The sequence below is a fragment of the Cupriavidus sp. 01T418 genome (assembly GCF_056398885.1).
In genome coordinates, this window is record NZ_JBFTQG010000041.1 from 1 (window position 1) to 56,374 (window position 56,374).

Annotated in this window: 48 protein-coding genes and 7 pseudogenes (1 of these 55 cut by a window edge); 22 read left to right on the plus strand and 33 right to left on the minus strand. The window is 63.8% G+C overall.

The features are described 5' to 3' along the window. Positions 1-12: 12 nt before the first annotated feature. Both AC1DQ3_RS28085 and AC1DQ3_RS28090 read left to right on the plus strand, forming a co-directional pair. Positions 13-360, plus strand: a pseudogene (locus tag AC1DQ3_RS28085) (pyridoxal-dependent decarboxylase); the annotation flags it as partial. A 113-nt stretch (positions 361-473) separates the two neighbouring features. Then, positions 474-656: pseudogene (locus AC1DQ3_RS28090) on the plus strand (transposase); the annotation flags it as partial. Between the two features lie 36 nt (positions 657-692). Here AC1DQ3_RS28090 and AC1DQ3_RS28095 read toward each other — a convergent pair. Next, positions 693-1,487: pseudogene (locus AC1DQ3_RS28095) on the minus strand (LysR family transcriptional regulator); the annotation flags it as partial. Positions 1,488-1,614: 127 nt separating this feature from the next. Here AC1DQ3_RS28095 and AC1DQ3_RS28100 point away from each other — a divergent pair. The 3 genes from AC1DQ3_RS28100 (at position 1,615) to AC1DQ3_RS28110 (ending at position 4,699) form a co-directional block, all read left to right on the plus strand. Next, on the plus strand, positions 1,615-2,730 hold the full coding sequence (locus AC1DQ3_RS28100; protein WP_477123430.1) for a TauD/TfdA family dioxygenase: 1,116 nt from the start codon (positions 1,615-1,617) through the stop codon (positions 2,728-2,730). A gap of 100 nt (positions 2,731-2,830) precedes the next feature. Further along, on the plus strand, positions 2,831-3,784 hold the full coding sequence (locus tag AC1DQ3_RS28105; protein WP_477123431.1) for a tripartite tricarboxylate transporter substrate binding protein: 954 nt from the start codon (positions 2,831-2,833) through the stop codon (positions 3,782-3,784). A 48-nt stretch (positions 3,785-3,832) separates the two neighbouring features. Then, positions 3,833-4,699 (plus strand): isocitrate lyase/PEP mutase family protein, encoded by an 867-nt coding sequence (locus AC1DQ3_RS28110; protein WP_477123432.1) that lies wholly within the window; start codon positions 3,833-3,835, stop codon positions 4,697-4,699. 546 nt (positions 4,700-5,245) lie between these two features. Here the strand turns inward: AC1DQ3_RS28110 and AC1DQ3_RS28115 are convergent. From AC1DQ3_RS28115 to AC1DQ3_RS28165, 11 genes are all read right to left on the minus strand, one after another. Further along, complete coding sequence (locus AC1DQ3_RS28115) at positions 5,246-6,271, minus strand: D-2-hydroxyacid dehydrogenase (protein WP_477123472.1); 1,026 nt, start codon at positions 6,269-6,271, stop codon at positions 5,246-5,248. A gap of 8 nt (positions 6,272-6,279) precedes the next feature. Beyond that, positions 6,280-7,305, minus strand: coding sequence for a Bug family tripartite tricarboxylate transporter substrate binding protein (locus AC1DQ3_RS28120; RefSeq protein ID WP_477123433.1), 1,026 nt, complete (start codon positions 7,303-7,305; stop codon positions 6,280-6,282). A 114-nt stretch (positions 7,306-7,419) separates the two neighbouring features. Then, positions 7,420-8,310, minus strand: coding sequence for an amidohydrolase family protein (locus tag AC1DQ3_RS28125; RefSeq protein ID WP_477123434.1), 891 nt, complete (start codon positions 8,308-8,310; stop codon positions 7,420-7,422). 32 nt (positions 8,311-8,342) lie between these two features. After that, entirely contained in the window at positions 8,343-9,314 is a 972-nt protein-coding gene (locus tag AC1DQ3_RS28130) for a Bug family tripartite tricarboxylate transporter substrate binding protein (protein WP_477123435.1), read from the minus strand. 62 nt (positions 9,315-9,376) lie between these two features. Continuing rightward, on the minus strand, positions 9,377-10,165 hold the full coding sequence (locus tag AC1DQ3_RS28135) for a class II aldolase/adducin family protein (protein WP_477123436.1): 789 nt from the start codon (positions 10,163-10,165) through the stop codon (positions 9,377-9,379). 28 nt (positions 10,166-10,193) lie between these two features. Then, positions 10,194-11,366 (minus strand): tricarballylate utilization 4Fe-4S protein TcuB, encoded by a 1,173-nt coding sequence (tcuB, locus tag AC1DQ3_RS28140; RefSeq protein WP_477123437.1) that lies wholly within the window; start codon positions 11,364-11,366, stop codon positions 10,194-10,196. Beyond that, positions 11,353-12,780: an FAD-dependent tricarballylate dehydrogenase TcuA gene (gene tcuA / locus AC1DQ3_RS28145; RefSeq protein ID WP_477123438.1), complete on the minus strand. Its 1,428-nt coding sequence runs from the start codon at positions 12,778-12,780 to the stop codon at positions 11,353-11,355. Before tcuA ends, tcuB begins: the two co-directional genes overlap by 14 nt. 133 nt (positions 12,781-12,913) lie before the next feature. Continuing rightward, on the minus strand, positions 12,914-13,918 hold the full coding sequence (locus AC1DQ3_RS28150; RefSeq protein WP_477123439.1) for a LysR family transcriptional regulator: 1,005 nt from the start codon (positions 13,916-13,918) through the stop codon (positions 12,914-12,916). A gap of 75 nt (positions 13,919-13,993) precedes the next feature. After that, complete coding sequence (locus tag AC1DQ3_RS28155; protein WP_477123440.1) at positions 13,994-14,707, minus strand: 4-carboxy-4-hydroxy-2-oxoadipate aldolase/oxaloacetate decarboxylase; 714 nt, start codon at positions 14,705-14,707, stop codon at positions 13,994-13,996. Further along, entirely contained in the window at positions 14,704-15,477 is a 774-nt protein-coding gene (locus AC1DQ3_RS28160) for a PIG-L deacetylase family protein (RefSeq protein ID WP_477123441.1), read from the minus strand. The genes AC1DQ3_RS28155 and AC1DQ3_RS28160 overlap by 4 nt, the downstream gene beginning before the upstream one ends. A gap of 30 nt (positions 15,478-15,507) precedes the next feature. Beyond that, positions 15,508-16,479, minus strand: a complete 972-nt coding sequence (locus AC1DQ3_RS28165; protein ID WP_477123442.1) for a tripartite tricarboxylate transporter substrate binding protein — start codon at positions 16,477-16,479, stop codon at positions 15,508-15,510. A 110-nt stretch (positions 16,480-16,589) separates the two neighbouring features. Here AC1DQ3_RS28165 and AC1DQ3_RS28170 point away from each other — a divergent pair, with 110 nt between their 5' ends. Beyond that, positions 16,590-17,489 carry a LysR family transcriptional regulator gene (locus AC1DQ3_RS28170; protein ID WP_477123443.1) on the plus strand — a complete coding sequence of 300 codons (900 nt, stop codon included), beginning with the start codon at positions 16,590-16,592 and terminating at the stop codon, positions 17,487-17,489. A gap of 257 nt (positions 17,490-17,746) precedes the next feature. Here the strand turns inward: AC1DQ3_RS28170 and AC1DQ3_RS28175 are convergent, their stop codons facing one another. From AC1DQ3_RS28175 to AC1DQ3_RS28185, 3 genes are read right to left on the minus strand one after another with little or no spacing between them, the layout of a single operon-like run. Then, positions 17,747-18,910 (minus strand): acyl-CoA dehydrogenase family protein, encoded by a 1,164-nt coding sequence (locus AC1DQ3_RS28175; RefSeq protein ID WP_477123444.1) that lies wholly within the window; start codon positions 18,908-18,910, stop codon positions 17,747-17,749. Positions 18,911-18,940: 30 nt separating this feature from the next. Continuing rightward, positions 18,941-21,061 (minus strand): acetate--CoA ligase family protein, encoded by a 2,121-nt coding sequence (locus tag AC1DQ3_RS28180; RefSeq protein WP_477123473.1) that lies wholly within the window; start codon positions 21,059-21,061, stop codon positions 18,941-18,943. Between the two features lie 23 nt (positions 21,062-21,084). Beyond that, on the minus strand, positions 21,085-22,440 hold the full coding sequence (locus AC1DQ3_RS28185; RefSeq protein ID WP_477123474.1) for an MmgE/PrpD family protein: 1,356 nt from the start codon (positions 22,438-22,440) through the stop codon (positions 21,085-21,087). 298 nt (positions 22,441-22,738) lie between these two features. On the opposite strand from AC1DQ3_RS28185, the gene AC1DQ3_RS28190 reads away from it, so the two are divergent. Both AC1DQ3_RS28190 and AC1DQ3_RS28195 read left to right on the plus strand, forming a co-directional pair. Beyond that, the gene (locus tag AC1DQ3_RS28190) at positions 22,739-23,650 is read left to right on the plus strand and encodes a LysR family transcriptional regulator (RefSeq protein ID WP_477123445.1); all 912 of its coding nucleotides are present in this window, start codon (positions 22,739-22,741) and stop codon (positions 23,648-23,650) included. Positions 23,651-23,784: 134 nt separating this feature from the next. After that, on the plus strand, positions 23,785-24,762 hold the full coding sequence (locus AC1DQ3_RS28195) for a Bug family tripartite tricarboxylate transporter substrate binding protein (RefSeq protein ID WP_477123446.1): 978 nt from the start codon (positions 23,785-23,787) through the stop codon (positions 24,760-24,762). Positions 24,763-25,023: 261 nt separating this feature from the next. On the opposite strand, the gene AC1DQ3_RS28200 is transcribed toward AC1DQ3_RS28195, so the two are convergent. From AC1DQ3_RS28200 to AC1DQ3_RS28235, 8 genes and pseudogenes are all read right to left on the minus strand, one after another. Continuing rightward, the gene (locus AC1DQ3_RS28200) at positions 25,024-26,562 is read right to left on the minus strand and encodes a class I adenylate-forming enzyme family protein (protein WP_477123447.1); all 1,539 of its coding nucleotides are present in this window, start codon (positions 26,560-26,562) and stop codon (positions 25,024-25,026) included. Between the two features lie 82 nt (positions 26,563-26,644). Beyond that, positions 26,645-27,439 (minus strand): SDR family oxidoreductase, encoded by a 795-nt coding sequence (locus AC1DQ3_RS28205; RefSeq protein ID WP_477102057.1) that lies wholly within the window; start codon positions 27,437-27,439, stop codon positions 26,645-26,647. Positions 27,440-27,483: 44 nt separating this feature from the next. Next, positions 27,484-28,982: pseudogene (locus AC1DQ3_RS28210) on the minus strand (AMP-binding protein). 55 nt (positions 28,983-29,037) lie between these two features. Then, positions 29,038-30,191: pseudogene (locus AC1DQ3_RS28215) on the minus strand (acyl-CoA dehydrogenase family protein). Continuing rightward, positions 30,188-31,015, minus strand: a complete 828-nt coding sequence (locus tag AC1DQ3_RS28220; protein WP_477123448.1) for an SDR family NAD(P)-dependent oxidoreductase — start codon at positions 31,013-31,015, stop codon at positions 30,188-30,190. Before AC1DQ3_RS28220 ends, AC1DQ3_RS28215 begins: the two are co-directional and overlap by 4 nt. A 64-nt stretch (positions 31,016-31,079) precedes the next feature. After that, a complete protein-coding gene (locus AC1DQ3_RS28225) occupies positions 31,080-31,505 on the minus strand; it encodes a MaoC family dehydratase (protein WP_477123449.1) in 426 nt (141 codons plus the stop codon). 1 nt (position 31,506) lies between these two features. Beyond that, complete coding sequence (locus AC1DQ3_RS28230; protein WP_477123450.1) at positions 31,507-31,959, minus strand: MaoC family dehydratase N-terminal domain-containing protein; 453 nt, start codon at positions 31,957-31,959, stop codon at positions 31,507-31,509. A gap of 11 nt (positions 31,960-31,970) precedes the next feature. Continuing rightward, the gene (locus AC1DQ3_RS28235) at positions 31,971-33,155 is read right to left on the minus strand and encodes a lipid-transfer protein (RefSeq protein WP_477123475.1); all 1,185 of its coding nucleotides are present in this window, start codon (positions 33,153-33,155) and stop codon (positions 31,971-31,973) included. Between the two features lie 403 nt (positions 33,156-33,558). Between AC1DQ3_RS28235 and AC1DQ3_RS28240 the strand changes: the two genes are divergently transcribed. Further along, entirely contained in the window at positions 33,559-33,939 is a 381-nt protein-coding gene (locus AC1DQ3_RS28240) for a TetR-type transcription factor C-terminal domain-containing protein (RefSeq protein ID WP_477123451.1), read from the plus strand. A 202-nt stretch (positions 33,940-34,141) separates the two neighbouring features. Here the strand turns inward: AC1DQ3_RS28240 and AC1DQ3_RS28245 are convergent, their stop codons facing one another. Further along, a complete protein-coding gene (locus AC1DQ3_RS28245) occupies positions 34,142-35,149 on the minus strand; it encodes a tripartite tricarboxylate transporter substrate binding protein (RefSeq protein ID WP_477123452.1) in 1,008 nt (335 codons plus the stop codon). Between the two features lie 456 nt (positions 35,150-35,605). On the opposite strand from AC1DQ3_RS28245, the gene AC1DQ3_RS28250 reads away from it, so the two are divergent. Next, on the plus strand, positions 35,606-35,761 hold the full coding sequence (locus AC1DQ3_RS28250; RefSeq protein WP_477123453.1) for a hypothetical protein: 156 nt from the start codon (positions 35,606-35,608) through the stop codon (positions 35,759-35,761). Between the two features lie 90 nt (positions 35,762-35,851). Here AC1DQ3_RS28250 and AC1DQ3_RS28255 read toward each other — a convergent pair whose 3' ends face one another. Beyond that, on the minus strand, positions 35,852-39,169 hold the full coding sequence (locus tag AC1DQ3_RS28255) for a DEAD/DEAH box helicase (protein ID WP_477123454.1): 3,318 nt from the start codon (positions 39,167-39,169) through the stop codon (positions 35,852-35,854). Positions 39,170-39,206: 37 nt separating this feature from the next. Beyond that, positions 39,207-39,389 (minus strand): annotated as a pseudogene (locus tag AC1DQ3_RS28260) (site-specific integrase); the annotation flags it as partial. A 304-nt stretch (positions 39,390-39,693) separates the two neighbouring features. Between AC1DQ3_RS28260 and AC1DQ3_RS28265 the strand changes: the two are divergent. The 6 genes and pseudogenes from AC1DQ3_RS28265 to AC1DQ3_RS28290 all read left to right on the plus strand — a co-directional run bounded on the left by AC1DQ3_RS28265 (position 39,694) and on the right by AC1DQ3_RS28290 (position 45,852). Then, on the plus strand, positions 39,694-40,617 hold the full coding sequence (locus AC1DQ3_RS28265) for a LysR substrate-binding domain-containing protein (protein WP_477123455.1): 924 nt from the start codon (positions 39,694-39,696) through the stop codon (positions 40,615-40,617). Between the two features lie 133 nt (positions 40,618-40,750). Next, positions 40,751-41,605, plus strand: a pseudogene (locus tag AC1DQ3_RS28270) (hydroxymethylglutaryl-CoA lyase); the annotation flags it as partial. A 138-nt stretch (positions 41,606-41,743) separates the two neighbouring features. After that, positions 41,744-42,946, plus strand: a complete 1,203-nt coding sequence (locus AC1DQ3_RS28275) for a CaiB/BaiF CoA transferase family protein (RefSeq protein WP_477123476.1) — start codon at positions 41,744-41,746, stop codon at positions 42,944-42,946. A 40-nt stretch (positions 42,947-42,986) separates the two neighbouring features. After that, complete coding sequence (locus AC1DQ3_RS28280) at positions 42,987-43,511, plus strand: gamma carbonic anhydrase family protein (protein ID WP_174427852.1); 525 nt, start codon at positions 42,987-42,989, stop codon at positions 43,509-43,511. A 132-nt stretch (positions 43,512-43,643) separates the two neighbouring features. Next, complete coding sequence (locus tag AC1DQ3_RS28285) at positions 43,644-44,633, plus strand: Bug family tripartite tricarboxylate transporter substrate binding protein (protein ID WP_477123456.1); 990 nt, start codon at positions 43,644-43,646, stop codon at positions 44,631-44,633. Between the two features lie 109 nt (positions 44,634-44,742). Further along, entirely contained in the window at positions 44,743-45,852 is a 1,110-nt protein-coding gene (locus AC1DQ3_RS28290) for a porin (protein ID WP_477123457.1), read from the plus strand. 315 nt (positions 45,853-46,167) lie between these two features. Here the strand turns inward: AC1DQ3_RS28290 and AC1DQ3_RS28295 are convergent, their stop codons facing one another. Beyond that, entirely contained in the window at positions 46,168-47,064 is an 897-nt protein-coding gene (locus AC1DQ3_RS28295) for a SphA family protein (RefSeq protein WP_477123458.1), read from the minus strand. Positions 47,065-47,198: 134 nt separating this feature from the next. After that, positions 47,199-47,579 carry a Rieske (2Fe-2S) protein gene (locus AC1DQ3_RS28300; RefSeq protein ID WP_477123459.1) on the minus strand — a complete coding sequence of 127 codons (381 nt, stop codon included), beginning with the start codon at positions 47,577-47,579 and terminating at the stop codon, positions 47,199-47,201. A 258-nt stretch (positions 47,580-47,837) separates the two neighbouring features. Between AC1DQ3_RS28300 and AC1DQ3_RS28305 the strand changes: the two genes are divergently transcribed. Both AC1DQ3_RS28305 and AC1DQ3_RS28310 read left to right on the plus strand, forming a co-directional pair. After that, positions 47,838-48,836: a fumarylacetoacetate hydrolase family protein gene (locus AC1DQ3_RS28305; protein WP_477123460.1), complete on the plus strand. Its 999-nt coding sequence runs from the start codon at positions 47,838-47,840 to the stop codon at positions 48,834-48,836. Between the two features lie 185 nt (positions 48,837-49,021). Then, positions 49,022-49,702 (plus strand): TetR/AcrR family transcriptional regulator, encoded by a 681-nt coding sequence (locus AC1DQ3_RS28310; protein WP_477123461.1) that lies wholly within the window; start codon positions 49,022-49,024, stop codon positions 49,700-49,702. 65 nt (positions 49,703-49,767) lie between these two features. On the opposite strand, the gene kce is transcribed toward AC1DQ3_RS28310, so the two are convergent. Further along, on the minus strand, positions 49,768-50,697 hold the full coding sequence (gene kce, locus AC1DQ3_RS28315) for a 3,5-dioxohexanoate:acetyl-CoA acetone transferase (RefSeq protein WP_477123462.1): 930 nt from the start codon (positions 50,695-50,697) through the stop codon (positions 49,768-49,770). After that, positions 50,694-51,260 (minus strand): cupin domain-containing protein, encoded by a 567-nt coding sequence (locus AC1DQ3_RS28320; protein WP_477123463.1) that lies wholly within the window; start codon positions 51,258-51,260, stop codon positions 50,694-50,696. Before AC1DQ3_RS28320 ends, kce begins: the two co-directional genes overlap by 4 nt. 161 nt (positions 51,261-51,421) lie before the next feature. Between AC1DQ3_RS28320 and AC1DQ3_RS28325 the strand changes: the two genes are divergently transcribed. The 3 genes from AC1DQ3_RS28325 to AC1DQ3_RS28335 are packed head-to-tail and all read left to right on the plus strand — an operon-like array spanning position 51,422 to position 53,746. After that, positions 51,422-52,291, plus strand: coding sequence for an ABC transporter substrate-binding protein (locus tag AC1DQ3_RS28325; RefSeq protein ID WP_477123464.1), 870 nt, complete (start codon positions 51,422-51,424; stop codon positions 52,289-52,291). After that, the gene (locus AC1DQ3_RS28330; RefSeq protein ID WP_477123465.1) at positions 52,288-53,286 is read left to right on the plus strand and encodes a fumarylacetoacetate hydrolase family protein; all 999 of its coding nucleotides are present in this window, start codon (positions 52,288-52,290) and stop codon (positions 53,284-53,286) included. The genes AC1DQ3_RS28325 and AC1DQ3_RS28330 overlap by 4 nt, the downstream gene beginning before the upstream one ends. Continuing rightward, complete coding sequence (locus AC1DQ3_RS28335) at positions 53,279-53,746, plus strand: PaaI family thioesterase (protein ID WP_477123466.1); 468 nt, start codon at positions 53,279-53,281, stop codon at positions 53,744-53,746. Before AC1DQ3_RS28330 ends, AC1DQ3_RS28335 begins: the two co-directional genes overlap by 8 nt. Positions 53,747-53,819: 73 nt before the next feature. Here the strand turns inward: AC1DQ3_RS28335 and AC1DQ3_RS28340 are convergent, their stop codons facing one another. From AC1DQ3_RS28340 to AC1DQ3_RS28350, 3 genes are all read right to left on the minus strand, one after another. Next, the gene (locus tag AC1DQ3_RS28340; RefSeq protein WP_477123467.1) at positions 53,820-54,224 is read right to left on the minus strand and encodes a FadR/GntR family transcriptional regulator; all 405 of its coding nucleotides are present in this window, start codon (positions 54,222-54,224) and stop codon (positions 53,820-53,822) included. Positions 54,225-54,307: 83 nt separating this feature from the next. Beyond that, positions 54,308-54,610, minus strand: coding sequence for a group II intron maturase-specific domain-containing protein (locus AC1DQ3_RS28345; protein WP_477123468.1), 303 nt, complete (start codon positions 54,608-54,610; stop codon positions 54,308-54,310). Between the two features lie 181 nt (positions 54,611-54,791). After that, positions 54,792-55,925 carry an FAD-dependent monooxygenase gene (locus AC1DQ3_RS28350; RefSeq protein WP_477123469.1) on the minus strand — a complete coding sequence of 378 codons (1,134 nt, stop codon included), beginning with the start codon at positions 55,923-55,925 and terminating at the stop codon, positions 54,792-54,794. 280 nt (positions 55,926-56,205) lie between these two features. Between AC1DQ3_RS28350 and AC1DQ3_RS28355 the strand changes: the two genes are divergently transcribed. Next, positions 56,206-56,374 carry the start of a VOC family protein gene (locus AC1DQ3_RS28355; RefSeq protein WP_477123470.1) on the plus strand. It continues 776 nt past the right edge of the window, so 169 of the gene's 945 nt are visible here — the first part of the coding sequence; it begins with the start codon at positions 56,206-56,208; its stop codon lies off the right edge, out of view.

The following is a 56,374-nucleotide window of genomic DNA, read 5'->3' on the forward strand; positions in this document are numbered from 1 at the left end:
TGCCATTTCCACGTGGATGCCGCATGGGGCGGCGCAACACTGCTGTCGGAGCGCGAGCGCTGGCGCTTCGCGGGCATCGAGCGTGCCGATTCCGTCGTCATCGATGCGCACAAACAGTTCTACGTGCCGATGGGTGCCGGCATGGTGCTATTCCGAAATCCGGCGTGGACGCAGGAAATCATCCAGCATGCGAACTACATCGTGCGCAAGGGCTCGGTGGACCTGGGGCGCCATACGCTCGAAGGATCGCGTGGTGCGGCGGCAGTCATGCTCTATGCGAACCTTCACCTGCTCGGTCGCAAGGGGATGGCGCAGTTGATCGATCGTAGCATCGATAACGCCCACTACTTTGCATCCCTGATTGTGCAGCAGCCGGGTTCTAGTCGTTGGGTGCAAGTTTGGGCGATTAATTGCGTTTTTAGCCCAGCTGACAGTGCCGGACGATGGGCGCTAGATAAGACGTCTGCCATCCAGGTCTCCTCACAGCGACCGCGGCCGTGGCCACGATGGGCGACCCGAAGTCATTTAGGTCCGGACGAGAATTCGCAGCGTGGCTCAGCCTGGTGCCGAAACAAATGGGTACTGGCGGCAAGGTTGTTCTGCTCGAAATGGGCAATCGGCCCGCCCAGCGTTGCCGCCATGGCCTCATGCAGGGCCAGCAGCGGCCGGCTGTCTTCATCGGCCTTCCGGATGACCAGTGATATCTGGAGTGTGGGCGCATCGCTGCCCAGCCGGACAACTCGCACCGGATAGATCTGGCAGATGCCGGGGTCCATCAACTGCACCAGCGAAACGCCAAGACCGGCGCTGACCATGGCGACGATGGCAGGCACGCTGTCAAGTTCGAGCGTGCTACGTTTGTCCGGCATGCAGGCGTGGACATAGCGCGCGGCCATGGCACCGGTGGCCGTGCTGCGGTCGTAGCGGATCCAGTCGTGCCGACGTAGGAGCGCCTCCGCCGAATCCGCGCGCTCCCCTGGCGGGGCTACCAGTACGATCTCCCGTTGCGTGAGCGGATGCCAGCGCAGGCCGGCCAGGCGACCCTTCTCCGGCTGCGCCACGACCGCCGCATCGAGCTGCCCCGCCTTGACGGCATCCATCAGGCCCGCGCTGCGCCCTCGCGTGGGCCGCACGGCCAGGCGCGGATAGCGCTCTTTCAGATAACGCATCGTGCCCGGCAACAGCAACGGCTGTATCGACTCAATAATGCCCAGGCGCAAAATACCCTCGATGGCGACCGAGGTGCGCCGCCGCAATGCGTTGAGTTGATGCAGCCCGGCGCGCATCGCGGCCACCACCTCATGGGCCGCGGCGGTAGGACGTACCTGCAGCCCGGAACGGTCAAACAGCGCCTGGCCCACATACTGCTCCAGTTGCTTCATCTGCATGCTGACGGCACTGGGAGTCAGATGCATCACTGCCGCCGCCCCGGCGAACGAGCCCTCTTCGACCACCGCCTGCAGCGTGGAAAATGCCTCGAGTTTCATCAAAAATCCTTATGTAAGACTCGAATTTTCATCACTTTTTCTTGGCTGTCAGCAAGCTTAGACTGGGTTCATGGCGTAACGCAAGTCGCGCCACCCGATACCAATCAAAACGGAGACCGAACCCGCCATGAGCGCCCATAGCCCCGTCGCCTGGTACGCCCAGGATGCACAAAACGATACCTCGTGGATTCAACGCCTGACGCCCGACGAGGTGGTCAGCTTCGAAACCGCGCTGTCGCACGCCAAGGCTACCGGCAAGGCCTTTCTCGACCTGACGCAGGCTGACTTTCCGCTCAGCCCGGCCGCGCGGGAGGCGCTGGACGGGGCCGTCGCCGCCACGCAGGGCCGGTGGGGCATGTGCCTGCTCAAGGGCTTCCCGGTGGACAAGTGGACCGAGGACGACACACGCCTGGCCTACTGGTGCATCGGCCTGCATATGGGCGTGGCGCGCACGCAGAACCGTGCCAGCGACTTCCTCAATGACGTGCGCGATATCGGCGCCGCCTACAAGACAAGGAACGGGCGCGGCTACAATACCAATGCCGCCCTGGATTTCCACACTGACTCCAGCGATGTGGTTGCGCTGCTGTGCCGCCGCGCGGCCAAGAGCGGTGGCGAAAGCAAGGTGGTGAGCTCGATCGCGCTGCGCGATGAAGTGCGGCGCAGGCGGCCGGATCTGGAAGCCGTGCTGCGCCAACGCTTTTACTTCAGCTACCAGGGCGCGCAGGATCCCGCGCAACCGCCCTACTACGGCTTGTCCATCCTGAGCAATCATCCAGAGTGGTTTGCGTTCCGGACCAACCGCAAGAACATCATTGCCGCGCAGGTGGACTTCGGCACCGTGCCGCGCCTGACGGGGCCGCAGCAAGAGGCGCTGGACCTGCTCGACGAACTGATGACGGACCCTCGGCTTTGCTTCTCCATGTCGCTCGAACGCGGCGACATGCAATTACTGAACAACTACGTGACGGTGCACTCGCGGACCAACTTCGAGGACTTCGATGAGATGGACCGCAAACGCCACCTGCTGCGCCTGTGGCTCGCCGTGCCGTCGGCGCAGCCCTTGCCCGATGACTGGGCCGAGTACTTTGACGATGTGCGTGCCGGCGCGGTCAGGGGCGGCCTGCGCGGCATCGCGCGGCCGGCGGCGTTTGCCGTGTTCGAAGCGCGGCAGGCGGCGGCGATGGGCATGCCGCTACGGGCATGGACGCCCTATGCACCGGCCCCGGCACTGGCGGACTGATCCCAAACCACCGAAGCCGCCGATTTCGATAGAAAGAAAGCAAGCCCCACGCGGCGGGTTCCATCCCGTCGACGCACAATAACGAGATGACGGAGACAACATGCAACGACGCGACTTCCTGGCGCTACTATCCGCGGCGCTGCTAATGCCGCCCGACCTGCGGGCGGCGACCAGCGTGACCAAGCTGCTTGTTGGCGCAACGCCGGGCGGAGGCACCGATATCGTGGCGCGCTCGCTGGCGATGGAACTGGAAAACCGACTGGGCCGCACCTTCATCGTGGACAATAAGCCGGGCGCCGCCGGCAATATCGCGGCGGGCGCGGTCGCCAAGGCCGATCCCGACGGCGGTACGCTGCTGTTGAGTTACACCAGCCATGCGATCAATCCCTCGCTGTTCCAGAAGCTGCCGTTCGACACCCTCAAGGACTTCACGCCCATCAGCCTGGTGGCCAGCTCGCCGTTGATCCTGGTGGCGCGGCCCTCCCTCAAGGCCAGCAACCTGCGCGAAGTGATCGCGCTGGCCAAGGCGCAGCCCGGCCACCTGAGCCTGGCCGTTGCGGGCGTGGGGAGCGCCAACCATCTCGCCGGCGAGATGCTGAAGGCCGAGGCTGGCGTCGATATCGTCAGCGTGCCGTACAAGGGCGCTGGGCCGGCCGTGGCCGATGTGGTCGGCAGCCAGGCGGACCTGCTGCTCGGCAATGTCGCCACCGTCCAGCCCTTGCTAAGCTCGGGCAAGCTGAAGGCCATCGCCGTGAGCACGCCGCAGCGGCTGCCCGCGTTCCCGGATGTGGCCCCGATCGCCGATGTGGTGGCTGGCTTCGATTACAGTTCTTGGTACGGGCTGTTCGGCCCCGCCAATATGCCGGCCGACCTGGTCCAGCGAATCGAGAAGGCGACGCGCGCGGCAGTGGCGTCGCCGGCGATGCGCAAGCGCCTGCTGGGCGAGGGACTGGTGCCCGTGGGCAGCAGCGCGCAGGATTTCTCGCAGTTCGTGCGCAAGGAAATCGACCGCTGGGCCAAGGTGGTTGCCGTGACCCATACCAAAATTGCCTGATAGAGAAAATGACTCGGCTGCCCTGCGCGGCCACACCTGGAAGACACGATGACCGCTCCGTTCCTCGACCACCTTCTGCGCGAACCGCGCGTGCTGCTGGCGCCCGGCGTCTATGACGCGTTCTCGGCGCTGGTGGCCGCCCAGGCGGGATTCGAAGCCCTTTACCTGTCCGGCGCCGCTGTAGCCTACACCCAGCTTGGCCGCGCTGACGTGGGACTGACCACCGCCACGGAGACGGCGGAGATTGTCGGCAGGATCACGGACCGCGTCGACGTACCCCTGATCGTCGATGCMGATACCGGCTACGGCAACGCGCTCAACGTCATCCGCACCGTGCGCTCGCTCGAGCGCGCCGGCGCCTCCATGATCCAGCTCGAAGACCAGACCTTTCCCAAGCGCTGCGGGCACCTGGACAACAAGCGCGTGGTTTCCACCGCCGAGATGTGCGGCAAGCTGAAAGCCGCGCTGGATGCGCGCGGCTCATCGCGGACCCTGATCCTTGCCCGCACCGACGCGGTTGCCATTGAAGGGCTGGAAGCGGCTATCGAACGCGCCGAGGCCTATGTGGAATGTGGCGTCGATGCGCTCTTTGTCGAAGCCCTGCGCACCGAGGAAGACATGGCCTTGGTATGCGAGCGCTTTGGCGGACGGATCCCTTTGCTTGCCAATATGGTGGAAGGCGGCAAGACTCCCGTGCAGAGTGCCGCCGCGCTCGGCGACAAGGGCTTCCGCATCGTGATCTTCCCAGGCGGCGTAGTGCGCTTCCTCGGGGCGCAGATGAAGCACTACTACTCGACCCTGCTGGAATTTGGCACTACGGCGCCGATGCGCGATGCCATGCTGGACTTCGACGGGCTCAATGGCGTGATCGGCACGCCCGAGCTGATCGCGCGGGGCCAGCGCTACGGCGAGTGAGGTACGCCATGCGGAGCGCCGGTGTTGAGGGAGTGGAAAAAAAGTTGGGGGATACGCCCGTTAACATGCTCAGCTGGAGTTCTGGCGATCGGAAGTGCGGGTATTTGTCGATAAGTCGTGCGCTTCGACTCTAGACTTCATGTCCCATTGCCCCCTTGCGCTTCCGCCGGACATGGCAACTCCGAGAAGCGCCTTCCCAACGTTCTCAGTTCCACGCCGACTTTCCGCTGCTAACAGAGGACGAGTGGCTGGATGTTCCTAATCTACTTGCCGAGCGACCCTCCGGGTTTCTTCGCGAGATGAACAAGCCCAGCCAGGATGCCGGTGCGAAGTCGCCCTTGCGCTGATCACTCCAACAGTGATGACGTTGGAGGGCTGCGCTCCCTCCCCTTCAATGCAGGCCCGGATCGAGATGCACATGGAGGCTCTCCGATAGTGCCAGTAGACAATACTCTCTCTTCCTGACGGATCCCCGCCTCCTTTTGGCCACTCCCGCGCGAGGCGTGTCGCGCTTCCGAATGCCTGCCCTGTAGCCGGCCTGCCAGCTCAGGCAACCAGGTTGCGCAAACCCTCACCCGCCTGCCAGCGCCTCAAGTTGTCCAGAAAGATGCCCGCCACGCGCGCGGCATTCCCATCCGAAAAGCCTGCGCTATGCGGCGTGGCAATGACGTTGGGCAGCGTCCACAGCGGCGAATCCGCCGGCAGCGGCTCGTGCGCGAACACATCCAGATAGGCGCCAGCGAGGCGTCCGGCTCGCAGCGCCTCGATGAGCGCGGACTCGTCCACCACCTCGCCGCGCGCCACGTTGACCAGCCTGGCACCCGCCGGCAGCAACGCTAGCGCGGCGGCATCCACCAGCCCGCGCGTTTGCGGCGTCAGCGGACACGCCAGCAATAGCCAGTCGGTACGCAGCAACACGCTGCGCACCGCATCGAATGCCACCGTTTCGTAGCCAGGGCCGGCCGGCACGGCGCTCTGCCGTACCACGATCACCTTCATCCCCAGCGTCTGCAGCAGCCTGCCGAGCAGTTGCCCTATCGGGCCCCAGCCGACGATGGTGGCGGTCTGCCCGGCTAAGTCGCGTGGCAGGTCCGAGCCGATCAGGGGGGCCCACACGCTATCACGCTGCGCGGCCAGCATCTGCGGGAAATGCCGCGCCAGCGCCAGCAGCCCGGCCAGCGCGGTCTGCGCCACCACGCCCGCGTTGGCGCCCGATGAAGTCGTCACCGTCACGCCGCGCGCGCGCAACACGCCAAAGACCGCGCGGTCCGCGCCGGCCGAATGGGTATGCACCCAGCGCAGCCCGGGGCTTGCCAGCATGGCATCATAGAAGCGCCGGGTAGCGGGCAGGATTTCATGCTTGGTGGACAGGCCAGTGACGTCGCGCGAGACAAAGGCAATATCTGCATCCGGTTCGGATGACACGGCTGCGCCTTGCCCGGACGGCGCTACCACCGGCACGAAAACCGCTCCGCCAAGCGCAGCGCCGATATCCTCGCCATATTGCTGCAAGGCCGCCTCCGACAGCAGGATCCGCAAGGGTTGCGCGGCTGCAGGGTTACTAGTATTCATGTTCATGCTTATTCCAGGGAAGCATCCGAATCGCGCACCACCACTTTCCATTTCGCGTATTCCTTGTGCGTGAACTTGCCGAATTGCTCCGGCGAGCCACCCACGGGGTCGGCCCCTTCCCGCACCATCTGCGCCTGCAGCGAAGGCAGGGCCTCGTTGATTGCCTGGTTCAGCTTGGCGATCAGAGGCTTGGGTGTGCCCTTGGGCGCGAACACGCCGAACCAGGAGCCGGCTTCGAAGCTGGGGAAGCCTTTTTCCGCCACGGTAGGCACATCCGGCAGCGATTGCGAACGGCGCGCACTGCTCACCGCCAGCGCGCGCAGCTTGCCGGCCTTGATATGGGCGATGACCGACGGGATCGTGGCAAACATGAACTGTACCCGACCGGACAGCAGATCGTTGAGTGCATCGGCGCCCTTGTATGGGATATGGGTAGCCTCGGTCCCGATACGTTGCGTCAGCATGAAGCTGGAGAGCTGCGACGACGTACCCACGCCGGTGGAACTGTAGTTGAGTTTGCCGGGATTGGCCTTGGCGTAGGCGACGAACTTCTCGAAACTCTTGGCCGGCAGTGAGGGATGCACCACCAGCACGTTCGGCACGTCGGCAATCTGCACCACCGGCACCAGGTCGGTGAGCGGATCGTAGTTCAGGCGCTTGTAGAGCGTCTGGTTGATCGAGATCGGGCCAACCGAGGTGACCAGCAGCGTGTAGCCATCGGCCGGCGCGCGCACCACGGCCTCGGTGCCGATATTGCCGCCGGCGCCCGGACGGTTGTCGACCACAAACGATTGCTTGAAGCGCTGGGCCAGCACCTGGCTGACGCTGCGCGCCAGGATATCGGTGGTGCCGCCGGCGGTGAACGCCACCACCACGCGCACCGGTTTGGCGGGGTAGTCATTGCCGGCGGCGTGGGCGTTGACGGCTCCGACGCACGTCAGCAAACCAGCGAAGGCGGTCAGCGCCGCGCGCGCCCGCCCCGCGGCGGACCGCGATGCGAGGGTCGTGGAAATGGTTGGGCCAAAACAATGCATGGTGTCTCCTATGGACGGCCGGCGTCGGGACGCGCCGCGCCGTGTCCTCTGCATGACCGGCGCCGCCGAAGCCGGCACCACCGGGTGTGAAGGGCCTGGGGGCTAGGCGCGCGCTTAGCCGAAGCCGTACAGGCACGCCGGGTTGCTCACCAGCACGCGCTGGCGCGCCTCGGCATCCGGTAGCCACCGCGCCAGCAGGTTGAACAGCATGCCGTCGTCGGGCACCTGGCGCGCCTCGAAGTAATTGATATGCGGCCAGTCCGAGCCCCACACCACGCGCTCTGGATTGGCCGCGAGCAGCGCGGCGGCGAATGGATCGACATCGGCATAGGGTGCACCCGCCGCGCTCAGGCGATCGGCCCCTGATATCTTGGTCCACGCCGCACCCTCGGCCAGCAGCGCGCACAGCGACTGGAAGCCTGGATCGGCCACGCCGCGCGCAGTGGACATGCGGCCCATGTGGTCGATCACCAGCGGCACGCCTAGCGCGCACAGGCGCGGGGCAAGCGCCGGCAGGTCCGGCGCGTGGATCCAGATCTGCGCGTGCCAGCCGCGCTCGGCCAGGCGCGGCGCGAGCGCTTCCAGCACCTCAAGCCCCACGCCGTTGCGGTACACCGCGTGGCCGTCCACCTGGTACAGGTTAATGCGGATGCCACGCACGCCGGCCGCGTGCCAGTCGTCCAGTTCGGCATCGCTGGTATCGGGCGCGGGCACGGCGATGCCGCGCAGGCGGTCCGGGTAGCGCCGCAGTGCCTCCAGCACGGAGCCGTTGTCGGTGCCGCAGGCGCTGGCGGTGACCAGCACGCCGCGCGCAAGACCGAGCTGCTCCAGGTGAGCGATGAATGCCTCGGCCGGGTGCTCGGCGGGTGTATAGCTGCGCTCGGTGGCCAGCGCAAAGCGCTGGTAAGGCCCGAACACATGGGCGTGGCTGTCGCAGGCGCCGGCAGGGGCACGGAAGGCAGGCGCAGTGAAATGGTCCAGCGGAGGCAGGCAGGGTCGGGTCATGTTGGTGGCGGTTTTTGGGGGCGAGATACGGCTTAGTCGGCTTTCAGCCGCCCGGAAGCGGCCAGCGCCTGCGCACGCACATCCTCGCGCTGCAGTGTTTGCAGCAGCCCCTGGGGGCTCGAGCTGCGCGCCACGCTGCCGACGTTCAGCAGCCGGCTCTTGACGCTGTCCTCGGCCAGTGCCTTGCGCAGCGCCTTGCTGAGCGTCTCGATGGCTGCAGCCGGCGTCCCCGCCGGCGCCAGCAAGCCGGTTGCGGTAGTGGCTTCGAAATTCACCAGGCCGGCCTCGCGCAAGGTCGGCACGGTAGGCAGGGTGGCGTCCCGCTCGCGCGACATCACCGCCAGCACGCGCAGTGCACCGGACTGGATATGCGGCGCGGAACTGGTGAGCTGGTCCATCACCATATCGATCTGCCCGCCCATCAGGTCCATCAGCGCGGGGGCCGACCCCTTGTACGGCACTTCGTTGAGCTTGATGCCGGCAGCGTCTTCCAGCTGCAGCGTGGCCACGTGGTTGGTGGTGCCGGGCCCAGCATGGCCAGCGGCAACCTTGCCGGGGTTGGCCCGTGCATAGGCCAGCAGCGCCTTGACATCCGCGAAGCGTTTGTCGCTGCCCTTGACCACGATCATCAGTGTGGTGGTGGACACCAGCCCGACCGGCTGGAAGCTCGCCAGGCTGAAGGCGGTACGGGTCATGCGCGGCAATACCACGATGGCGTTTGGCGTCGTCACCAGCAGCACGCTGCCGTCGGCCTCGGCGCGGGATACCGCGGACGCGCCTGGCACACCGCCCGCCCCTGGCCGGTTGTCGACGATCACATTGCGGCCCAGCGCCTGTTCCAGGGCCGGCGCCAGCGCGCGCGCCACCACGTCGAGATTGCCACCGGGGGCGAACGGCACTACCAGGGTCACCGGCTTGTTCGGCATCGCCTGGGCACGGGCGGCTGCTACCCACGGGGCAACGCCCAGCGCCAGTACCTGCGCCAGCATGTGTCTTCTGTTCATCTTGTCTCTCCGTCCGTCTTTTATTTCTATATCTTGCCGCTGCGGGCCACCGGAGCCTGGCTTCAGTCGCGGAAGCTCGGATCCAGCCGGTCCAGCTTGCGCAGCAGCGCCGGCCACTCCATCACACCGTAGGGGCGGCGCGTCCCGGGCTGGTAGTTGTTCCAGGTTTCCTGCAGCACGTCGGCACCCACCTCGCGCAGCGGCGTGTTGCACGACATCGCGCCGATCTGCGCGCGGCAGGCCAGCTCCAGCCGGTGCATCCAGTTGAAGGCTTCGCCAACGGTATTGCCCACGGTGAGCGCGCCGTGGTTGCGCAGAATCAGGGCCTCGCCCTTGCCGAGGTCTTCGAGCAGCGAGGCCTGTTCGGCGGTGTCGAGGACCACGCCCTGGTAGTCGTGATAGCCGATCTTGAGGAAACGCATGGCGGTCTGCGTGAGCGGCAGCAGCCCGCAGTCCAGCGACGACACCGCCATCGAGGCCCAGCTATGTGTGTGGATCACGCAGGCCACCTCCGGGCGCGCCTCGTGCACGGCGCTGTGGATCACATAGCCAGCCTTGTTGATGCCGTAGTTGAGCGCGCCGAAATCCGGCTTGGCGAGAATATTGCCGGCATGGTCCACCTTGATCAGGCTGGAGGCGGTGATCTCCTCGTACATCATGCCGTAGGCGTTGATCAGGAAGGCGCCCTCTTCGCCGGGCACGCGCACCGAGATATGGTTGGCCATCATGTCGGCCATGCCGTACAGCTCCACCAGCCGGTAGCAGGCGGCCAGGTCAACGCGCGCCTGCCATTCGGCTTCGCTGCACTGGTCACGCATCGAGGAAATGCTGAGCACTCCGGGTTTTGTCATGATGGGATCTCCTTGGGTACTTAGGTATTCAGTCCGAGCCAAGCGCCAGGTTGCTGGGCCGGCGTTTTTCGATGTTCCACTTCAGCAGCGCCGCGCTTCGATAGATGCCGTGCGCGAACTTGCCGTAAGGCAGGGTCAGGAACAGCGCCATCACCACGCCCAGGTGCACTGCCAGCAGCAACGCCATGGCCGATGTATCGCGCCACGCCAGCAGCGCCAGGCCGGTCAGGCTGGTGAAAAACAGCAGCGCGATAAAGCCCCGGTCCATCGGCTTCTGGGCCGCGTCGCCTGTGCGCGGATCGCGCCTCAGGTTGAGCCAGAGCAAACCGGCGGGACCAATCAGCAGGCCGATACCGCCTGCCGTACCGAGCAGCACCGGCAAGCTGCCCGGCGCATACGGCGCGTGCAGGTCCAGCAGGTAGTGGTACAGCGTGGCCACCGCCGTGGCGGTAAAGCACAGCAGGAAGCCATAGAAGGTGAAATGGTGGAAACGCCGGCGCCACAGGGTGAACGCGTCGTCAGCGTTATTGCAGCCCTGGCCGTGGCCGCCATCGAGGTAGCGCAGCCGCAGCGCGTCGTGCGCCGCGCTGCCGATGGCCGGACCGCGTTTCTCGCCCTCGACCTCGCCGGGCGACACCTTGCGCCAGAAGCGCGTCACCCCCACACCCAGCGCCGCCACGGCAAAGCCGAACACCACGCCGAACATCGCCGCGAGCAGGTTGTGCGGGAAGATGGCGTAGAAGTTGCCCGCCAGCGGCGCGTGCAGCAGGCTGCCGCGCATGGCCAGCACCATCACCAGGAACAGCGCCAGCCCGCCCGCCAGCGCCAGCGCGGTGGCCAGGCCGGCGCGGCGGTACAGGCCACCGAAGGCGGCGGGCCAGGCGTAGTCGGAATACGTCTGTGCACGCACCTTGGCCATGGCCTGCGGCACATTGACCGCGAACTCATGCGGTGGCGCGTACTGGCACGCGTGGTAGCAGGCGCCGCAGTTGTGGCACAGGTTGGACAGGTAGTGGATATCGGCCTTGCCGAATTCCAGCCGGCGCGTCATGGCCGGAAACACGGCGCAGAAGCCCTCGCAATAGCGGCAGGCATTGCAGATCTGCATGACGCGGCCAACCTCGGCCTCGTCTCCGGTGAGCGGCAGCACGCCCTGGGCCAGCGCCGCCGCTTCGCGCGTCAGCGCTTCAAGATGTTGCATGCTGCTCTTCCTGTCGTTCGTTTTGAGCGGGCCGCCCAAGTGCGGCGGCTGCGGCCCGGGTGCCGGCGATGCGGCCGAAGGCGGTGCCGATGGCCATGCCGACGCCCGCCGTATAGCCCTTGCCGAGCACGTTGCCGGCCATCATCTCGCCGGCCACGAACAGGTTGGCGCTGGGCTTGCCGCCGAAGTGCACCGCGGCGTGCTCGTTCACCTTGAGCCCGAGGTAGGTGAAGGTGATGCCGGGACGCAGCGCATAGCCGAAGAACGGCGCGGTGTCGATGGGCCGCGCCCAGTGGGTCTTGGCCGGTGCGATGCCCTCGGTATGGCAGTCGTCCAGCACCGTGTGGTCGAAGGTGCCGACGCGGCAGGCCGCGTTGTATGCTTCGATGGTGCGCACGAAGGTGGCCTCGTCCAGCCCGAGCTGGCGCGCCAGTTCCGGCAGCGTATTGGCGCGCACGCCTGGGAACACCGGCGGCATGAAGCGGCCGACGGCCTTGGCGTCGATGATCGAATAGCCGATCTGCCCCGGCTGCTGCGCCACCAGCCGCCCCCAGATGGCATAGCGTTTCGGCCAGAAATCCTCGCCCTCGTCGTAGAAGCGTTCGGCGTTGCGGTTGAGCATCACGCCCAGCGAGACGCAGTCCACCCTGGTGCAGATGCCACCGTCGTACAGCGGTGCGCGCGCGTCGATGGCCACGCAGTGCGATTGCGAGGGATCGCCGATGGCATCGGCGCCGGCCGCGATCATGTACTTCAGCAGCACGCCCATATTGAAGCGCGTACCGCGTATCAGGAAATTGTCGGCCGGCCAGTCGCCGTCGGCGTTCCGGCCCCAGGCTTCGCGCAGCCACTCGCGGTTGGACTCGAAGCCGCCGGCGGCCAGCACGCAGCTGCGCGCCGCGATGCGCTCGCTGCCGATGCGGGCGGCGACGAAGCGGCCGCCATCCAGTTCGATGGCATCCACCGGCGCGTTGTAGCGCACCTGCACGCCAAGCGCCTCGGCGCTGCGGAAGTATGCATTGACCAGCGCTTTACCGCCGCCCATGAAGAAGGCATTGGTGCGCGCCACATGCAGCGCGCCGGACAGCGGCGGCTGGAAGTGCACGCCGTGGCTGCGCATCCAGTCGCGGCAGCTGGAGGAGGCGCGGATCGCCAGCCGGGCAAGGCGCTCGTCGGTGAGGCCGCCGGTGACCTTGAGCAGATCCTGCCAGTACTCCTCTTCGGGATAGGCGTCGATCAGCACGTCTTGGGGCGCATCGTGCATGTAGCGCAGGTTGCGGGTGTGCTGGGAGTTGCCGCCGCGCCACTCGCGCGGCGCCGCTTCCAGCAGCAGCACGCTGGCGCCCGCTTCGCGCGCCATCAGAGCGGCGCACAGGGCAGCGTTGCCACCGCCAATGACCAGGACATCGATCATGGGCGAACACCTCCGGCAAGGCCGAGGGAAGCTGGCAGGGACTGCTCCCGGATTCGAATATTGGAAAGCACGATAAGGGTTCCGGTGGGGATGCCTGCAATGTAGCGGCCCGCCGGCGCGCTGCTAAGCCCTCTTATCGCATGGGGGCATCACGAATCGTGATGCCCCGGCCCTGCCCCGCCGCGTCTCCGCCCTCCGGCCCCAGCAGCCGCGCGCCCCGCCAGGCGCCCGAGCGCACCAGCTCGCGGGCGCAATCGGCCAGCACCACGCGCAAGGCCAGCGCCGCGGGCGACAGCTCATCGTCGGAGAGGCTGCACAGCACGTTCTGGCGCCGCACCTTGGGATCGGCGATCTCGGCCAGGTGGAAGCGCTGCCGGGCATCGGCATAGCGCCCCACCGCGGCCCAGGGCTGCAGGGTGCCACCGAAGCCAAGGTCAACCGCGTCCATCAGCATGGCGAGGGAATCCACCTCCTGCACCACCTGCGGCACGATCTTCACGCGGGAGAAGGCCGCATCGAGGGTGCTGCGCAGGCCGTGCAGGCCGGTGGGCATGATCAGCGGCACGTCCTGCAACTGCGCCATGCGCAGCCGCGCGGGCGCGTCGGCATCGACGCCGGGAGGCAGCGCCTTGCGCGAGCGGATCAGGAACAGGGTTTCTTCCAGCAGCGGCATCATGCTCCACCGCCGCGCCACATGGGTATCGAACAGGACGGCGAGGTCAAGCTGGCGGGCATTGAGCATGGCACTGAGGTGGCCGGACAGACTCTCCACCATATGCAGGCGCACATCCGGATAGCGCTCGCGCATGGCACGCATCAGCGGCACGCCGATCACGGAGGCGGTGGTGGGTGCCAGGCCGACGCTGACCGTGCCGGACAGCCGTGCGTGGTGGGCGGCGCGCTTGGCCTGCTCGGCATGGCGCAGCGCCAGCTGGGCTTCGCGAAAGAAGGCCAGGCCGGCTTCGGTGGGCGCGACGCCGCGCGTGGTCCGGAGCAGCAACCGGGTCGAGAGTTCGCTCTCCAGCCGGCTGATCTGCTGACTCATGGCGGACTGCACCATATCGAGATCGAGCGCAGCGCGGCTCATGCTGCCGAGTTCCACCACTCGGACAAAGTACTGAAGCTGGCGCAGTTCCATCTGGCTCCTTCCCGATGCCTGGATGCTTGTCCGCGTCGCTTATACCAGATGCGGCCGCGCCGGGCGACGTCGGGCTCACGCCTCGTCGAAACCGCTATACCAGTCCACGGTCTCATCCGAGTAGGTCAGACCCTTGGCCGCCAGCGCCTCGCGCATCTTGTACATGTCCAGGCCGAGCACGCCGGCGGCCAGCGTGGCCCGCTTGCCCGCTTCCATGGCCTCGCGCTCGGCGGCGCGGCGTGCGGTCTCGGCGGCCAGGGGGCGCGGCACCACCACCACGCCGTCGTCGTCGGCCACGATCACGTCGCCGGGCCGCACGTTGGCGCCGGCGCAGATCACCGGGACATTAACCGCGCCGACGGTCTCCTTGACCGCGCCCTGGGCGGAAACCGCCCGCGACCAGACCGGGAAGCCCATGGCATTGAGCGTGGCCACGTCGCGCACGCCGCCGTCGATGACCAGGCCACGCGCGCCCCGCGCCTTGAGCGAGGTCGCCAGCAGATCGCCGAACAGGCCATCGGTGCAGTCGCTGACCAGCGCCACCACCAGCACGTCCCCGGGCTGCACCATCTCCACCGCGACGTGGATCATCCAGTTGTCACCCGGGTGCATCAGCACCGTCACGGCGCTGCCGGCCATGGCTACGCCGGACTGTATCGGCCGCAGATAGGGCTTCATCAGTCCCGTGCGGCGCTGCGCCTCATGCACAGTGGCCACGCCTGCGGCACCCAGCACCTCGATGTCCGCGGCAGCGGCGCGCAGGAAATTGCGATAGGCGACAGTCCTCATGCCAGGCTCTCCGATACTTGCGGGAACACGCGTGCATAGCCCTCGCCGTACTTCACCTTGCGATCGGAATTGCGCGTGGCCTGGGCGCCGCGCTGCAGCGCCACCCGCGTGTAGTACTCCCACAGGTGCTCCTGCGCCGCCATGGTGGCGAAAGCGCGCTGCTTCTTCTCCCAAACGGAAGAAATGTCGAGCAGCAAATCGGGTTTCCAGTTGCACTGCTCGGGCTGGTGCGGCTCGAACAGGAATACCGGCGGCGCGCCGATCACCGGCACTTCGGGCTTGTAGCCATGCGCCTGGGCGATGACGCGCGCTTCCTGCGCCACGTGGGTGGCGAGAGGATGGTCGAAGTTATAGATATCCTCGCGCGAATGGCTCAACACCAGCTCCGGCCGCAGTTCGCGGTAGAGGTCGGCAAGGCGCAGCAACGCCGCGTCGGTCACGCGCAGGGGGTAATCGCCGAGGTCAAAGCACTCCAGTGTGGCGCCGAGGATGTCGGCGGCCTGCTGCGCTTCCTCAAGCCGCGCGGCCTTGACGCGCTCCATGGTCATGCCCGGCTGGCGCCACATCTTGGCGGACTCGCCGCGTTCGCCAAAGGACAGGCAGACGATCTTGACGTGGTAGCCCCGCTCGGCATACAGCGCGATGGCGCCGCCGGCGCGCCAGACGAAGTCGGCGGCATGCGCGCTGACCACCAGGATAGAGGGACGCTTTGCGTCGGTTTGCGCGTCGGCCGGAGCCGGGGATTGCGCTTGGGCGTGGATGTCTGACATGGGGAATTCCGTTGGGTCGCGTGGAAGGCTTCAGTCGGCCGTGATGCCCGCCTTGCGGATCACGCCGTTCCAGGTTGAGGTTTCGTTGCGCACGAACTGGCCGAAGGCTTCCGGGGTGCCGGGCAGGATGGTGACACCCAGTTGCATGAGCTGCTTGCGCACGTCCGGGTCGGCCAGCGCCGTATTGGCAGCGGTGTTGAGTTCACGCACGACAGCGGGCGGCGTCTTGGCCGGCGCCACCAGTCCCCACCAGACAGAAGCGGTGAAGCCCGGCAGGCCCTGCTCGCGCGAGGTTGGCACACCCGGCAGCAGCGGCGTACGCTGGTCGCTCGCCACCGCGATGGCGCGCAGGGTGCCGGCGCGGATATGCGTGATGACTTCGAGCGGGTTAATCGGCATGAACGTGATGCGCTCGCCCAGCAGGTCGGTGATGGCTGGCGCGCCGCCCTTGTAAGGCACGTGCAACACGTCGATGTGCGCCGCTTCCTTGAACAACTCGCCGGCGAGATGACCGGAGCTGCCGTTGCCGGCCGAGGCATAGCTGAGCTTGCCGGGTTGCGCCTGCGCCTGGGAGACCAGGTCCTTGAGCGAGGTCACGCTGGATTTGGCCGGCACCACCAGCACCAGCGAGGCCTGGCCAATGCGCGCCACCGGCGTGAAATCGCGGGTCGGGTCGAACGGCAGCTTGGCAAACAGCGCGGCATTGGTGGCCAGGCTGTTGGAGGCCATCATGATGGTGTAGCCATCCGGCGCGGCCTTGGACACCGCGTCCATGCCGATATTGGTGCTGGCGCCCGGGCGGTTGTCGACAATGATGGGCTGCTTGAGCAGCACACTCATCTTCTGGCCAACCGAACGCGCCACGATGTCGACAGCGCCGCCCGCCGCGTAGGGCACGACCAGCCGGATGGGCTTGGCGGGGTAGGTCTCGGCGCTGGTGGCGGCAGCGCCCAGCGACAGCGCGGCGGCCAGCAAGGCGGCTAGGTAAGGTCGGCGCAGCATTTCTTGTCTCCTGTGGTCCGGTTTCATTCGTTTGCGTGCATTCTGGCCAACCGTCGTGATACTGTCTAATATGTTTTCAAACCGCTTGTTATTGCACTTCGATATAACCGATGGACTTTCGCCAACTCCGCTATTTCGTCGCCGTGGCCGAAGCGCTGAGCTTCAGCGAGGCCGCGCGCAAGCTCCATATCAGCCAGCCACCGCTGAGCACCCAGATCAAGGCACTGGAAGACGAACTTGGCAGCCCCTTGCTCGACCGCTCCCGCCACCATGTGGCGCTGACGCCGGCGGGCACGCTGTTCCTCGACAAGGCAAAGGCGGCGCTGGGCAACTTGGAGCAGGCCCGCGAGGTGGTCAAGCAGGTTGCCGCCGGTGAGGCGGGCGAGATCCGGGTGGCCTTTACCGCCTCTGTGCCCATGCAGAATGTTTTCCCGCGCGCCGTGCAGCAGTTCCGCCTTGGCCACCCACGCGCCATGCTGGAACTGGTGCATATGTCCACCGGGCAGCAGTTGCAGGGGCTGGAGAAGGGAGAGATCGAGATTGGCTTCCTGCGCCCTTCGCCCCAGTTCTACCCGCCCGCCAGCATTACCGTGCACGAGGTGCTGGCCGACCGCCTGGTCGCCGTGTTGCCGGCCTCGCATGCGCTGGCGATAGCGGACGATGACAGTGGACTCGACATCGGCGCGCTGTCCGCCCAACCCTTTCTGCTGTTCCCGCGAGGGCTGGGGTGCGGGCTGTTCGACCATGTCACCACGCTGTGCAACCGCGCGGGCTTTGCGCCGCGCATCGGCCAGGAAGCGCGCGAGGCCACGACCATCATCGGTTTGGTGGCGAGCGGTGCCGGGGTCTCGGTGCTGCCGGAGATTTACTCACGCACCGGCATTCCGGGCGTGGCGTACCGCCGGCTGGCCGGCCCCGACGCGGCCAGCCGGGTGCTGGTAGCGCATCGCGCGGGCGCGTTGTCGCCCATCATGCGCAAGTTCTTGGCTTTTTTTGAGGTTGGCGCCTAATGGAAGTAGCTGCCGATCACGGCACGGTGAAGGAGAAGTGCGCAAGCGGTAGCCGCGACATCACCGGGACCAAGGCCGCATCTTGGATCTGGGCGAGTTCGGCCTGCAGGAAGCGGCGCACCGCCGGATCGGCTTCGATTCCGATGGCTCGCCGGCAGGCTTCGGCAGCCCGTTTGCAGGCTGCCGGCCCGGGCAAGCTGCGCGTCCGGCTTTCCGTTGTACAAAACATAATGCGCCCACCTGGGATGCGTTCCTGATCAACCCGCCTGCTGTTTTTCCGGGCGCTGCGCGAAGGTCCGCTCGAATACCGATTCGGCGATGCGGTTCTTCAGGATCTCGATGGAGCCGCCGGCGATCATCCAGCCCCGGCAGCGGCGCAGGCAGTACTCCACCAGCGCCTCCTGGCTGTAGCCCATGCCGCCCATGACCTGTAGCGACTCATTGGCAACGTCGAAGCCCGCCTGGTTGCAGAACGCCTTGGCAATCGCGGTTTCCTCGGCGGAAGGAAAGCCGCTGTCCGCGTTGGCCGCGGCCCGGTACAGCAGCAGTTGCCCGGCATCGAGCTTGATCTTCATCTCGGCGAACTTCCATTGCAGGCCCTGGAACTCGCACAGTAGCCTGCCAAATTGCTTGCGCTGCATGGCCCAGTCGCGGGCTACTTGGTAGGCATAGCGTCCCAGCGCCAGCGAGCGCGCTGTATTGCCCATGCGCTCGACATTGAAACCGGCAATCTGCTTCTTGAAACCGCCCTCGCCCAGCAGCACATCGGACGCCGGAATGCGGACATCCTCGAAATAGATCTGCGCCCATTCCTCGCCCGACATGAAGCGCGAGCGCTGGCCGATGCGCACACCCGGCAGCCTGGTATCGATCAGCACGGAACCGATGCCGTTGACGCCCGGGCCAAAGCGCACGTAGGCCAGGATCACGTCGGCGTGCGGGCCATGGGTGGTGAAGACCTTGGTGCCGTTGATGAGGTAGTCGTCGCCATCGGGCGTGGCCGTGGTGCGTAGCTCGGTGACGGCGGAGCCGGCCTCGGGCTCTGTCATGCCGACCGAGATCAAGGCTTCACCGGCCAGCAGGCGGCGTAGCCATTTGTCCTTTTGCGCCGACGAGCCATACTCGGCCAGCACCCGGATGGCGCCGAAGTTGCCGGCCTGGATCACATCGGCGCTGCGCGGGCAGACCGAGGCCACGGCCTGGATCGCGATGATGGCGTCCATCAGGCTGCCGCCCTGGCCGCCGTCAGCCTCGGCCACGGTGATGCCCAGCAGGCCTTGCTCGCTCATCTTGCGGGCGACATCCCAGGGGTAGTCGTCGGTATGGGCGCGGGCGACCGAGCCGGCGCGCAACTCCTTCTCGGCGAAGCGCGTGACGGCGTGCTCGAACTCAGCTTGCTCGGGGGTAAGTTTGAAATCCATGTTTGTCTCCGTTTTCTTACTCGATTCGAATCAATTCAGTTGGGCTCTTTGTTCTTCCGCCAGCCGGACCACGCAGTCCACCCCGACCACGCCGTCGGCACGCACGAACAGCGGATTGATCTCGGCCTCCAGCACGTTCACGCCCTCGAAGGCGGCCAGCCGGGAAAACCGCTCGATGGCGTCGGCCAGGGCGGCGATATCGCCGCGCGGCAGCCCGCGGAAGCCGCGGACCAGCGCGGTACTGCGTACCTCGTCGATCATCTCCATGGCGTCGTCGCGCGTCACCGGCGCCGGCCGCAGGCTGACGTCCGGCCGCAGTTCGGCGGCGATCCCACCCGCGCTCAGCATCACGATCGGGCCCACCAGCGGGTCATCCCGGTAGCCCAGCATCAGTTCCAGCAGCTTGTCCTCCATGCGCTGCACGAGGATGCCGTCGAGCCGGGCCTGCGGCGCGGCGCGGCCGACATCGGCAAGGATCGCCGCCGTGGCGCGCTGCAGTTCGTCCGTGTCGCGCACGCCGACGCGTACGCCGCCCACATCGGTCTTGTGCAGGATGTCGCGCGAGCAGATCTTGGCCACCACCGGGTAGGGAATCCTGTGCTTGTACTCACCCACCGGCATCAGCGCGAGCGGGGCGATCGGCACGCCCAGCGCCGCGAACGCGCTGGCCGCCTCGTACTCCGAGAGGTTGCCCGACAGCGGCAAGCCGGCCGGCCAGCCGAGCGGTGCGACGGCTTCGTCGGCCTCGGGATGCGCCCGCGCCGCCTTGAACAACTGCGCCAGCGCGTCCGCGCAGGCTTCCGGCGTGCGGAACGCCGGGATGCCTTCGGCCTGCAGCACGCGCAGCGACTCCCCGGCCTCCGGCGCGAGGAAAGCGATCAGCGGCTTGTGTCCCGCGCCGGCCGCCTCCACCATGGGCCGCACCGCGAGTTGGGGATGGAACTGCGCGGACGAGCCCGCCACGCAAAGCACGGCGTCGCACCAGTCACTCAGCAGCAGTTGCTCGACCAGATCCTTGTACTGCGCGCTGGTCGCGGCCAGCGTCAGGTCGATGATGGGCGTCTGGCGGATGCGCACGCCGCGCGCCGCCATGTGCGCCACGAAGCCGTCCGGCGGCGCGACCGCGTCGATCTGCGACAGGCCCAGGCGGTCCACCACGGTGGCCGCGCCGCCACCGGTGGTGGTCACCACGGCCACGCGGGGATTGCGCTTGAGGGCGGGCACCCACCGGCCATAGCGCAGGGCCAGCGGCGCGGCTTCGAACAAGGTCTCCAGCATTTCCACGCGCATCACGCCGTACTTGCGCAGGAAGGCGTCCACCGCGGCATCGTTGCCGGCCAGCGCGCCGGTGTGCGACTGCGCCAGCGCCTCGCCCTGCGCCGAGCGGCCAAGCTTGTAGGCGATGACCGGCTTGCCGGCTTGCCGCGCGCGGCGCAGCGCCGGGCCGAGCACGGCGGCGTCGCGGATCGTTTCCAGGAACAACAGGATCACCTTGGTAGCGGCATCGTCCACCAGCAGATCGACCAGCTCCCCGACGCCAATATCGCTCTCGTTGCCCACCGACACCAGCTTGGCGAAACCCAGCCCGCGCGCTGCGCCACGCGAGAGCAGCGCGCCGAGCATCGAACCGCTTTGCGAGATCACGCTGATGCTGCCGGCGTGCAACTCGTCCATCTCCAGCACGGCATTGACCGACAGCACCGCGCCGGATTCCACATTGACCACACCGATACTGTTCGGTCCGATCAGGCGCACGCCCAGCGCCCTGGCCTTGCGGACCAGCGCCCGCTGCGCGGCCAGGCCCGCCTCGCCCACTTCCGCGAAGCCGTCCGAGAACACCGTCACCACCTGCACGCCCTTGGCCGCGCATTGCTCCAGCGCGGCCTCGACATGCCTGCCCGGCACCATGACGAAGGCGTGCTCCACCTCGCCCGGCACCGCGTCCAGGCTCGGGTAGGCCTTCTCGCCCAGCACTTCGGTGCGGGTGGCGTTGATCGGGTAGATGGTGCCCTGGTAGCCGTGCTTGCGCATGAAGCGCATCGGCCGGGCGGTATTCTTGGTGATGTCGCTGGATGCGCCGACAAGCGCCACCGTGTCCGGCGAGAACAGCGCTTTTGCCAGGCTGCGGGTCATCGCCGTCGTTACAGTCATATCGTTCACGCTTTCCTCCCCTCTCATGCCACGCCAAGACCCGCGAGCCGCAGCCCGCGAACGCTGCCGGTCTCGAGCTGCCACAGCGCGGCGAGCAGTCCCTCGGCCGTGCCGATGCCGATCACCGGCGCCGCCAGCTCCATGAACTTGTCGCTCAGCGTGGCGTCGTCCAGCGGCGACTCCGGGTCGCCCTTGCGGTAAGGCGCGAACAGCGTGTGGAGAGTGCCGTCCTTCAGCAGGATTTCCACCCGCGCCGCGCGTTGGCGGGGGAACGCCGCGGTCAGCTCCGGATCCGCGTGCAGGGTGACGCGCTTCATCAATTGCCGGATCTGCGGGTCGCACAGGCGTTCGCCGGAGAAGGCGTCGAGCCGGACCGCGCCGTGCAGGATGCCGTGCGCGATGACGTAGGGCAGGCTGAAGCGGGCTTCGAAGGCGGTGCCCGGTACGGCATTGCCAGTGACGTCGATGGCAGTCTGATAAGTCCACACCGTGACTGCCTCGATCCCGGCGGCGTCGATGCCATGCCCGCGCACCAGTTCAATCGCCGCATCGATGGCCGCAAAGGTGTGGCCGCAGCATCCGTGGTTCTTCTGGGTGATGCTAAGGATGTTGTAGTTCGCGCCCAGGCCCTTGGCCACATCCGACCAGCCCGGACTGCCGCACATCGCCGCGCCGAAGCCGGCCGCGCCTTCCAGGATGTCGTGCACGCCGTTGACGCCCACCGCGGCTGCCTGCGCCGCCTGCACGCCCACCATGGCGGCATGTCCCGCGTGCAGCGCCTTGGTCATCGCATCCGACCGGAAAGCCTGCTGCAGGCCCGAGGCGAACGTGGCGGAGGTGGCCAGCGCATCGGCGGCGACGCGCGCATTGCCCGGCGACAGCAGCAAGGCGCTGGCTGCGGCGCTGCCGAAGCAGCCCACGGTGCCGGTGGTATGGAAATAGCGGTAGTGCGCGGGCTGGATGGCCGCGCCGATGCGGGTGGAGACCTCATAGCCCGCCACCACGGCCCGCAGGAAGGCCTCGCCGCTCACGGCGCGGTCCTCGGCCAGCGCCAGCGCGGCAGAGATCGTTGGGCAGCCTGGATGGTAGACCGCGTCGCGGAAGATATCGTCGAACTCGGCAGCATGCGACGCGCTGCCATTGATCCAGGCCGCCGTGGCTGGGAACGCGGTGGTGCCGTGCGCGACCACGGTGGCGTCACCTACGCCCAGTTCGGCCCGGTGTGCCTGCACGAGGTTCGTGCCGGGCGACATGCGCGTGCCCGGGAACAGCGCGGCAAACCAGTCGATCACGGCGCGCTTGCCATAGTGGAGGACCTCGGGCGACAGCGCCCGCCGTCCCTCCGCGCCGACGTATTCGGCCAGTTCATCGATCACCATGCAGTGCTCCTTGTCGTCATACGGCTTGATGGCGGCTTGATCGGTATTGCCTTGCCGCCTTGACCCCATGTTAGGGAGCGCCGGCAGGCAAGCTTTGAAATTTGGTGAAAGCTCCCGAGCATGGTGGCGAAGTGGCGCACGTGCGGGCGCGTCAAGCACTGCTGCCGGCGCATCTAGCGAGCCACCCGTCGCGGCCGGGAAAATCCCGTTTGACGTTGGCAGCGAAGATGCATAGCATGGCACTCCTGCCTCGGCGCTTTCTCGCGCCACGCCATCCGCACATCAGCAAGACACCCGCATGGATATCGCCACCCTGGAAGTCCTGATCGCCGCCGTCGAGGAAAAAAGCCTTTCCCGCGCGGCCGAACGCGAGAACCTGGTCACCTCGGCGGCCAGCAAGCGCATCTCCGAACTGGAGCGCCAGGTCGGTACCGCGCTGCTGGTGCGCCACGGGCGCGGCGTGGAGCCCACGCCGGCCGGCGCCATGCTCTACCAGCGCGCCAGGGCCATCGTCCGCAGCATCAAGCTGGCCGAAGAGGCGCTGGCCACCTATTCGACGGACGGCATCGCCAAGATTCGCCTGGCGGCAAACCCGTCCACGATCCTGCAGTTCCTGCCTACCGATATCAGCGGCTTCCTGCAGAGCGCGCCCGACAGCCGCATCGACCTGATCGAAGCGTTAAGTTTCGACATCCCGCGCATGGTTTCTAACGGCGATGCCGACATCGGCATCTATCACGCCGAAGCACCCAGCCCCGGCGTGTTCTCCCTGCCCTACCGCTCGGACCGGGTGGGACTGGTGGTGCCACGCGGGCATCCACTGGAAGCCAAGGGTTCGCTGCAACTGGAAGAGGCGCTGGATTACGACTTCCTGGGCTATTTCCCGCGCTATACCTTCGAGGCCTTCCTGCAACTGGTGAGCAGCACCATCTCGCGGCCGCTGACGGTGAAGACGCAGGTATCGAATTTCGAGGCGCGCTGCCGGATGGTGCGCGAGGGGCTGGGCATTGCGGTGGTGCCGGAGGGCATCGCCAAGAACTACCTGTCGATGATGGGGCTCAGCCTGCTGACGCTGACTGATGCGTGGGCCGAGCGCAATTTCTATGTGTGCGTGCGCGACCGGCAGTCGCTGCCAGCCGGCACTGCCAGGCTGCTGGACTACCTGGCCCAGTGCGCGACGATGGAGCGTCATTACCAGCGCGCACGCTAGCCGCGCCATCATGATGAAAGAAGGCAGCGTTTCTATTTGATCAACGCTGGGCGGGACCAGCTTCGTACCATGTCTTTAGTGGGCACGCGCCAAAGCAGCGCGGCCTGAAACCACCTCAATCCGTGGAGTGAGACATGATCCTGCCAAAGCGGCTGACCGCCGCCGCGCTGCTATTGCTTGCCGGCGCCGGTACAAGCACCGGCGCCAATGCCGAGCCCTATCCGACCAAACCCATTCGCGTCGTCGTTTCCTTTTCCGCAGGCGGCACCACCGATATCCTCGCGCGCGAAGTGGCCAACCAGCTCAGCCAGAGCCTGAAGCAGACGGTGATCGTGGAAAACCGGCCCGGCGCGGGCGGCAATATCGGCACAGAGTTCGTGGCCAAGAGCGCGCCGGACGGCTACACGCTGCTTGCCACCTCGGTCGGCCCGATCGCCATCAATCCCTCGCTCTATCCCAATCTCAAGGTCAATCCGCAGACGGCACTGGCGCCGGTGGCGCCAATCGCCGATGTGCCGAACGTGCTGGTGGTGCATCCCGGCGTCCCCGCCAACGATGTCGCCCAGCTGGTGGCCTACGCAAAAGCGAATCCCGGCAAGCTGAACTTTGCCTCCACCGGCGTCGGGACCGCCGCGCATTTGTCGGGCGCGCTGCTCAACGAACGCACCGGCGCCAACGCCGTGCACGTGCCCTACAAGGGCGCGGATGCCTTGAACGACCTGCTGGCCGGGCGCGTGCAGTTCATGTTCGCGACGATCCCCTCGGTGATAAGCCATATTCGCGCCGGGCAACTGCGCCCGCTGGCCGTCACCAGCGCCAAGCGCGCCGAGGCGCTGCCGGACACCCCGACCATGGCCGAAGCGGGCGTCAAGAACCTGGTGACGGGTGCCTGGTTTGGCCTGTTTGCGCCCAAGGGCACGCCGCCGGAGGTGGTTGCCAGGCTGAACAAGGCCGTGACCGACGCTGTCAACAGCCCCACTATGCGCAAGAAATTCCTGCTGCAAGGCGCGGAGCCAATGCAATACACGCCGGAATCATTCGGCAAGTTCGTGGTGGCCGAGTACCAGGCGTGGCGGCCGATCGTCAAGGCGAGCGGCGCCCGCATCGACTAGCCGCCGGCGCCTGCGCCGCGCATTCTCTGATGCCGCGCGCCAGGTATCGCCGATGGCGGCCTGACGGGCGCCGCGGCCCGGCCCTCGACGGCCATGCCCTCAGTGGCGCGAACTCGCCGAACTCGCCCAAAATCCGTCGACGGCTTTCTGACAGTCGTCACACCTGCCGTCGTGCCGTCTCACTCTCGGTAACTTGACAATGCCTATTAGCGGCACCTTCATTCTTCCTCTCCTCGCCTCTCCTTCCCGTTGGCACCGGCCTCACATGCTAGTCCAGTATGGCTTGCGCAATTCATTCTTGAGCACCTTACCTGCCGCGGAAAGTGGCAGACTGACGCGGAACTCTATGCTCTTGGGGCACTTGTAGCCGCCGAGCCTGGTGCGGCAATGAGCGCGCAGTTCCTCTTCCGAGACCTGGGCACCTTCGCGCAGCAGCACCACAGCGTGCACCGCCTCGCCCCATCTTTCGTCGGGAATGCCAATCACGGCGCTGACGGCGACTGCAGGATGCCGGCCCAGTGCCTCCTCCACCTCGGCGGGATAGACATTCTCCCCCCCGGAAATGATCATGTCCTTGATCCGGTCCACCACGTAGAGGTAACCCTCCGCATCCATTTGGCCACCATCGCCAGTACGCAACCAGCCATCACGCAAAGCCTGCGCTGTTTCCTCGGGTCGTTTCCAATAGCCCATCATCACCACGGGCCCGCGCACCTGGATCTCACCCGGAGTGCCGTAGGGGACCTCCTCGCCCTCGAGGTCAGCAATGCGGATCTCGGTGGCATAGCCGGCGCGGCCGGCCGACCGGATCCGCGTGTCCCGGCGGTCTTCCGGGGCGCTACCGATGCGGTTGACCGAAACGGACGCCGCGGTCTCCGTCATGCCATAGGCGTGAATGAACTCAATACCAGGGAACGCCGCAAGCGCCCGCTCCAACAGCGGCAGGGCCATAGGCGCGGCTCCCCAGAGGATACGTCGGATGCTGGACAGGTCGTGCCGACCGAACGCCGGGTCATCCACAAGCATCTGGATCATGCTTGGCACCAATACCAAGTCAGTAATGCCCTCTTGCTCTATGGTCCGCAATACGACCTCCGGCTGAAAGGCCGGCAGCGTGACGCAGGTTCCGCCCACGACAATCTGGCCGACCAACCGCCCGAGCCCTGCGACGTGGAAAAGCGGTGCTACCAGCAACGTGACGAAGTCGGCGGGATTGGGTACCTCCGCCATGCGCCCCACCATTGAGCTCCAGAGATTTCCGTGCGAGAGCATCACCCCTTTGGGAAAGCCCGTGGTCCCACCTGTGTAGAGGATGGCTGACAGTTCCTCTGCTGCACAGCGAACGTCTTCCGCTGGCTCGCTCGAGGTGATCAGTACTTCGTAATTCTGCATGCCTTCCGGCGTGGGCTGTTGACCGAGATGAACGATCGTGGCAAGGCTTGGTACTTTTTGCCCCAACTCGCGCCCAAGGCTGACGAAGGAGTCATCGATCAAAAGTACGCGTACGGCACAATCGTTCAGCGCATAGACCATCTCGGCCTCGCTCCAGCGAGTATTGACCGGGTTGAGCACCGCTCCGCTCCACCAGACTGCCAGGGCGGTTTCAACGTAGCGCCCACGATTCAGCGCGAGCACTGCGACCCGGTCCCCGGGCCGCACGCCCAGCCGTTGCAGACCTGCAGCCAGGCGCGCGACGCGCGCGTGCAGCTCACGGAACGAAAGCCGCCGGCTCTCGTCCACCAGGGCTGTCTTGTCGGGATGGCGTTGCAATGCACGATGCAGACCAGCGGTGAGGTACATCTTGTCTCCTTATGTTTTGTCTGCCCGATTGGGGCGGGTCCAGCCTGGATTCAAGCGCATGTATGAGATCGCGGCAATCAATTCAGGCGGCCACAGCGGAGCCAAGGTCGCGCCCTCCGGCCAGCGAACTGCCACCGTCCACCGGAATCACCGCACCGGTTACGAATTGCGCACGCAGCGAGCTCAGGAATAGCGCCATATCTGCAACGTCATCGACTCGGCCGAAGCGGCGTAGCGGGATCGAAGCCTGCATGTGAGCGAGCGCCTCCGGCGTCGGCGCCAGACGCCGCACGCCCTCTGTGTCGCCGATCGGGCCAGGCACAATGGAGTTGACGCGGATGCCGTCGCCACCCCACTCCATGGCCAACACGCGGGTCAGCATATCCACCCCCGCCTTCGCCGCGCAGACATGTGCCTGGTACTTCGTTGGATTGAAGGCCTGCGGCGCCGAGATGCTCAATACCGAGGCCCCTGGCTTGCGCAGGTAAGCGTAGGCCGCGCGCAGGACGTGGAATGTTCCGTTAAGGTCGATGTCCACTACGGTGCGAAAACCCTTGGTCGACATGCCCAGGGCAGGCGCAACGAAATTGCCTGCGGCGCCGGATACGAGCACATCAATGTCGCCGAACGCGGCATGGGCGTGGCCTAGCGCCGCGGCGATCGCATCGGCGTCCCGCACATCGGCGGCGAAGCCCAGCGCTTCCCCGCCAAGCTCACGCAATTGCGCTACTGCAGCCTGCACCCTCTCCGGCGTACGGCTCGCGATGGCGACGCGGGCGCCGCGCTCGGCAAAGGCCTTCGCAATAGCAAAATTGATGCCGCTGCTGCCGCCGGCCACGAAAACGGTCTTGTCCTGAAATTGATCAATGGATGTCATGAGGTCTCCTGCTTGCTGGGATATCGGTTGTGCGAATGGGCCAATCATTGCCCGTTTCCTGTGCGATGCGCTTCCTGCAATTCGCGCCAAAGGATCTTGCCGGTGCCGGACTTCGGCAGACTGTCGACGAACACCACCAGACGCGGTGCCTTGTAGACCGCCATGCGTTGGCGGCTCCAGTCGATAATGTCCTGCTCGGATACCTGGCCCCCAAACTGAGGCCTCAGGACAATGAACGCCTTCACGGTCTCGCCGCGCTTGTCGTCCTCGATCCCGATAATGCAGGCCTCGTGCACGGCCGGGTGCTCGTACATGGCGTTTTCCACCTCCGCGGGCCAGACCTTGTATCCAGAGGCATTGATAATTCGCTTGAGCCTGTCGCGCATGAAGAAATAGCCATCTTCGTCCACACACGCCAGGTCGCCGGTGCGGAAGAAGCGCTTGCCGTCGCGCTCGAAAAACGAGGCTGCGTCTGCCTCCGTGTTCCGCCTGTACCCCAGCATCATCTGCGCTCCGTGCGTCACGAGTTCACCGACCTCCCCCTGTTGCAACTCCTGCAGCGTGGCTGGATCGACAATGCGCGAGTCGACGCCCGGATTCGGCACACCCAGGCACTGCCGCTTGCCTCGGGCCAGAGGGTTGGCATGCAGGAAGGAAGCCGTCTCGGTCATGCCATAGGCCTCGTTGTAGCTGATGCCAAACCGCTCCTGCAGCATGCTTGCCACCGCTTCCGGCATCGCCGCCCCGCCGCCCATCAGGAGAGACAAGCTCCCCAGGTCCCGGTTCAGCACCTCGGGTTGAGCGAAGAAGTCGATCAACATCGCTGGCGGCGCCGCCCATACGGAGACGCGGTGTCGCTCAATGAGGCGGGCCGCGTGTGCATGCATCCCTTGGGTTGGCCAGTGGTCCCGGACGTATAGGGAAGGACGCACAGGTCTCCCGCCCCGGGCGACTCCTCGGGGCATGGCAAGCACTCGGCAAGCGCCGCTTCAAAAGCGATCAGGCGTGCATGGGCCAGCGGCTCGCGCGGTGCCCGCACCACGTCCGGGAGGTCCTCCTCGTCGGCGAGGCCCGCTAGCGCGTCACTATAGGCATGGACCAGCACGGTCTCCAGGACCGGCTCGTCTTCCAGAAGCGGGAGAACCTGCGGCACCAGCTCCTGCGCTGTAATGGCAATCCGCGCTCCGCTGTCGTCCCTGTAGTAGCGCAGCTCGGCCGTGGTGCTCATGGCGTTGACTGGCACGACGACCGCACCGGCGCGCAGCACGCCGTAGCAGGCAGTCACATACTGCGGGCAGTTCTGGCTCAGCAGCAACACCCGGTCGCCCGGCTTCACACCGAGTCGCTGCCGAAGATAACCAGCCAGCGCCTCCACTCGCTCGTGCAGGCGCGCGAATGTCAAGGCGCCGCCACCGAACACGATCGCGGGCTTATCCGGAAATCGAGCGGCAGCTACGTCCAGGTAGTGCGTCAACGGTACCTGGGGCACGCGGATCGAGCGTCCCAGGCCCTTTGGCCAGAAGCGGTTTGGGAGGGCTGGCATGCCTCAGGTCTCCTTGTATTTTATCGGGCGCAACCGGCATGAGGCGGCGCTCCCGTCAGCGATCCAGCGAGCGCGCGATGATTTCCTTCATCACCTCGTTCGCGCCACCGTAGATCTTGCTCACACGAACGTCGGCATACATGCGAGCGATCGGATACTCCAGCATGTAGCCGTAGCCGCCATGCAGCTGCAGGCACTCGTCGACGATCTTGCAGGTGGTATCAGTGGTCCACCACTTGGCCATTGCCGCAGTGGGAACGTCCAGCTCGCGGCGTTGCAAGCGCTGGATGCAATCGTCCACAAAGCTGCGGGCGACCTTGGCCTGGGTCACGCACTCCACGAGCTTGAAGCGCGTATTCTGCAGGCTCATCAGCGGCTGGCCGAAGACCTGGCGGTGTCGTACGTACTCGGTCGTGTCTGCAATGGCGCGGTGCATCGTGGCCACGGCCCCCACAGCAATCAGTAGCCGCTCCTGAGGCAGTTGCTGCATCAGTTGCCCAAAGCCGCGCCCCTCCTCATCGCCGAGCAGGTTTTCCGCCGGCACACGGACGTCGTCAAAGAACAGTTCCGCGGTGTCCAGCGACTTCTGTCCCAACTTGTCCAGCAACCGGCCTCGTCGGAATCCGGGTAGCTCGTCGGTCTCCGCAACGACCAGCGAGACTCCCTTTGCGCCGGCTGCGGCGTTGGTCTTGACAGCGACGACGATCAGGTTGGCGTGGTGCCCGTTCGTAATGAACGTCTTCGACCCATTGATCACATAGGAAGTACCGTCGCGCCGTGCGACGGTCTTTATACGCTGCTGGTCGGTTCCGGCGCCTGCTTCGCTCATCGCGATCGCCGCAACAGTTCCCCGGACGCCATGCGAGGTAACCAGCGCCGCTTCTGCGTCTCGCTGCCATAAGCGAGGATGTAGTGCGCGACAATGCCGCTATGCACGTTGTTGCTGAAAGCACCAACCATGGCGCTGCACTGCTCCTCGCAGATCACCGCCTCGTGCAGGAAGCTGCCCCCTCCGCCGCCATATTCCTCGGGGATACTCGCGCACAACAGCCCCGCCGCACCCGCCTTGACCCAGATATCGCGATCAGCATGGTGTTGCCTGGCCCAGCGCGCCTCATTGGGCACGCATTCCTTCTCGAAGAAGCGACGCGCGGTCTCACGCATCATCTCCAGATCGGAATCGATCCAGGGGCGAGCGACGGTGTTCATGGCCGGCCCCCGCCGCAGACCAGCACTTGGCCACTGACATAGTTCGACTCGGGGATGCAGAACATGTAGACCGCTCCCGCCGCCTCTTGGGGTGTGCCGCCACGGGCAAGCGGAATCAGTGCCTCGGCGTTCTTCAACGCTTGCGGATTCACGCCAACTCTGATCTGTTGACCACCGATGTCGATCTTCGCGTCAGCATCCGCGGCGACCTCAGTCAGGCGCGTCATGATCAGTCCGAAGGCGACACTGTTGACGTTCACCTTGTAGCGCCCCCACTCCTTGGCCATCGCCTTGGTCAAGCCGTTTATGCCCGCCTTGGCGGCGGCGTAGTTGGCTTGCCCGGCATTGCCGTACACGCCCGAGGTAGAGGAGATATTGACGACCTTGCGGAAGACCGGCGCGCCAGCCTCAGCCTCGCGCTTGGCCGCGTCGCGAATGAAGCCGGACGCACCGCGCAAGATGCGGAACGGTGCCGTCAGGTGCACGGCGAGCATTGCCTCCCACTGTTCGTCGGTCATCTTCTGTACCACGCTGTCCCAGGTATAGCCGGCGTTGTTAATGATAATGTCCAAGCCCCCGAAGCTCTCCAGCGCCTGCTGAACAAAGCGGTCGGCGAAGCCAGCATCCGTCACGCTGCCGACGCAGGCCGCAGCTTCCCCTCCGCACGCGCGGATCTCAGCCACAGTCTGCTCAGCCGGGGCAGCGTCCAGGTCGTTGATCACCACTCGCGCGCCTTCGCTGGCGAGCTTGAGTGCAATTTCGCGGCCGATGCCGCGGCCCGAACCAGAGACAAGGGCAACCTTTCCTTCGAGTTTGCGAGTCATCGTGAATGCCTTAGTGAATGCCTTAGTGAATGCCTTAGTGAATGCCTATATGGGTTGAGAGGAATCAGGCAAGAGCGATCAGCGCTTCGCCCGCCAGCTTTGTCTGGCCATCCTGGTTGGTCGTGGCGACTTCGACGCGGGCGCACCGCTCGCCATCCTTGGACAACAGTTCCACGACGCGGCCGGCACAGCTAATGCGTTCTCCAACCTGGGTGATGGCAGCGAACCGCACGCTGAAATCTCGAATCGCCGGTTGCGGCACCCACTGTGTGAGCAGGCGAGCGAGCCAGGCCATGGACAACATCCCGTGAGCGAACACATCGGCCATACCCGCGGCCCGCGCGAAATCCGTGTCCACATGGATGGGGTTGTGGTCACCCGACGCACCGCAGTAGAGCGACAGATTCAAACGGGAGATCGGTGGCAGTTCGAGCGAAGGCAGGCTATCGCCCACCTTCAGGCGGTCCAGGTCAACTGCAGGTGATGTCATCTCATTTCCCCATCGTATTGCGGATCACGGTGACACAGCGCAGTTCGGCCACTCGCTCGTTGCGCTGATTGGTGACTGCTGTCTTTCGAACCACGAACTCCAGATCGCCTCCCTTTTTTTCGTAGATGTCGTCGATGCGTTGCGTGAAGGTCAGCGTGTCGCCGGCGTGAGCCATGACGTGGTAGGTGAAGCCTTGCTCGCCATGCAGCAGGCTGCGGTAGTCCATGCCAAGCAGGTTGCGGATGGCTGCCGGGTCGGGCGACTCCATCTCCAGGCAGAACAGGAAAGTCGGCGGCACAGGCAGCGCCGGATGGCCGGCGGCGCTGGCAGCAGATTCATCAATGTAGAGCGGGTCTGTCTGTCCGGTCGCCTTGGCGAAGAAGCGCAGCCGCCCGGCCTCGACTGGCACGCTGAACGAAGGAAAAGTGTGTCCGATGAAATGCTTGTCGATCATAATCCCGCCGCTCAAATCGCCTCGTACAGCGTAACCACGCAAGCGCCGCCCAAGCCGAGGTTGTGTTGAAGAGCGAGACGCGCCCCCTCGACTTGGCGCTGGCCGGCCTGTCCACGCAGTTGCCATACCAACTCCGCGCACTGGGCCAGGCCAGTCGCCCCGAGAGGGTGCCCCTTGGATAGCAGGCCGCCCGAGGGGTTGGTCACCACCCGACCACCGTAGGTGTTATCGCCGTCGAGAATGAACTTCTCTGCCGTGCCCTCGGGCGTGAGGCCAAGACCCTCATAGGTAATCAGTTCGTTTGCGCTGAAACAGTCGTGCAACTCGACCACGTCCAGGTCATCCGGACCGATGCCAGCCGCCTCGTACACCTGCCTGGCTGCCGCCACCGTCATGTCGTAGCCGACAACCTTGCGCATGTCATCGCTCTCAAAGGTGGCAGCGGTGTCAGTAGTCATGGCCTGCGCGGCGATCACTACACCCATGTTGAGGTTGTGCCTGCGCGCGAAATCGGCCGAGCAGACGATAGCCGCGGCCGCGCCGCACGTCGGCGGGCAGCACTGGTAGCGCGTAAGCGGCCCGAACACATTGGGGGAGGCCATCACCTCGTCGAGCGTCAGCGTCTGACGAAACACAGCCAGAGGATTGCGCGCAGCGTGCTGCCGCGCCTTGACCGAGATACGTCCGAACGTGTCCGCACGGATGCCGTACTTCTTCATGTAGTCGACGCCCGCGCCACCGAAGAACTGTGCCGCGCGCGGCGCATCGGGCTGATAGCCTTGGTGCGCGGTCATGGCATCCACGAAGCGCGTCATGGGTGACGGACGGTCGTCGTAGGCGCCCTTCAGCGCGCCGGGCACCATTTGTTCGAAGCCAAGCGCGATCGCGCATTCGACACTTCCACTTTCGACTGCCTGACGCGCAAGGAACAGTGCGCTGGAGCCGGTGGAGCAGTTGTTGTTCAGGTTGAACACCGGGATGCCAGTCAGCCCTACGCCGTAGATCGCCGCTTGCCCGGCCGTGGAGTCGCCGTAGACGTAGCCGACATAGGCCTGCTGCACATCGGCATAGTTGACACCTGCGTCGTCCAGCGCCAGCTTTGCGGCGCGCGCGCCCATGACGTGGTAGGAGTCACTGGCGCCAGGCTTGGTGAAGGGAATCATGCCGACACCGACGACGTGTACGGGTCTTTTCATCTGGGTCATGAGGTTGGCTCCTGGTTGGAATAGAAATTTAGGACAGGGCGAACGTCGGGGTTCAGGTGGGCGAGATGAATATGTCCATGAGAATCCACTCCAAAGGCTTGGTTCGCGCCACGATGTGCGAGTTCGGTTCGAACGCCGTGCCATCAAACAGACAAAGGCCTATCGCCCCCGCCCTGAATCCTCGAACTCACCGGCTGGTGCCGCTACGGAAGGCCCACTGACCGCAGTGTGCGGCCCCGGCGTCGTGTCGCCAATCGCGTTTTGGAACAAAATGATTGGCAAAAAGTATCAACGCGCTCGCGCAGGTAGTCAGTTGTGCCGAGCGCGCGCTCTGCCCTGTCGCGCAGGCTGCAACGTCAAGGCAAATGCTGAAGGCAAAGGAGCCGGGGTGCGCTTGGGACAGGAACTGAATTCAGGTGGGCACCGGGCAATGCCAAGCCGCGTTGGCAACAACGGCCAACCCGGCTTGGCAGGAAAGATCAGGGAGATGACGACGGGCCCGATTTCAGGAACCGGGCCGGTGGCCCACGCGCTGGAGCTGCTCAACGCGGAGTCGGTCAGCATTGTGGAAGCGCATATCCGCCGGGGCATCGAGGAGGGGAACATCCGGGCCGACATCGACCCCCACGCGGAGTCGGTAGCCATCATCGGCGCCATGCGGGGGGTGTCGGCGCAGTTTCTCTTCCCGACAGGTAAAACCAGCGCCGAAGCCGTGCGGCAGGCGCTGATGGACTTGGTCAGGCGAGGATTGCGCGACGAGGCCACGAAGGAGTAAGTCTCCCATGCCCGCCCACGCCGCAGTGCGCCCACGGCCCCTCCTCCGCGCAACCATGTGGCGGCGTGAATCGGGCGTCTAGTGAGCGCTTGGGCTGCACATCGTGCTTGCGTCTTCGTCTGCCACGAACGACGCCTCTCGCTACAAGCGTTGTCGGCAAATCATTCCGAGCCGGCATCGATCCGCATCACTGCGGAGAACTTCAGTCGAGTTTAATGCCCAGCTCACGGACGGAAGACTTCTCGCGCTCGTACTGCTCTGCGGCGAACTTCGCATACTGCTCGCTACTGAGGTAAACGTCTTCGAGATCGATGGCCTCCAGCGACTTCGCATACGCCGGTGCCTGCGTCGCCATTCTGAATGCGTCATGGAGCCTCTTTACGATAACAGGGTCCATTCCCTTGGGGCCGACTATGCCGACCTGCGAACTGGCCGTGATGTCATACCCTCGTTCCTTCAGAGTCGGCACTTCCTTGAAGCGCGGGAACCGGCTCTCGCCCACGATCGCCAGCGCACGTACCTTGCCCGCCACTGCGTACTGTCCCCAGCCGGGATCCAGCACGGCGTCTACGTTGCCGCCCAGCAAGGCCATCATCTCCTCGGAGCCACCCTTGTAGGGTGCGAACGTGAACTGTACCCCGGCCGCCTTGCCCAGCTTCTCCATGGCAATATGGCCGGAGCTGCCGATGCCCACCGATGCGTAAGTCACCTTGCCAGGATTGGCCTTTGCATAGGCGAGGAATTCTTCCAGGCTCTTCCACCTGGCATCGGCGCGGACGACAAGTCCGTAGCGGTAGTTTGTGAGCCCGATAATATAGGTGAAGTCCTTTCTCGGGTCATAAGCCGTTTTTTGGAGATGTGGCATACGAAAGATATTCGCTGCGACCATCGACAGGGTGTACCCGTCGGACGCTGCGGTCTGGGTCATCACAGACGCCGCAAGTGTTGCACCGACTCCTGGCTTGTTGATCGGCACCATCCGCTGGTTGAGCGCCTTGCCGGCGCCGTCCAGCAAGACGCGCAAGGACGCATCGGTCGGCCCACCAGGGGGGAACGGAATCCAGAACTCAATTGGCCTCGATGGATACGCATCAGCAGCAAAGGCCGGGGACAGCATCGCCATCACAACGGCGACAGTGGAAAATACCCGTAAAGCGATAGAACGCAGACATGCCAGCCTCTGAAAGCCTGCAACTGTTTCCTTCTTCATTATGTTGTCTCCTCTCTTGAACGAGCTTGTAGTCTTGTCTGGCCTTTGTTTTCTGCCCTATCGTTTGCACGGCCCATGATCGCATTGCACTGACGGTGACTAACGGTCGCCTCGACCCGGACGTGGCAAGGATGCAAGCGGCATCGCGTGGAGTTATCAGAGTAGCGACCAGCCGGCCGCGCGGCAATTGCCGACTCTTTCATTCTTGTTGGCAGAAATGCTCACGTCGAGGCCATGACATTTTCAGCGGCACCATCAAGGGTGACGACTTGTTGCTGGTTGGCAAGTGCGCCGAATGCCACGGTGATGTGGCACGGGTGATCGAGGCGGCATAAGCCTCGAAAACCTCAGTCACGCCACCTGCGCGACCACTTCCCGCTGCCCCACCCAGTCAGTCTGTAGTGGGTTCCGCTGGAACCCACTACAGACTGGCGCGGCTGCCGTCCGGCAAACGCCGTGCGGGGGCTGAGCCGCCATACCGTGGCAGCCGGTGACAAGGACGCAGTGCTGAATGTGATCGTCAAGGCCAAAGTACGCTGCCGGCTGGCAACGTCCGTGCCGATCTACAGTTGCTATGAGGCCGGCCGCGATGGCTTTTGGCTGCCCCGCTGACTCACGGAGCAAGGTATCCATAACATGGTGGGTATGGCTATTTTTGCATATCCCGGTCAGACGTCGAAAATGCGTTGCAGCAAGGCCATTTTATGTTCCCGTCCTGGTACGAGACCGCGACTTCGTCGCAGGCATGACGGGTAGTGCAGCCGGGATCGGCTCAAAGAGCGCCTCGATGTCTTCCGTGGAGAACTTGACGGCGCCGGCGGCATCTTCCGACAGGATCGCCTCGGCAAGCGCCGCCTTCCGCTCCTGCATTGCGACGATCTTCTCCTCGACACTGCCGGCGGTGATCAGCTTGTAGACGAACACGGGCTTGTCCTGGCCGAGACGGTGAGCGCGGTCGGTGGCCTGATTTTCAATGGCAGGGTTCCACCAGGGATCGTAATGAATGACGGTGTCGGCCGCCGTCAGGTTCAGACCAACACCGCCGGCCTTCAGGCTGATCAGGAAAAGCGGCACCTCGCCCTGTTTGAATCGCTTGACCGGCGTGACGCGATCGGTGGTATCCCCGGTCAGCACGACATACGGAATCCCGGCTTTTTCCACGGCCGCCGCAATGAGGTCGAGCATGCTGGTGAACTGCGAGAACAGCAGGATGCGGCGACCTTCCTCGATCAGTTCGGGCAGCATGTCGAGCAGCAGGTCAAGCTTGGCCGATTCCTTGATCCGGGCCGCCTGTCTGAGCTTGACGAGCCGCGGATCGCAGCAGACCTGGCGCAGCTTGAGCAACGCCTCCAGCACGATGATGTGGCTGCGCGCGAGGCCTTTTGCAGCGACGGCCGCACGGACCTTTTCCTGCATGGCTGCACGCACCGTCTCGTACAGGTCACGCTGCGCGCCTTCAAGCTCGACCGTTCGCACCATCATGGTCTTCGGCGGCAACTCGGTGGCGACCTCATCCTTGCGTCGGCGCAGCATGAACGGGCGGATACGCCGCGCGAGCAGGTCACGTCGTACCGTATCATCGCCTTTTTCGATGGGCGTGCGCCAGCGTCGGGTGAAGTCCTGGCGGGTGCCGAGGAACCCGGGCAACAGGAAATCGAACTGGGCCCACAGTTCGCCAAGATGGTTTTCGAGCGGGGTCCCTGTCAGGCAAAGGCGGTGTCGCGCACGCAGTTCGCGGATGGTTGCCGCGGACTTGGTGGCGGCGTTCTTGACGTACTGCGCCTCGTCTAGGATCAGCAGGTGATACTCGTGCTTGGCAAGGATTGCCTGGTCGCGCCACAGCAATGCGTAGGTGGTCAGGATGAGATCGTGCTTGCCAATTTGGTCAAAGCGCTCGTGACGTTGGGGCCCATGCAGATCCAGGACGCGTAGCTTTGGCGTGAAGCGCTGCGCTTCCTCGCACCAGTTGTGCATGAGGGTCGTCGGCACGACGATCAGCGCAGGCCGGTCCAGCCTGCCACGTTCCTTTTCGGTGAGGATGTGTGCCAGTGTCTGGATGGTCTTGCCGAGGCCCATCTCGTCGGCAAGCACACCAGACAGCTCGTGTTCGCGCAGGAACTGCATCCAGGCAAGTCCCTGGCGCTGGTAAGCACGCAGGTCGGCCTTCAGCCCACGCGGCACCGGCACGTCGGTCACCCCAGGGCCGGCCATCAGGCGCTGCGCGAGCTGCCGGATCGATGCATTACCGTGAAACTGCCAGCGCCCGGTCTGATCCAGGGCATGGAGCCGGGCCGCATCCCACTCGGAAATGCGCATGCCGGTGCCGAGCGAGTCGAACAGGTCGATCAGCACGCGCACGACCGGTTTGAGCCGATCAGCACGCAGGCGAAGCCGTTCGTTGCGGTCGGTCTTCAGGTCAATCGCTTCGTCGTCAGCGATGGTATCCAGCTTGCCCGACAGCCAGCGCGCATCGCGACGAAAGAGGTCTGCCAGCAGCGGCTCCAAGCGCACTGTACGGCCATTGACGGTGATGCCCATCTCGACGTCAAACCAACCATCGCCAGTCGGGCGCAGGTTGCCGTCAATCGCTTCGATCTCGATTACGTTGTGCCGGAACTCGTCGCTCATCACGACGCGCCAGCCGTTTGCCCTGAGCGCGGGCAGCACCAGCTTCATGAGTTCCGGCCAGTCCTCGTCATTCTCGGGGCCAAGCATGCCATCCGGAAACGGCTTTGGCCCGAATACATGATCGGCCCGAATTTTCCGAAACCCGGTCTTTTGCAACTCAGTCAGACGTTGGCGCTCGAGATCGGCGTCTCTTCTGATCTGGACGACCTCGCCGCCCGAGGCCCGAACAAGCGTAGTGTTGCTGTGCGCCGGGAGATTGTGCTCTGCGTAATCAAAGCTCACCGTTGCAAAATCCTGCGATGATGCCCAGGTCGGCAACGTGTCGAGTGCCAGCATGGGCACCGGCACGGTGTTGACGACCTGCACCGGCGCTACGTCATGCGCGGGTGGTACAGGCAGGTCGGGAGCAACTTCGCGCAGCACATTGCCAACGAGTGCAGCTTCGTCCGGCGTGATGGCCGGCATCGACAGGAAATCCGCGACCTGCTCCGCGGGCCACGGCAAAGCGAGCATTCCAGCTTCGCCCGAATGCGCATCCACATACCAGCATGGCTGAGTCGTCGTCAGCAACAGGGTGGCTGGTGGCTCGGCCTGCAAGACTGGCCGCACGCGCGAGTCGGGCTGCGCTTGCCACGTAATCTGTGCGCCGCGTGCAGGTCCGCTGTGCACCAGGCAGCGCGTTCCGGGATGCATAGTGCTCACGGCGGAAGATGCGAACATGCGGCCGGTAGCGATCAGCTTCTCGAGGGTGGCGGCACCAGTTGGGCCCTGCAGTCTGAAGCTGCCGGTACAGGCACCAGGCGAGCGGCCCAGCCACAATCCGCGCAGGATCGGCAGATCCTCCTCGCTGACAAATTTCGGCGGCTCGATCAGCGCTTTCTCCACGTTCTGCCACGGATCGTCAAGCGAGCGAATCGTACCGTCCGCGCCCACGCGGGCCTTGTACAGAAAGACCTCGGCGCCGCGATAGGATTGCCCAAGCACGTAAGCCAGTGCATGCGTGGCTTTGGCCGACTTCTTCTTGGCCGCGGGATTGGCCGCCGTGCGTCTGGCACGAAAACCTTCCAGCCAGGTAACCAGTTCCGCGCGCACGCCGGCTGCCGTTGGCTTGGGTTGGTGCGCGAGGCCGGCGATCAGCAGCGCTGCCACGTGCTTGCAGTCAACGCCGACCGGACACGTGCATTCCCCTTCCACCCACATGTCTTCTTCGATGTCGTGGAAGTACGCACGCACGTCGTACGGGCGCGTGCGGGTGCCTTGCACCAGGCCCGCCAAGGTGTCCTCGTCGATCCAGCGCAACTCCGAGACGGCGCTAGCATAGGAGCGTGCCTTGGACACCGTGTAGGGATCCAGCCATTCCGCGATTTGCCTGGGATTGTAGGAGATACACATCGGCCGAGGGATTCAGGTTGACAACGCGGGGAGCATTCTACGCGGGGAGGCTTCCGGCCGGTACGGCAACGGATTCAGGTTCCGACCCCGCCTGAGTGGTCTGGGCATCCCGGCGATCATCCTCCGCGTGCAGGTAGATGCCGGTCGTCTCGATCGAGGCGTGGCGGAGGTTCTTCTGGATAAAGCGGATATCGGTGCCGGCGTCGGCCTGATGTGAACCGACGACCTCATCAAGCGAATGAAGATCGCACCCGGAGGCCTAAGTTAGGGTACGTCCGGCATCGGCTCGATGCTCCACTATTTGATGGAGCTTCTCATGCAGAGGACGAACACCCATATGACGCACATACATTATCGTGACGTGTCGCGGGCGTTGGGCAGTGATCTCGCGGTCCGAGTGGACGGTGACTATCCCCGGGCCGAATCCAGCGCAATACGGATATTCCCTCGCCACGCCTCCCACTTCGACGGAGCTTAGTGCTCTATGCTGGCACACCACCACCGCAATTCGTATTAGTCAGCCGATGTGGCAAATCGACCCTACCTCCTTACGCCTCTTCATCGCAGTTTGCGAGGAGGGCACCATCGCCCGCGCCAGCGAGCGGGAATTTATCGCCCCCTCGGCCGTCAGCAAACGCATCTCGGATATCGAGGATGGCTTCCGTACCCCTTTGCTGGTACGCAGCCAGCGCGGAGTGACGCCGACGCCGGCCGGAGAGGCGTTGCTTCGCCATGCTCGCCAGATCATGCGTGGGATCGAACGACTACAAGCCGAACTGGGCGAGTACGCTGACGGCATGCGCGGGCACGTGCGCATGCTAGCCAACGTCTCGTCCATGGTTGAATTCCTGCCTGAGGAACTGACCAGCTTCCTGCAGCAAAACCCGGGCATCCAGGTGGACCTCGAAGAGCGCGTCAGCCCGGATGTCGTTCGCGGCGTAGCGGAAGGCAATGCCGACCTGGGTATCTGCCGCGGCTATGTGGCAACCGGCGATCTGGAGGCACTCCCCTACAGGGCGGACCACCTTGCCGTCGTGGTCAATGCCGGTCATGCATTGGCTGCCAGCCGCACACTCTGCTTCGAGGACACCCTTGACTACGACCAGCTCGGCCTGTCATCCACCGCTTCGCTGCATACGCTGATGTCCCGCATCGCCGCCGAGAAAGGCCGCAGCCTGCGTATCCGCACGCATGTCTCGACGATAGACGGGGCCTACCGCCTGATCCAATCCGGGCTGGGGCTCGGCATCTTGCCACTTGAGGCAGTGGGCCGCTATGCCGAAATGTATGGCTTGCGCGCCATCCCCCTGAGCGACGCCTGGGCAACCGGGCAATTCGTGATCTGTATGCGCAGTGCCGATTCCCTCTCGCTGGCGGCACGCAAGCTACTCGACCACTTGCTGGCGCGCGTGCCGGCACCCGCCTCCAGCGCCACGCCCTTGCCCTGACCGGCAGAAGCCGGGTTCCTGCGCGGCAAGCACCATCGCGAGCCGCGAGGGACTCGCTCGCCAAACACGTCTTTTCCGGGCGGGTAGTCCCCCTTAGCCTTCAGTCTCTAGCAAATGCACCTGGAGACTAAGCATGGCGGACGAACGAAACACCGTGATCGTCAATGAAGTTGGCTTGCGCGACGGCCTGCAGGCCGTCGCCCGGACCATGTCCACCCAAGGCAAGCGGCGGTGGATCGACGCGGCCTACGCCGCGGGCGTGCGGTATATGGAGGTGGCCTCCTTCGTCTCTCCCAAGCTTCTGCCGCAAATGGCGGACGCCGGCGAGGTCATCGCGCACGCGCGTTCCCTTCCCGGCCTGTTGGTTACCGTGCTGGTGCCCAACCTGCGCGGCGCCGAAATGGCCTTGACGGCAGGCGCGCACCGCATCGTCGCCCCGATCTCCATCAGTACCGAACACAGCCTGGCCAACGTCCGCAAGACGCCCCGGCAAATGGTCGACGAATTTCGCCGCATGCGCGAGTTGCTCGACAGCGACTCTCGCGGCGCCGCCACGACCTTGATCGCCGGCTTATCGACCGCCTTCGGCTGTACGCGCCAGGGCCATGTCCCAGTGGCCGACGTGTGCGAGATTGCGCGCCTGTCGGTCGAGGCCGGATGCGACATGCTATCCCTGGGTGACACTACCGGCTATGCCACGCCCGCCCAAGTGGGCAGGCTCATTGACGCCGTGCGCCCGCTGGCGCGCGGCATACCCATGGCCCTGCACTTCCACGACACGCGCGGCATGGGCCTGGCCAACACCATTGTGGCGCTACAGCATGGCATCCGCGAGTTTGACGCCTCGCTCGCCGGCCTTGGCGGCTGCCCCGCCGCGCCCGGTGCATCAGGCAATGTCACGACCGAGGACCTGGTCTTTATGCTGGAAAGCATGGGCTATCGCACCGGCATCGACATCGACCGGTTGGTCGCCTCGCGCGCCCTCATCGAGGAAGAACTGCCTGGCGAACCCTTGTATGGCTACATTGCGCGCAGCGGGCTGCCGAAGAACTTCACCGCCGTGTCGTGCGAAGGCACGGCCAGCGAGTCCGCACCGGCATTGGACACGAAGCCAGCGCCCGCCAGGCTGCCGCTGGAAGGCATCCGCGTGGTCGAGATGTCGCACATGGTGATGGGGCCAACCTGCGGGATGATCCTGGGCGACCTCGGCGCCGAAGTCATCAAGGTCGAGCCGCCACGTGGCGACGGCACGCGCCGCCTGCTTGGCGCCGGCGCGGGCTTTTTCCGCACCTTCAATCGCAACAAGAAGAGCGTGTCGCTCGACGTCGGCCAGCCTGCCGGCCGCGAGGCGCTGCAGCGCTTGGCTGCCTCCGCCGATGTCTTTATCGAGAACTTCAAGCCAGGCCGCATGGCGGAACTGGGCCTGGACTATGCAACGCTGCACCTGCAAAACGCGCGCCTGATCCATGTCTCGCACAAGGGCTTCCTCAACGGCCCTTACGAAAGCCGGCTGGCCCTGGACGAGGTAGTGCAGATGATGGCCGGGTTGGCCTATATGACAGGGCCCGTGGGGCGCCCGTTGCGCGCGGGCAGTTCCGTCAACGACATCATGGGCGGCATGTTCGGCGCCATCGGCGCGCTGGCTGCGCTGCACGAGCGCGGCCGCACCGGCATGGGCAAGGAAGTCCAGAGCGCGCTGTTCGAGAACTGTGTTCTGCTATGCGCCCAGCATATGCAGCAGTTCGCCGTGACGGGCCAGGCCGCGGCACCGATGCCGGAGCGTATCAACGCCTGGGCGGTCTATGACGTATTCCATCTGGCCGGCGGCGAGCAAATGTTCCTGGCCGCCACCGGCGATAGCCAGTGGAAGGCCCTGTGCAATCTGCTTGGCCTCGACGCACTTCTGGCCGACGAGACGCTCGCCACCAACAACGAGCGCGTGCTGGCCCGCGACCGCATCCTGCCCATCCTGGCTCAAGCGCTGCAGGACATTGATGCCGCGGCACTGGTACCACGCCTCGAATCCAGCAAGATTCCGTTCGCTGCCATCCGTCGTCCCGACGAACTCTTCGACGATCCGCATCTGCTGGCTAGCGGTGGCCTGGCAGACCTAGCGCTAGAGGACGGATCGAGCACGCCCATGCCGCTACTACCCTTTTCACTGGATGGCTGCCGCCTGCTGCCGCGCCGGGCCATCCCGGCGATTGGCGAGAACACCAGCGAAATCCTGCTCGACCTTGGCTATAGCGAAGGGCAGTTGCATGAACTTGCTGCGATCGGCGCGGTGAAGTTGCATGAAACGCCTGTGTCCATCGCCAAGGCAGCCTGAATCCACATATCAACCAGTACCAGAACCCAGGGAGACAAGCTTGGCAATCTACCGTTACGGCGACCATGTGCCCGCCATCCACGAAAGCTGCTATGTGGCGGATGCCGCCACTGTGCTCGGCAAGATTTCGCTGCACGAAGGCAGCAGCGTATGGCCGCAAGCCGTGCTGCGCGGCGACAACGAAGTCATCGAAATCGGGCCCGGCAGCAATGTGCAGGAAGGTGCCGTGCTCCACACCGACCCGGGCTATCCGCTCAAGCTCGGCAGCAACGTGACAGTTGGCCACCAGGCCATGCTGCATGGCTGCACGGTGGGCGACGGCACCCTGATCGGCATCCAGGCCGTGGTGCTCAACGGCGCCGTTTTCGGCCGCAACTGCCTGATTGGCGCGGGCGCGGTAGTCACCGAGGGGAAGGTCTTTCCCGACAACTCTCTGATCCTCGGGGCGCCAGCCAAGGTCGTGAGAGAGCTTAGCGAAGCCGATATCGCCGGGCTGCGCGTGAACGCCCTCGACTACGTGCAGCGCGCCCAGCAGCACAAGACCAGCCTCGAACGTATCGGCTAAGCAGGCAGGTCGACCCGGCAAGGAGATCGAGCAAGGCACCGCGACGTGCGCAAGCCCACTTGTTACCGGGCGCTGGCGCGGTAAAGGCATCAGACTCGCATCCGCCCACAACAACCGAATATGGAGACAACCATGCACCCCACCACATTGCGGGCCATTACCCGTATCACCACGGCCGTGGCCTTTGGGCTGGCCTGCTGCGCGCTACCGGCGCATGCCGCGGACAAATACCCGGCAAAGCCAATCAGGATGATCGTGCCGCACTCTCCCGGTTCCACCGCGGACATGGTGGCACGCACCGTAGCCGAGGGGCTGGGCAACCGGCTGGGCCAGCCCGTCTATGTGGAGAACAATGCCGGCGCCGCAGGCATCCCAGGCACGCGGCAACTGACCACTGCCGCTGCGGACGGATACACCATCGCCATCGTATCGTCGAACCACGCCACCAATCCCGGCCTCTACAAGCACCTTCCCTACGACTCGATCAAGGACATCACCCCGATCTCTGTCGTCGGGACCTCGCCGATGGTCATGGTGGTCAGCGGCGACTCCCCATTTAAAACCGTGCAGGACATCGTGGCAGCGGCAAAGGCCAAACCGGGCAGCATCAGCTTCGGTTCCTCCGGCAAGGGCACCATATTGCATCTGGCCGCCGAAATGTTCCTCGCCAAGACCGGCGTCAAGATGCTGCATGTGCCGTATCGGGGCGTCAACACCATGATGACCGACCTGATGGGCGGACAAATCCAGCTGGCCTTCCTGGGCATTCCCTCGGCCCTGCCGCAGATCAAGGCCGGCAAGCTGCTGGCGCTGGGCGTCACCACCCCCAACCGCGCCGAAAGCCTGCCAAACGTGCCGACGCTGGCCGAGGCAGGCGTCAAGGACTACGCCTACGAGGCGTGGGTCGCCATGATTGGCCCGGCCAATCTCCCGCCTGCCATCACCGAAAAACTGCAGGCCGAAGTCGGCAAGGTGCTCGCGACGCCTGCCGCGCGGGAAGTCTTCAGTGCGCAAGGTTTCGTGCCGGTCGGCAGCACGCCCGCGCTTGCCTTGCAAACCATCAAGAGCGAGATCGACAGAAGCCTGGCCTTGATCAAAGGCGCATCGATTTCCGCAGAGTAGCTCGGGAGGGGGAGCGCATAGCGAGCCCTGTCCTCTCCCCACTCCGCTCGATCGGTTCGATCCGCCAGATGCATGGCCACACGAAAAATAGAAAGACAAGGGAGAAGGTATGAGGAGAACTGTCATTGGTATGGCAATCGGAGCGTTGGCAAGTCTGGCGCAGGCAGAGAGCAGCGTCACCTTGTATGGGGTTGCCGACGCCAATATCGAATATGCGAACAATCTTTCCCGAGTGACCCCCACTGCGGCAAACGGCTTCGCCACCGGCGCTGCCGGAGACCGGTTCGCAGTAGCTTCGGGAGGGCTCTCCGGCTCCCGCTGGGGCTTGCGGGGCACCGAGGACCTGGGGGCAGGACTGAAGGCGCTTCTCGTCCTTGAAAGCGGCTTCAGCATCGATACAGGTTCATCGCAGCAAAGCGGCCGGCTCTTTGGCCGTCAAGCTTACGTTGGCCTGCAGTACGGGAACAGCCAGTTCACATTCGGGCGCCAGTACACCTCTGCATTCGACGCCTTTGCGAACTTCGCGCCCGCCAGGTATGCAACGCAATATGACCCGGCAGTAGCACTACTGGGCCTGAACTATCGATCGGACAACACGGCGAAGTACATCGGCACCTTTGGCGGCCTGATCGCGCAAGCGCACTGGTCGTTCGGCAACGGCGTAGCCGGCGCAGGGGAGGTTCCCGGACAGTTTCGCCGGGATACCGGTTATGGCGGCGCATTGACCTATGGCAGCGGAACGCTTGGCTTGACACTTACCTATGACCAGTATAACCCCACGTTGACCAGTGCCGGCGCCACCGGACTCTTCCGCAAAATCGGCGGTGCCGCGAGCTACACACTAGGGCCCGCCAAGATGATCGCCGGCTACCGGTGGGGTCGCAATACGGGCGCTAACGGCAATGCGCTGTTGAGGGACAACTTCTACTGGGTGGGTACCAACTACCAGGCAACTAGCGCATTGGGCTTATGGCTCGCCTACTACTACCTTGATGTGAAAAACTTGGCCGGCGTTGACATCAAGAATCCATGGCAGATCACAGCGATCGCGAACTACGCCTTGTCAAAGCGCACTGACATCTACGTGACATCAGCTTATTCGAGGAATTCAGGCCTGAATTTCGATACCTCCGCCATCAGCTTCGCCAACGGATACTTTCTCGCTTCCGGCAAGAACAGTATGCTTGGCGCGGCGATCGGGATAAGACACAGGTTCTAGCTTATCTCAAGTGGTGTATCTGCTTTGCTGCTCCCTGTGGGAAGCTGGCGCAGCGCCAGCTTCCCACTTATTAACGATGGGTTCGATGCAGGGCCGTCGCCGACCAGAGCGTCGGGGCCGGGGACAGCGTCAGCGGATCTTGGAGCACCACTGGATCGGATGGAAACGTGAGCTGCCCCCATTTTCTGCCAGGCTCTCAAGTTGGGCCAGGGCCAGAGTGTCGGCGATTAAAATAACTAGTCGAGAAGATTGATGGAGCTATGCACTAGACCCGAACACGGCGTTACTCCAGGTCTAGCGGCAAGCAATAGCGCTTCAGAACTTCAGATAGCCGTTCAACCAGACCGTGTCGGTGCTTGCAGCATTTCGGCTATAGATGCTACGTTGCCAACTCAGGAAAGCGCCCCACTGCGGGGTGCCGAATCCGACCTGGGGACCTAGGGTGATCGACTTCGTGCGATGGCCATCGCCAAACGCCGCAGCCCCATTCTGTTTGTCGTCGGTTAGCTGTGTCGCCAGATAGCCGCCAATTCCGACCAGCCATATCTTGCCGATGTGGTAGTTGATGCCGTAGTCAGCGACTAATTGAACCCCAGACCGATAATCGGTCGCGGGGTTTTCCCCGCTGATGTTCAGGTTGATCTTGGAACTCACTTCAAGCTCTCTGACTGGGAACCATGTAAACGAGTACGCCAGGTAGACGGTGTTTGCATTGTTCCCCGGGTTAAACGCCCGATTCTTGTCGTAGGATCCCGTGCGCGGCACAAGATCAAGCTCAACTGTCTGGAACAGTGCCGGAGACTTCCAGCCAAGCAGCACACCAAACATCGGATCACCGAACCCCCGCCCGCCGCTCGAGAACCCGAACGACGAAAAATTCAGCGTTCCGTCTACATATGGAATTGCGGCCTGCAGGGCCAGATTGCCCCCCAAAACGGGTTCCTCAAAAACATGGACCATGCGAATCGCGTGGGCCTGAAGGCTCCCGTCAACACCGGGAGGCGATGCCTCTCCATTCCCGCCGCGTAAGGAGCGGATGCTCTGAAATTTGTTGTAGCTGTATGCGTAGGTCCCCGGATCTCCGAGCAGGCCACTCATTACCGTCATGAGTCCGCTCGGGTAGCTTGTCGTGCCGTTTTCAAGAGCACTCGCGGTATGGGTGTAACAGCATGCCGCAACTGTGCACGCCAGACTGATGCCTTTGATTTTCATGTTTGTCTCCTCCGTATATGTCTTGTTTCGCGCAGCCAGGCAGTCCGGCCGCGACACACCAACGCCTAGAACTAATTTATACGTGCCGTATCGTATTTAATTTATGTAGAATGCGACACGCCCACAGTGATTCCCTAGCTGCTTGGCCGTTCAAGAAGCGCTCGTTGCAGTAGAACGCAGATTCGATCCTCTTCCAGTCTCAACGGTAGTGCCGTCAGCCGCATGCCGACGCACGGTCCCGCGACGCACAGACCGTCGCCGATGTTGAACCGAGCGCCATGACCATGACATACGATGAACCGCCTGGCGGCATCCAAGTACTCATCCTTCCGCCAGGGCAATGGCGACATCGGCCAGTGCGGGCATGAATTGACATAGGCGTACAAGCCGCCGTCTGCGCGCACGACGAATGCTTGATCCTGCCCCTTGTCCTCGCCCTCTACACCGCGAGCGCCACCAACCTGCAAGTCGCTGAGCCGGCAGACAAAGGTCCAGGTGCCTGCGTCATCTCCCATCGATTTCTCCGTGGTCTAGCCGATCGGTGCAAAGCTCACCAAACACCTCACAGACCTCGATTTCGAAACGAAACGTACAGCATCATATTATTTCCATCTCGCAGCAACTACAAGGGTAAGCCCGCAGGCAGCCGCATAGGGGCAAACCCTGCCCATTGACAAACGATACGTACCGTATAGATTATAGGCCTATCCCCATCCGGTGCAGCGCACCTACTTTGCGCAAAGCGCCTACACCATCCTCTAGGAGTCTGAAGAATGAAGCTTGGCCGAATTGGTGTTCAAGGTCCTGACGGCAATGTGGCCCGTCTCGTACTTGTCCTTCCCGAAGAAGGACGCGTGATTGATCTGAAGAAGGCAAAGAGCCTGGCTTTACGCAGCAACGGCGCAACGCTGGAGGCGGCGAATCGCCTCGCCGAGGCACTTTTTCCCCAGAGCATGTCGGCCGCGCTCGCTCTGGGCGATACGTTCCTGCTAGCGGCGCGGGCCGTCGATGCCGAGCGCAGGGACGAGGCGTCGGTCGATTTGGGAAGCGTAAGCTGGCTGCCGGCATCGGACCCCTCGGTCGTCCGGGACGGTCTCACCTTTATTGGTCACATCAAGGGCTTTCACGAGAAGATCGGCCATGCGCCGACCCCAAGCCTTCTGCAAATTCCGGGCTACTTCAAGGGGACCCCTCACACGGTCATTGGTCATGAGGCCGAAGTTCCGTGGCCCGGCTATATTGAACACATGGACTACGAGCTGGAACTGGGCTACGTCATTGGCCGCCGAGGCGGCAATTTGCGACCCGAAAGTGCGCGCGATTACCTGTTCGGCATTACGATCTTCAACGATTTCAGCGCCCGCGACCGACAGGCTATCGAGATGCCAATCCAGATGGGGCCGACCAAATGCAAGGACTTCGCCTATGGCATCGGCCCGTGGATTACCACAATTGATGAATTCCCAGACCTCGATGCCATCCCGATGGAAGTCCGGGTCAACGGGGAAGTTTGGGGAAGGGGCACCAGCGCCAACAAGCTTTGGACCGTCGAAGAGCTGATAGCCTGGTCGAGCCTCGGGGAACAACTGGAGCCGGGCGATGTCATTGGCTCTGGAACGATGGGAGGTGGATCCGCCTTGGAACTCGGGCGCAAGCTTCAGCCGGGCGACGTTGTCGAGCTTGAGGTTGGCGGCATCGGTACGTTGCGTAACCGCTTTGGTCAGCCCCAGCCGGACCTCTGGTGGCCGGAACAGCGCAAGCCGTTCATGTAACAAGCTGAACGTTCGGCGCGTAGCGGGGGAGCTTTCAGCAGCCCTGGCGCTCCGGACTAAGCTCCGCACTAAGCCGATGCCGTGCATCCCTCGTCAGGGATGCACGGCGGCGACGTATTATGAGACGACTTGACTTATAATTGCCGAATATCCACGACACGACGTGCTCCAGGGACACCCCAATCATGACCGCATCCGCAACCATCGTTCGGCGAAGCGTGGGCCGTCCGCGAAGTGAAACGACGCGTACGGAAATCCTCGCAGCAACCATTCGTCTGCTCGAAGAGCAAAGCGTTCAGTCCATTACTATCGAAGGCATTGCGCGTGAAGCCGGAGTCGGCAAGGCAACGATCTACCGCTGGTGGGATTCAAAGGCTCTGGTGGTCATCGACGCCTTCATGGAGTATCACATCGTCAAGACGCCGATGCCACGCGGTCTTCCGCCCGGTGCGGCAATCGCGCAGCATCTTCGATCGCTGATTCAAGAGTACGCTGGCTGGTCGGGAAGGATCGTCGCACAGATCATTGGCGAGGGCCAATCGGATCCGTCTGTGCTCAGGGAGTTTCGAGAGCGCTTTCACTATGGGCGCCGCGCGGTCGTCCGTGAAACACTTGAGGCATGGCGCCAGGAATCTCGTATTCCCGTCCCCGCTCATATCGAGACCTTGGGCGATCTTCTGTACGGTCCGGTCTATATGCGACTACTGCTGGGCCATGGTCCTCTTGACGAGGATTTCGCCAACGAGCACATCGGCTATGTGTTTTCCCTTCTCGGCGTCGACTTGAAGCTTTCTGAGGATGGCGCTAAGCAGGCTGCCCGGCCCCGGGCTTCGCAGAAGGCGCCCCCAAAGCGGCGGGCCGGCTAAGTCTGCCTTCATTTTCCCTGTTGAACAAAGGCGGCGTATGCGCCGCCTTTTCTCCGCCGGCATCCTTAGAAATTGACTTCCTTGGGCCCCTTCAGACTCAGCATTTCCCGAACATCATCAGGCGCTGCTATCTCCATCCCGAGTTCCTCCAGGATTCGCCGGATCTTCCGGACCTGGCCTGCATTGGATTGCGCGAGCTGGCCCCGGCCGATGTATAGGCTATCCTCGAGCCCGACACGCACATTCCCGCCCATCAGGCTCGACATGGTCGCGATGGGCATTTGGTGACGACCCGCGGCCAACACCGACCAGTGGTATGCATCGCCGAACAGTCTGTCGGCGGTCCGCTTCTGATGCAGAAGATCCTCCGCATGCGCGCCAATGCCACCACGCAAGCCAAATACCGATTGAATGAATAGCGGAGGCTTTACCAACCCACGCTCCAAGAAGTACTGCAGCGTGTAGAGGTGCCCGATGTCATAGCATTCGAACTCGAACCGGGTACCGCCTGCATTTCCGATCTTCTCAAGAATCCACTCGATATCGGCGTACGTGTTGCGAAAAACGAGACCTTTCGTGTCGCGCAGGAACGGCTCCTCCCAATCGTACTTCCACTCGCGCTTGCGCTCTGCCATTTCAGACAGAACGAGGTTCAGCGAACCCATATTGAGCGAACACATCTCCGGGCGCAGCTCCACCCCAGCCTGCGCGCGCTCCTCGATAGGCATGTTGGGACCGCCACCTCCCGTCGAAATGTTGATGACTGCATCGGAGGCGTCCTTGATCGCTCCGACAAACTGACGGAAGATTGCCGGATCCCCGGTGGGACGGCCATTCTCCGGATTCCGCGCGTGCAGATGCACAATGGACGCCCCGGCTTCGATTGCCTCCAGCGATTGAGACGCAATCTGCCCCGGGGTGACAGGCAGATAGTTGGACATCGACGGTGTATGGGCGCCACCCGTGACCGCACACGTAATGATGACCTTCTTCATAGCGGCTCCCCTTCTACCAGGTCCAGCAGCACGAACGCCATACGGCACGGCCTGTCGGAGCGGTTAGCCCAACTGTGATTTGTGGCACGCTGGATGAGGACGTCGCCTGCCACCATGAGCTTTTCTCCGTCATCCATCAGTGCCCAGATCTCGCCCTCAAGAACGAAAGCGTAGTCAAGCGATGCCGTCTTATGGAACCAGATGTGGCGTGCATTTTCGTCCTTATCTCGCACACCATTCTTGTCCAGGAACTGGCGCAGCTCATTCTCGTCGTATGTGGCGTCAGGCGGAAAGTCGACGATACGCAGCAGCGAGCCGCCCTTCGAATGAAAGCCGCAGTCATGCCCAGGAGGCGCCGGCTCCTCGCCAGGCGCCCGCCCCTCTCCCGTGATCCATACCACCTGAGCGATCGGTAGGCCCGGTCTCATCACAACATTCGGGGTTGGCCCGTCCGAAATGAAACACGACTTACCTTGTGCGTTCTCGCCCGTCACAATCCGACGCACGGGTGGGGCGTGTTGACGTTGCGACACCGCTTCCCTATCCGACATTGAGTTCATCATTTATCCTTTACGAGTCGTATCGTATTGTATGATGGTTGCTCGGATGGATCGCTGTCAACCTCTGGATTTCACGGAGTCGCCACCAAGCGCGTACATCATCATCTTGACAAACGATACGCATCGTTCTTTAATGTGCAGGAGCTCAGAACAAAGAGGATGCAATGGAGACACAAACCTTGCGAGCCATGTGGTTCGTTACGCCGGCGCTTGCAGCAATCGCTGCCGCCATGCCGGCAGCCCAGCAGAGCACATTGCAGGCGATTCGAAACACTTCATCGGACGCTCAGTACGACGCACTAGTGGCTGGCGAAGTGGACGTTGTTGTCACCGCCATGGACAACGTTCTAGCCTGGAACCAGCGCCCGGGTCCGCGGGACTTCTGCATCGTCGCGCAGATTGAATCTACGACGCCCCTTACGCTCGTGGCTCAACCGAACATCAACCAGATCGGCGCATTGGCCGGCTCCAACATACTCGTCGACTCGCCGGACAATGGTTTTGTGGTCGCCCTCAGAGCGATGCTGAAGGACCATGGGCTGGATGAATCCGACTACCTGCTCACCCCCGTTGGCGGCGTGAAGGAGCGGTTTGATGCGTTACTGGAGCGTCAGGGCGATGCAACGCTCCTGGGTCCGCCATTCGATTCCGTCGCGGTCACCAAAGGGCTGTCGGCGGTGGCATCGATTCAGCAGCACTACCCGGTTTTCCCGGGCCAGGGTGTCGTCATTCGCCGCGGCAACAAGGCGGCACGCCCGCATGTCGCGGTCTGGCTGCAAAATCTTGAGAGGGCACGTATTGCCCTCGTCCAGAACACAGGGTGGGCCCGCGAGGTCCTGACAACCTCCGGCTTCCCCGAGCCGGCCGCCCAAGCCATGGTTGATGCAGTGCCCACGACGCTGCGCCCGGCCGAAACCGGTGTCGCCCTCTTGATCGCACATCGAAAGTCTCTCGGTCTGCCTGGTTCGCACGAGTCGTATGAAACCATGGTGGACGAGTCTCTGTTGCCAAACTCCTCGCAGGACAACGCATGAAAAATTACGCGCTTGGGACGTTCTCCCATGATCAAGGGCCCCGTTTCGCTGGCGTGGTGATAGACCATCGAGTTCTGCCGCTAAGCGAACTGTCCAGATACAACGCATCGGCAAACGTGTTCACAGGAAAAAGCGTACTCGGCTTACTGGACGACTGGGAGACACTGCTGCCTGTCCTGAATAGCGTCGTCTCCGATCTGCCAGAGACCGCGCCATGGCTGTCGCTAGACGATGTCCAGACATGGGCTCCAGTCGACTTGCCCCGTCAGATCTTCTGTACCGGTGCGAACTATCGCAAGCACGTGGTAGATCTGACCATCGACATGAAAGTGGGTCCGGAAGGCCTGGACGAAGCAGGCTTGCGTGCCTGGGCAGAAAAGATGATGGACGACCGGCTGGCCAACGGCGAACCTTACGTCTTCACCAAGCCGGTTTCGGCCGTATCCGGCCCCTTTGACGACCTGATGCTCCCACGGACCACCAGCCAACCCGACTGGGAACTGGAACTGGCGGTTGTCATCGGCCGCGGCGGTTACCGCATTCCGTTGGAACGCTCTTGGGAACACGTCGCAGGGTTCACGATCGTCAATGACATCTCAGCACGGGATCTGATTGCCCGCACCGACTACAAGATGCTTGGCACCGACTGGCTTCGTTCCAAGGGGCAGCCAGGCTTTCTCCCTATGGGGCCCTACCTGGTACCACGCCACTGCGTGCCCGACCCACATCAGCTCTCCATGCGCCTGACGGTCTCCGGCAAAGTCATGCAAGACGAGACGACGGCAGACATGCTTTTCGGGATCGAGCGTCAGATCGAGTACATTTCCCGGTACACCAGGCTGCTTCCGGGGGACATCATTTGTACTGGCTCCCCTGCAGGCAATGGCACGCACCACAACCGGTTCCTCCATGAGGGTGACGTCATGGAAGCCAGCATCGAAGGGCTGGGTTCGCAACGCCAACGCTGCGTCGCCCAACGTGACCACGATGCTTGATGCCAAGGTGGTCGCGGACAATGCGGACCGCGTTCTGATTCACGAACTCATTGCGTCCGCACGAGGCAACGTTCCGCTGCGGACCAATCCTGCACTGGACGCACTGCAGACGGTGTTTGTTCATGGCAGTCCAGGCGCCGTCATACTACGCTTCTCCGCTACCGTCCATTCCGTCCAGGGAAATGGCGTCGTTGCAGGTGGAACGCTCACGTCCATGCTGGACTTTGGCATGGCGTTTGCCGTTCTGTCCAAGCTGCCGCCGGCGAAGACATGCGCCACAATCAGCCTCACGGTGAACATGCAGGCGTCGGCGCGGGTCGGAGACTTTCTGGTTGAAGCAAATGTATCCCGGGTTGGCGGCCGTGTTGCGTTCGTTCGCGCTGAACTCTATGACACCGAAAGGACACGGCTGATCGCGGAGGCTGTCGCGTCTTTCGCGGTCCTCGATGTCCTCGGATAGCCCCGCCCCAGCACTTTGGCACACCCTTTCTGTCGGCCGCGGCTCCCTTCTGATGCCGCGGGCAGACGCGTCTTCAGCGCAAACCGAACAGATGCATTCTGATGGACTGCAAATGGTCGCGCATTGCCTGCTCCGACCGTGATGGGTTGTGGGTCCGAATTGCGTCAGTGATTTGCACATGCTCGCCGTCCGTGGTCGCTTTGGGACTGGACGCTTGACCGTAGACTTCCTCCACCCTGCTGTCCAGGCTTGCCTTTACCTGCGCCCGCAGCATGTCATACAGCATCACTAGCAGGACATTGTGGGTCGCTTCCGCAATGATCCGATGAAGGCGCTCGTCCAGCCGCTTCCACTGGGGGAACGACACGGTTTCTGCCATCTGAGCAAGACACGCATCTATCTTTGCAATGTCCGCCGGCGTCGCATGAATCGCCGCTTGCGCCGCGAGTTGTGGCTCGAACAGCAAGCGGGCATTCATGATGTCATCGACGCTAATTGAAGTTGCCAGGCTTTGCTCGCCTGGCGTGGCTTCTCGCGGCCCCACGAATGTTCCCTTTGAGGTCAGGCGAGTCGGGGTAGTCCCAGGCTGTCGAAGTAGGCCGTGGTCAGTACCCGGTGAATCGCCGATAGGCTGTTGTGCCACCAGCGACGGCATAACGCCGCCGCCGACTGCGCCACCTGCGGTGGAGCCCCCAGGCGAAGCAGTTCGCGGTAGATCGTCTTGCCCCTGCGCCACTGTTTGAGTTGCAGGGCCCGAAGCCGACGCCTCAACCATTCATCCAGCGAACGCCAGATTCTGGAGGTTTGCGCCAGTCCGAAGTAAGCTTTCCAACCCATCAGCCAGGGACGCAACTGATCGACCACGGCCTATAGGCTACGTCCGCCGCTGCGGCGCGTCAGTTTCCTGCGCTTCGCTTCATTCGCTGTGATCAACTTACGGCGGGACTTGCGCCCGCAGGAGTGCGCCCATGCTGGGCGCACAAAAATAGCCCGCAGATGCGGGCCACCTGCTTCGTTAGGCTCTGTCCAGTTGCGACACTGGACTTCAGAATGGCTGCGCGAGAATGCCGTAACCTTCCATCAGAAGCTCGACGGCACGGGTTCCATCGGCATGCGGGTCTTGCTCCGCCTGGCAAATGGCAAGCGACGTTTCGTAGATGCGTTGGACACGATCGAACCGCCGCGCGCTGTACGAAGCAAGTGCCTCGTCAATATCTGCACGGACTGAAAGCTCTTCGGACAAAACTACCGCATCTTCGATGGCCATCCCGCCACCTGAGGTCAACTGCGGCGTGACGGCATGCGCGGCGTCGCCCAATAACGCGACTCGCCCCTTGTACCAGGGCGCCGGCATAAGCAAGATGTCGAAAGGTCGATAGCTGACGTAGCGGCTACCGTCGCAGCGCGCAATCGCTTCGCGAAGCTCTGGCGCCGAGAAGCCCTCCAGGCGCTGCCTGAACATGCCGCTCAGCTCCGCTTCAGGCATGTGCATGTGTTCCTGCGCATTCTCCAGGAAGAAGTAGTAGCACAGCTCTTCTGACAACGGCAGGCAGCCAACCGTTCGACCATCGTTGTGCTTGTACAGTGCAAATCCATCGAATGACGTCAAGCGCTCGACGGTAAAGCGCCACGCACCCTGTCCAGCATAGGTGGGCTTGAATTCCTCACCAAATACTTTGGTGCGGGTCTTGGAATAGGTGCCATCGGCTGCGACCAGAAGGTCGCAGCGCCCGGTCTCGCCGCTCGACAACCGGTATGAGACGCCGTCCGGGACCTGCTCAAAGTCTTCTACAGTGGTATGGTAGTCGATCTGCACTCCGCCGGCCAAAGCGTGCGACTCCAATACTTCAGCGAGCTTCGGACGCATGACGCCGATGGCGCCAGGTGCATCCGGACGAAAGGTGCGCGGTGGTCGCTGATCTTTCGTCTCGTGCCCTGCTTCATTGCGCACACTGACGGTATCCCATCCCGTCCCGACTGCGATGCAGGCATCCGCGAGTCCGAGCTTGTCCAGAGCGCGTAGGGAATTCCCAAGGAGGAAGATGCCGGTGCCCTGCTGCTCAGACCTTCTGCTCGCCTCGATTACTCGCACTTGCATTCCCGCTTGCGCCAGGCCATGTGCGAGTGTCATACCGCCGATGCCGCCGCCAACTACCAACACACTGTATTGAGATTTCACATTGTCTCCATGTTTTCTATTTGCCCCGAGAAGCGCCGATGGCGTCCTCAAGGCCTGGCTGTTCCCGCGCACCGCAGCAACGCCACATCCATGACGTAGATACATATAATATACGCCTCGTATCGTTTTTATGATCAGGGTTTCCACCCATGATGGCACGCCAAATCGGAGCAGATACCGACTTGATTGCGTCGGCCTTCGGCCGTATTATGATACTGCACGTATCGGTATTTTAGGCACCGGTATCATGTGACCAAATCTACCCACAGGACATGAAGCGATGAAGATTCTTGGACCAGACACTCTCGTATTCGGCGTCGAAGACGTCGCGAGCTGCACGCAATTTCTGACCGACTATGGGCTGACGCCTACGGGCGGCGGACGATTCGAAGCGTTGGATGGCACCGGCGTCATCATTGCTTCAAAGGACGACCCTTCGCTACCCTCGT

Bases quoted from the DNA above. Each gene is read 5' to 3' on its own strand.
- AC1DQ3_RS28200 (WP_477123447.1), bottom strand. From the start codon at position 26,562: ATGTACCTCACCGCTGGTCTGCATCGTGCATTGCAACGCCATCCCGAC.
- AC1DQ3_RS28130 (WP_477123435.1), bottom strand. From the start codon at position 9,314: ATGAACAGAAGACACATGCTGGCGCAGGTACTGGCGCTGGGCGTTGCC.
- AC1DQ3_RS28340 (WP_477123467.1), bottom strand. From the start codon at position 54,224: ATGAATGCCCGCTTGCTGTTCGAGCCACAACTCGCGGCGCAAGCGGCG.
- AC1DQ3_RS28195 (WP_477123446.1), top strand. From the start codon at position 23,785: ATGATCCTGCCAAAGCGGCTGACCGCCGCCGCGCTGCTATTGCTTGCC.
- AC1DQ3_RS28230 (WP_477123450.1), bottom strand. From the start codon at position 31,959: ATGATCGACAAGCATTTCATCGGACACACTTTTCCTTCGTTCAGCGTG.
- AC1DQ3_RS28290 (WP_477123457.1), top strand. From the start codon at position 44,743: ATGAGGAGAACTGTCATTGGTATGGCAATCGGAGCGTTGGCAAGTCTG.
- AC1DQ3_RS28165 (WP_477123442.1), bottom strand. From the start codon at position 16,479: ATGCTGCGCCGACCTTACCTAGCCGCCTTGCTGGCCGCCGCGCTGTCG.
- AC1DQ3_RS28245 (WP_477123452.1), bottom strand. From the start codon at position 35,149: ATGAAGAAGGAAACAGTTGCAGGCTTTCAGAGGCTGGCATGTCTGCGT.
- AC1DQ3_RS28180 (WP_477123473.1), bottom strand. From the start codon at position 21,061: ATGACTGTAACGACGGCGATGACCCGCAGCCTGGCAAAAGCGCTGTTC.
- AC1DQ3_RS28330 (WP_477123465.1), top strand. From the start codon at position 52,288: ATGAAAAATTACGCGCTTGGGACGTTCTCCCATGATCAAGGGCCCCGT.
- tcuB (WP_477123437.1), bottom strand. From the start codon at position 11,366: ATGCAACATCTTGAAGCGCTGACGCGCGAAGCGGCGGCGCTGGCCCAG.
- AC1DQ3_RS28120 (WP_477123433.1), bottom strand. From the start codon at position 7,305: ATGCATTGTTTTGGCCCAACCATTTCCACGACCCTCGCATCGCGGTCC.
- AC1DQ3_RS28305 (WP_477123460.1), top strand. From the start codon at position 47,838: ATGAAGCTTGGCCGAATTGGTGTTCAAGGTCCTGACGGCAATGTGGCC.
- AC1DQ3_RS28150 (WP_477123439.1), bottom strand. From the start codon at position 13,918: ATGGAACTGCGCCAGCTTCAGTACTTTGTCCGAGTGGTGGAACTCGGC.
- AC1DQ3_RS28190 (WP_477123445.1), top strand. From the start codon at position 22,739: ATGGATATCGCCACCCTGGAAGTCCTGATCGCCGCCGTCGAGGAAAAA.
- AC1DQ3_RS28175 (WP_477123444.1), bottom strand. From the start codon at position 18,910: ATGGATTTCAAACTTACCCCCGAGCAAGCTGAGTTCGAGCACGCCGTC.
- AC1DQ3_RS28160 (WP_477123441.1), bottom strand. From the start codon at position 15,477: ATGTCAGACATCCACGCCCAAGCGCAATCCCCGGCTCCGGCCGACGCG.
- AC1DQ3_RS28265 (WP_477123455.1), top strand. From the start codon at position 39,694: ATGTGGCAAATCGACCCTACCTCCTTACGCCTCTTCATCGCAGTTTGC.
- AC1DQ3_RS28205 (WP_477102057.1), bottom strand. From the start codon at position 27,439: ATGACATCCATTGATCAATTTCAGGACAAGACCGTTTTCGTGGCCGGC.
- AC1DQ3_RS28105 (WP_477123431.1), top strand. From the start codon at position 2,831: ATGCAACGACGCGACTTCCTGGCGCTACTATCCGCGGCGCTGCTAATG.
- AC1DQ3_RS28170 (WP_477123443.1), top strand. From the start codon at position 16,590: ATGGACTTTCGCCAACTCCGCTATTTCGTCGCCGTGGCCGAAGCGCTG.
- AC1DQ3_RS28255 (WP_477123454.1), bottom strand. From the start codon at position 39,169: ATGTGTATCTCCTACAATCCCAGGCAAATCGCGGAATGGCTGGATCCC.
- AC1DQ3_RS28155 (WP_477123440.1), bottom strand. From the start codon at position 14,707: ATGAGGACTGTCGCCTATCGCAATTTCCTGCGCGCCGCTGCCGCGGAC.
- AC1DQ3_RS28310 (WP_477123461.1), top strand. From the start codon at position 49,022: ATGACCGCATCCGCAACCATCGTTCGGCGAAGCGTGGGCCGTCCGCGA.
- AC1DQ3_RS28100 (WP_477123430.1), top strand. From the start codon at position 1,615: ATGAGCGCCCATAGCCCCGTCGCCTGGTACGCCCAGGATGCACAAAAC.
- AC1DQ3_RS28185 (WP_477123474.1), bottom strand. From the start codon at position 22,440: ATGGTGATCGATGAACTGGCCGAATACGTCGGCGCGGAGGGACGGCGG.
- kce (WP_477123462.1), bottom strand. From the start codon at position 50,697: ATGAAGAAGGTCATCATTACGTGTGCGGTCACGGGTGGCGCCCATACA.
- AC1DQ3_RS28325 (WP_477123464.1), top strand. From the start codon at position 51,422: ATGGAGACACAAACCTTGCGAGCCATGTGGTTCGTTACGCCGGCGCTT.
- AC1DQ3_RS28125 (WP_477123434.1), bottom strand. From the start codon at position 8,310: ATGACCCGACCCTGCCTGCCTCCGCTGGACCATTTCACTGCGCCTGCC.
- AC1DQ3_RS28295 (WP_477123458.1), bottom strand. From the start codon at position 47,064: ATGAAAATCAAAGGCATCAGTCTGGCGTGCACAGTTGCGGCATGCTGT.
- AC1DQ3_RS28320 (WP_477123463.1), bottom strand. From the start codon at position 51,260: ATGATGAACTCAATGTCGGATAGGGAAGCGGTGTCGCAACGTCAACAC.
- AC1DQ3_RS28220 (WP_477123448.1), bottom strand. From the start codon at position 31,015: ATGACTCGCAAACTCGAAGGAAAGGTTGCCCTTGTCTCTGGTTCGGGC.
- AC1DQ3_RS28135 (WP_477123436.1), bottom strand. From the start codon at position 10,165: ATGACAAAACCCGGAGTGCTCAGCATTTCCTCGATGCGTGACCAGTGC.
- tcuA (WP_477123438.1), bottom strand. From the start codon at position 12,780: ATGATCGATGTCCTGGTCATTGGCGGTGGCAACGCTGCCCTGTGCGCC.
- AC1DQ3_RS28335 (WP_477123466.1), top strand. From the start codon at position 53,279: ATGCTTGATGCCAAGGTGGTCGCGGACAATGCGGACCGCGTTCTGATT.
- AC1DQ3_RS28225 (WP_477123449.1), bottom strand. From the start codon at position 31,505: ATGACATCACCTGCAGTTGACCTGGACCGCCTGAAGGTGGGCGATAGC.
- AC1DQ3_RS28115 (WP_477123472.1), bottom strand. From the start codon at position 6,271: ATGAATACTAGTAACCCTGCAGCCGCGCAACCCTTGCGGATCCTGCTG.
- AC1DQ3_RS28300 (WP_477123459.1), bottom strand. From the start codon at position 47,579: ATGGGAGATGACGCAGGCACCTGGACCTTTGTCTGCCGGCTCAGCGAC.
- AC1DQ3_RS28235 (WP_477123475.1), bottom strand. From the start codon at position 33,155: ATGAAAAGACCCGTACACGTCGTCGGTGTCGGCATGATTCCCTTCACC.
- AC1DQ3_RS28285 (WP_477123456.1), top strand. From the start codon at position 43,644: ATGCACCCCACCACATTGCGGGCCATTACCCGTATCACCACGGCCGTG.